Below are 56,214 nucleotides of genomic sequence, written 5' to 3'. Positions count from 1 at the left end.
CGCCGACATCACCGTCGTCGGCGACCTTCGTCACGGAGCTCGAGGGATGAAATATGGATGCAAATTTCTCGGCATCCATTTCATAGGCGGCGTCAAAATAGGTCTGCGCCAGGGTGCGCAAAGCACGAACATCGGTATCCACGGGCCACCTCGTTGTTACGTCCAACTATTCCACCCGTGCCGCAATCCCGCATCGAGCGCCAGGCAAGCCGGCTACGAGCCGACTTTCTGTCGGTCAAACCTAGGACGAAAGCGCTTATGAGACTAGTTATGTTGCACAGCATGCAGTCATGAACGGAATTCATAAATCATGGGAAATGAACTGAATGAACTCGCTACGTTCGCAATCGTCGCTAGTGAGCGAAGTTTTACACGTGCCGCAGCGAAGCTGGGCGTCTCCCAATCCGCCCTGAGCCACACGATCCGCAGACTTGAGCAGCGACTCGAGCTCCAGCTTCTTGCTCGGACTACCAAGAGTGTAGCGCCAACCGCTGCGGGCGCCGCTCTTTTGAAGGACCTGGCTCCGGCGCTTGAGCAAATTACTCGTGCGCTAGACAAGGCCCGAAGCGTTCGCCACCGACCTGTGGGACGCCTTAAAATTGTAATGTCACGGTCGGCTGCGGAGATGGTGTTGTTGCCGAGGCTCGCAGCATTCGCCGAGGCTTACCCTGACGTCGTCCTTGACGTCGTCACTGTCACTGGTCCCGTAGACATCGTCGCGGGCGAGTTCGATGCTGGCATTCAACTCGGCGAGTATATTCAAAAAGATATGATCGCGATGCGCGTCACGCAGGAGTTGCGTTTGGCGGTAGTGGGATCGCCTGGCTATTTTGCGTCACGAAGCATTCCTCGGCAGCCCAAGGATCTAAATGATCATCGATGTCTAAACCTGCGTCTTCCGAGCGGTCCGTATCGGTGGGAGTTCGAGCACGGACGCAAGGCGATCACAATCGGTGTGAATGGCCCGCTGATAATCGACGATACCAACCTAGTGATTCAGGCGGCGCTCACCGGAGCCGGCCTTGGGCTCGCATATGAAGAGCAGGTTGCGGAACATGTTGCTGAGCACCGCCTCATTCGAGTGCTGGAGAACTGGACGCCCTCTATTCCCGGCTTCTTCATGTATTACCCCAGTCGCAAGCATCAGCCTGCTGCACTAACTGCGCTAGTAAACGCCCTGCGATGTTCTTAAGAAGGCGGTACGCGCGGCGCCTCCAATCCAGCCAGCATCTTGAATCGCTGATTTGGGGGTCCCACGGTTCTCTCAAAGCATGAAAACGCTCTAGCCGATCGCTTCCCGCGGCTGACCGAAGGGCGTGGATGCCCGGAAGGCCGCAAGGCAGCCAACAATGCCGATCGGCACGAAGGCAAGAAACAGCCAGGACGCGACATTCGCCGCCGCGTCGTGGTTCAAACCTTGCGAAAAGCCGCTGGCGTTGGCGACGATGCCGGCAAGTGCGGCACCAACCGCATAGCCGATACGCTGCATGGTCGGCACCGCCGCCGAGGCGATGGTCTGCTCGCCCTCCGGCGCGGAGGCGACGATGACGCGCGTCAGGAAGGGCCAGGCCACGCCGAAGCCGCCGCCTTGCAGCAGGGCGCAGATCAGGATCAGCGGAATGGAGCCCAGCGGTATCGTGTAGGCGACGCCGGCTATGCCGGCCGCGATCATCACCGCACCACCAACGCGGCTCAGCCGCTCGCGCCGCGGCGGCGCATGGGCGACGAGGATCGACAGGATCGACCAGGCGATCGATTCGGCGGCGATGATGTAGCCGGTGGTCAGCAGCGGAATGTCGTGCAGGCTGGTCAGCAGCAGCGGCCCGTAGACGCCGAAGGAACAGGTCGCGACCGAAAAGGCGGCGACCATGGTCATGCCGGCGCCGACCGGCGTGCGCCACGAGAACAGCCGTGCCGGGAACAGCCGCGAGCGCGGCTTCAGCGCGTCGATGGTGAAAAACAGCACCAGGCCGACCAGCCCGAGGGCCATCAGCAGCGAGGAACGCAGCAAGGCGATATCGACGCCGGCCGAGGCGATCAGCACCACGGCGACGGCAAGGCAGGCAAGGGCCGCGAACGGGAAGGGCGGCGCCCTGCCTGTGCTTGCCTTGGGCTTCGTCGCTTCCGGCGTGTTCAGCACGATGAAGCTTGCCAGCGCCATGGCGGTACCGCCGAGGGTGAAGATGCCGAAGGCCCAGCGCCATGACAGAAGCTCGGTCATGATCGCGCCGAGCAACGGTCCGCTGAAGGCGGCTACGCCCCAGATCGCCGACATGATGCCGAAAAGCTGCGGCCAGATGGCGCGCGAGAACAGCCGCTCGACCGACACGAAGGCCAGCGACACCAGCGCCCCGCCACCAAGCCCCTCAATCAGCCGGCCAGCAAGGAAGAGTTGCATGGAAGGCGAGGTGGCGCAGATCAGCGCTCCGGCTGCATAAAGCAGCGCTGCGACAACCATGTTGGTGCGCAACGGAACATAGCTCACCAGCCGACCGGCGGCCGCGCCGGCGACGATGGCGCCGAGTTCGTAGATCGCCAGCGACCAGCCGACGAGCTGCACGCCGGCCAGTTCGCCGACCATGGCCGGCATCACCGTTGCCACCATCGTTTCGTTGGTGGCGTGCAGCAGGATGCCGAGGCTGATGAAGCAGAAGCGCGCCAGGTCGCCGCTCGCCCACAATATGCGCCAGTCGACCTTGTTTGTGCTGATTTCGGTCATTTCCACCCCTGCCTTCCATATCTTGAGGCCAGCGCAGGACGCCAGAAGCCAGTCCGGGTTTCCGGCAGGACCATGCGCAGGCAGGAGCGTGTATCGCGCGCCGCATCGAGCGCGCTGCTCCGGTCGGGGCAGGCTTGTAAAACCTCAACCAGGGTTGAGCTCAAGCGAATTTTTTCGGGATGCGGTCCGGTGGCGCGATCAATTCTCGGTGCTGCGCAACTGAAACTGGCTGACGCCGATCGCAAGGTTCATGCCGGTCTGCGTCTGCAGGCTGAGTGGCTGCAAGGTGAAGGCCTGCGAAGAGCCGCCGACCAGCAGATTGGCGCCGGCGCCGACGGCCGCCGTCACCTCGGCGCTGGCGCCGATATAGTCACCGGCCAACGCGCCCGGCGCATAAATGTTCTTCAGCGGCGTCAGCACGATCCACTGCATGACCGTCTGCTTCGTCGTGCCGATATCGAGGCCGTATTTGTTGACCGCGCCGAAATAGGCTTCCGGCGCGAAGCTCTTGTCGGCGGGGTTGAAGGTGCAGCTCAGATCCTTGCTCGAGTCGAAGATGAAGCCGGTGCCGCCGCCGATGGCGCAATCAAGCGTACCGAGTTCTATGCCCTGGTCCTGGGCTCGCGCCGCGCCGGCAAGCACAGTGGCGATCACGGCAGCGGCGATGGCTGTCTTCGGCATGGCGGTCCCCTCAAAAACCAAACGGCGCGGAACCATCCTATCTGGTTCCGCGCCGCGGGGTGAGGGGGGCATGGAGCGCATGGCTCCATGCGTTTACTTGAACGAGTGGATGAGCTGGAGCGAGGTCACGGCCACGGCAAGGTTGACGCCGGTCTGCGCCTGGACGCTGAGCGGCTCCAGCATGAAGGCGCTGTCCAGTCCGCCGACCAGCAGATTGGCGCCGCCGCCGGTCACCACGCTCGCCTCGGCGTTGACGCCGTAATAGCTGCCGGCGAGGTCGCCCGCGTCACGATCACGCGTTGCCGCCAGCACGGCCCAGACGAGCTGGCCCTGATGCGTCTTGCCGACATCGAGGCCGATCTTGGAGATCACGCCGGTGTAAACCTCGGACGGTCCCTGATGATGGGGGCGGAAGACGCAGGACACGCCCTTGTTGGAGGCGACGATGTAGGCGGTGCCGCCGTCGATGGTGCAGTCTAGCGTGCCGAGTTGCAGCTTGCCGGCGCTGGCCGGGGCGACGGCAAACGCCGTCATGGCGAGGACTGCGGCGCAGGCGAGTTTCTTGATCATGGGAGGTCCTTTCGCAAATAACTTTTTGATAACGGATTGGGTGGGCAGACCGTTCCGCTGAAAACTTGGCGCGAACAAGGCACGGGTCAATCCCTGGCTGCCGGGGTTAACGCACGGTTGCCGGAGTGCGTCTTTTCGGACACGCAAAGGGACGCCGCAGCACCTGGATGCCACGCAGATTGTGTGGGAATGCTTGCCGAAATCGATTAGCTGACGCGGGCGAGGCCATCCTTGGCCGGCTGGTAGGTCGGGTCGAGGCGAACGGCTTCCTTATAGGATTTCGCGGCCTTCGCCTTGTCGCCGCGCCGCTCATAGATCAGCGCCTGGTTGGACCAGGCCTCGGCATTCTTGCCGTCGAGCTTGATCGCCATGTTGAAGTCGGAGAAGGCGTTGTCTTCGTCGTTGGTCGCCAGATAGGAGAGACCACGGCCATTGTAGGGCTCGGCGGCGTCCGGCGCCAGCGAGATGGCGGTCGAGAAGTCTTCGATGGCGAACTTGTGCTGGCCCTGGCTCTGATAGATCAGGCCACGATTGTGGTAGGCACGCGCGTCGGTCGTGTCGAGCTGGATCGCCTTCTGGAAGTCGTTGAAAGCGTCCTGGGTGCGACCTGCCTTGCGGTAGAGATTGCCACGGCCGATATAGGCGGCGTCATAATTTGAATTGATCTGGATCGAGCGGTTGTAGTCCGCGAGCGCGGCTTCCTGGTTGCCGAGGAAGCGCTGGATGAGCGCGCGGTTCGAATAGGCCTGGTAGAAATTCGGATTGAGCTGGATGGCCTGGTTGAAATCCTTGAGCGCCGCCTGGTACTGGCCGCCGCGGCCATAGGCCGAGCCACGCACGTTGTAGGCTTCAGGATCCTGGGGATTTCGCTGGATAACTGCCGACAGCGACGAGATGTTCTCGCTCGACCCCTGCGCCTTGTCGATGTTGTTGAATTCGCCGGTCGGGCCTGACGTCTGGCAGCCGGCAAGCGCCAGTCCGGAGAGTAGGGCCACTGTCAGGGCGAAACCACGCAATGCGGTCCCGCGCTCCACGCTTGTTGCGTTCATGTCTGCCCTGTCCTCACTTCAAGCCGCGTCGCTCTGGTCCGGTTCCCCCCCTCCGGGCCGGGTCACAACCAAAACAAAAAGGTGGCGGCGATTCCGCATCGCGCCACCTCTGATATCCTTCGAAAAGGACGAAAAATTGGCGTTAGAACCGCGGCGGACGCGGAGCGCCACCTGCACCACCGGCGGCGCCAGCAGCAACCGGGCGCGGCGTCATCGGCAGCAGGCCTTCGCGCTGGGCGCGCTTGCGGGCCAGCTTGCGGGCGCGGCGGACGGCTTCAGCCTTTTCACGGGCGCGCTTCTCGGACGGCTTCTCGTAGTGACCGCGCATCTTCATTTCGCGGAAAATGCCTTCGCGCTGCATCTTCTTCTTGAGAGCGCGAAGCGCCTGATCAACGTTATTGTCGCGGACGAGTACCTGCACGGGCAATCCTGTCTTTCGGGTTTGATATCAACAGGCAAGTGGCCATAGCCACTAGCCTCCGCGGCGGTTTACACCACGAATTCGGGCGGCTGATAGCAGAATCATGCCGCGCTGTCCACAGTCGAAATGAACTTCGAGCGCTAAACCGCAGCCGGTTTGCCAGAGATCAAGATAAGGGGTCGACTACGCCGTCGCCAGGTGAAGCCGCTCGAAATCCTCGAAGAATTCACCGTAGTCGCAGGTGATCTCCTCGCCCTCGGCGATGTCGCGGGTCGCAGTGGCCCCGCCATACTGCGAAAAGTCCGTGTTCGGGTTGCCGGAATGGTTCATGAAGCGCCCATTGTCGACTTCATAGACCATGAAACCCGGCCGGTCTGGGCTCGGATAGGCATAGCGGTCCAGCAATTCCCTGAGATGCGAGGGTGCCGCCTCGTATTTATCCATCGGGATCAGCCGGTCGAAATCGGGATCGAGCCGCCAGATCGACGCGCCTCTCCTGATCGGCTCGGCGGCGAACACGCCGACACCTTCGATTGCGCTCGCAGCCACATAGGTTCTGATCAGCATCATGGTTGCAGGACCGGTTTTGACAAGAAGACCGTTTCGACAGGAAACGGCATCGCCAAATCGCGCAGAAAAAGCAAGACCGGCCGCCCGCGTTGCGGCTATGAACATGCGTCTTGGCCGCGAAAACCCGTCACGTCCGGTTGATCGACACGCCGCCGTCGGCCAGCAGTGCCGTTCCGGTGGTGAAGCTCGAGGCGTCGGAGGCGAGGTAGAGCGCCGAACGGGCGATCTCCTCGGGCACCGCGACACGCTTCAGCGCATGCAGCCCCTCCACGAATGCCCGCGATTCCGGAGTCTTGAAGGTCGCTGCCGGCGTGTCGGTACCGCCGGGCAGCAGCGCGTTGACCCGCACGCCTTTTGGGCCGTATTCGGCGGCCAGCACCTGCGTCAGCCCGATGAGCCCGGCCTTGCTCGCGGCATAGCTGGTCATGCCAGGCATGCCCACGGTGTGGCCGACGAAGGTGGAGGTGAAGATCAGTGAACCGCCGCCGCGATCGATCATCGCCGGCACCTGGTATTTCGCACCGAGAAAGGCGCTCGTGAGGTTGGTGTCGAGCGTCTCGCGCCAGCCCTCCAGCGGCAGGTCCGAAATCGGTCCCATCTGGCCAACAGCACCGGCATTGTTGAAGGCGATGTCGAGCCCACCGAACTTTTCGACCGCCAGGTCGACAAGGGCCTTTGCATAGGCTTCGTCGCGGACATCGCCGGCAAGGGCGATTGCCGCGCCATCGGCGTCCGCGATCTCGGCGACAAGTGCATCAAGCTCGGCCTGCCGGCGGGCGGCGACGATGACCTTGGCGCCTTCCTCGGCGAAGAGTTTTGCCGTGGCGCGGCCGATGCCGGAACTGGCGCCGGTGACGATGGCGATCTTGTTGGTGAGTGCGAACATTTTCTGCATCCTTTGCTTCGCGCCAGCTCTGCCGGCAATTGGATGCTTGGTCGCAAATGGGGCGGGTCGGAGCCACCCGATACCTGCGAAGGCCGCGTCGTTCGAACTATTGCCTCAGCAGCCAACCGAGCCGATCGAGCGAAAATGCGTAGCTGATGGCGATGAGCAGGGCGACGATGGTGCCCGTTGTCGTGTAGCCGGCGACATAGAATCCCGCAGCACCGCCGAACAGGATGACCAGTTCGAGCACCAGCCGCACCGCGCCGGGCACAGGCACCGGTGCGCGGCCCGACAGGCTTGGGTCGTTGAGCACCGCGAAGGTCCCCCACAGCACAGCCGCGATGAACGGCAAGGCCAGTGCAGGGACCCAGCGCCACCATCCGTCGGACAAGCTCCAACCTGCAATGCCGACGCCAAGCAAGGCGGCAAGCTCCAGCAGGAAGCGCAACGTCAAGTTCCACCAGGCATTGCCCATGATCGTCCTCTGGATTTCCGTCACAGACAATCTGACTGAAGGCTCTCATAGGAGCCAGAGTGCATGCGTCTTTTTCACTACGGCGCAAAACGGCAAGCGCCGTCGCAAACAGCGCAAGGGTGGAAGCGCTGTTTCGCTAGTGATACACCTCGCGCGCCGGGATCGAATGAACGCCCGGCCGCTATTCGCGAGACCTTTTGGCGAGAGGCTGGGACGTTGAAGAAATATTCGGTATTCGCCATCGCCCGCGAGGCCATGCGCGGCCACAAGGGCTGGGAGGAGCAGTGGTCCTCGCCTGAGCCCAAGAAGGAATACGACGTCATCATCGTCGGGGCCGGCGGCCATGGCCTGGCCACAGCCTACTATCTCGCCACGGTGCACGGCATCACCAATGTCGCGGTGCTGGAAAAGGGCTGGCTCGGTGGCGGCAACACCGGCCGCAACACCACCATCATCCGCTCCAACTATCTCTATGACGAGAGCGCCGGCATCTACGACCACGCGCTGAAGCTGTGGGATGGGCTGAGCCAGGAGCTCAACTACAACGTCATGTATTCGGCGCGCGGCGTCATGATGCTCGCGCACAATGTTCACGATATCCAGGTGCTGAAGCGCCACGTGCACGCCAACCGGCTGAACGGCATCGACAATGAATGGCTGACGCCGGAGCAGGCGAAGGAATTCTGCCCGCCGCTCAACACCTCCAAGGACGCGCGCTATCCGGTCGTCGGCGCTGCCTTGCAGCGGCGCGGCGGTACGGCGCGCCACGATGCGGTCGCCTGGGGCTATGCGCGCGGCGCTTCGGCGCGCGGCGTCCACATCATCCAGAACTGCGAAGTCACCGGCGTCAAGCGGGCCGCCAATGGCGCGGTCATGGGCGTCGACACGACGCGCGGCTTCATCGGCGCCAAGAAGGTCGGCGTCGTTGCCGCCGGCCATTCCTCGGTCATCATGAACATGGCCGGCGTGCGCATGCCGCTGGAGAGCTATCCGTTGCAGGCGCTGGTGTCGGAGCCGGTCAAGCCGGTGGTGCCTTGCGTGGTGATGTCGAACACGGTGCACGCCTATATCTCGCAATCCGACAAGGGCGAACTGGTGATCGGCGCCGGCACCGACCAGTATGTTTCCTATTCGCAGACCGGCGGCCTGCACATATTGCAGCATACGCTGGACGCCATCTGCGAGATGTTCCCGATCTTCACGCGCATGAAGATGCTGCGCTCGTGGGGCGGCATCGTCGATGTGACGCCGGACCGCTCGCCGATCCTGGCCAAGACGCCGGTGCCCGGCCTCTACGTCAATTGCGGCTGGGGCACGGGTGGCTTCAAGGCAACGCCGGGCTCGGGCCATGTCTTTGCCCACACCATCGCCAGGGACGATCCGCACCCGATCAACGCGCCCTTCACCATCGAGCGCTTCCGCACCGGCCGCCTCATCGACGAGGCGGCAGCGGCGGCGGTGGCGCACTGATGATGGCGCAGATGGCTGTCGCGATGCCGCTGATGCTGGCGGGGGAACAAGTGCTGGCGGGAGAACGGGGCATGTTCCATTTTCCGTCGGCGGACGAAGTGCGCACGCAGCCGATCAGCCGTGCCGGGAACGAGGCCAACTGGCCGTTTTCCGTCGACGAGGGCATGCTGGCCTGCGTCTGGAGCGGCGGCCAGAAGGTGGTGATGTTCTTCGAGGGACGACCCGAAGGGCTCGACGAGGACGAGACGTTCACGCCACGCCAGGTGATCGTCACCACCGATCCGATGCAACTGACCCTCGGCAACATGGCGTCTCGCGATCTGTTTCGTCCCGCCGCAAGCGTGGAGGAGCGCATCCGGCTCGTCGCGCCGTTCGCGACGTTGGGACAGAAGCTTTGCGATCAACCGGCGGGCGCCCGCGTCGGCCACGGCGAATTGTAGGAACCACGACAATGCTTCTCATCCGCTGCCCCTATTGCGAGGAAGAGCGCCCGGAACTCGAGTTCCGCAATGCCGGCGAGGCGCATATCGCGCGCTCGGCCAACATGGCCGGCGAGAGCGATGACGATTTCGAAAAGTTCTTCTTCATTCGCTCGAACCCCAAGGGCATCATCTATGAGCGCTGGCGGCACATGCATGGCTGCGCGCGCTTCTTCAACGCCGTACGCGACACCGTCACCGACAAGTTCGTCATGACCTACAAGGCCGGCGAGCCGAAACCGTCCAAGCTGCCCAAAAACTCCAACGAAGTGGTTGCCAAATGAGCGGCGCGTACCGCATTCCCGGAGCCGGCCGCTTCAAGCAGGCCAAGACCGCGCGCTTCAGCTTCGACGGTCAGTCCTATGCCGGCATCGAGGGCGACACGCTGGCCTCGGCGCTGCTCGCCAATGGCGTCCATCTTGTCGGCCGCTCGTTCAAGTACCATCGTCCGCGCGGCATCCTGTCGGCGGGCGCCGAGGAACCGAACGCGCTGGTCGAGATCAGGCGCGACGCGGCACGCAGGACGCCGAACGTGCGGGCCACGGTGCAGGAGCTGTATGACGGGCTTGACGCACAGTCGCAGAACCGCTGGCCGTCGCTGTCCTTCGACGTCGGCGCGGTCAACGACATTGCTTCGCCGCTGTTTTCGGCCGGCTTTTACTACAAGACGTTCATGTGGCCGAAGGCTGCATGGAAGAGCCTGTACGAGCCCAAGATCCGCGCCGCGGCTGGCCTTGGCGTTTCCCCGGACCAGCCGGATCCCGACCATTATTCGTCGCGCTATGCGCATTGCGACGTGCTGGTGCTGGGCGGCGGTGCTGCCGGCATCGCGGCGGCGCTTGCCGCAGCCGAGACCGGCGTGCGCGTCATCCTTGCCGACGAACAGGCCGAGTTCGGCGGCAGCCTGCGGTTCGAGAGCGGTGCGAAAATCGACGGCCAGGACGGCTTTGCCTGGGCTCAAGGTGCGGTGGCGAAGCTCGCCGCCATGGACAATCTCCGCGTGCTCTCGCGCACGACGGCGTTCGGCTATTACGCGCAGAATTTCGTCGGGCTGGTCGAACGTGTCAGCGAGCATCTGAAGGCGCCCGGCCACGATCTGGCGCGCGAGCGGCTGTGGCAAGTCAGGGCCAAGCGCGTGGTGCTGGCCTCCGGCGCCATCGAGCGCCACATGGTGTTCGCCGACAATGACCGGCCGGGCATTATGCTGGCAGGTGCGGCGCGCACCTATCTCAACCACTATGGCGTCGCGGTCGGCAAAAATGTCGGCGTCTACACCGCCAATGATTCCGCCTATGCAGCGGCAATTGACCTCAAGAAGGCCGGCGTCAACGTGGCGGCGATCGTCGATTTGCGCGACAACCCGACCGGGCCGGTGATCGACGAGGCGAGGGCACTCGGCATCGAGGTCAATTTCGGCCGTGCCGTTATCCGCGCCGGCGGCAAGCTCAGGGTGTCGTCGATGACCGTGCAGCCGAAGAATGGCGGCGGCGAACGCACCATCCCGGTCGATGCGATCCTGATGTCGGCCGGCTGGACGCCGTCGGTGCATCTGTTCTCGCAGTCGCGCGGCAAGGTTGCCTTCAACGACGAGACCAAGCGCTTCGTGCCGGGCACCTATGCACAGGACTGCGTCTCGGTCGGCGCCTGCAACGGCACCGATGGGCTGTCGGCAACAATCGACGAGGCCTATGCGGCGGGCGCTAAGGCGGCCAAGGATGCGCGTGCCAAAACCGCCAAGGGTACGAAGCCGAAGGTCGACGCCTCGGAGAGCTGGTCGCGCGGCATGCTGGGTGCGGCGCCCGGAGCCGGGCCGGACACGACGGTGAAGGCGTTCGTCGACTTCCAGAACGACGTCACCGCCAAGGACATCCGCCAGGCGGTGCACGAGGGCATGCGCTCGATCGAACACGTCAAGCGCTTCACCACCAACGGCATGGCGACCGACCAGGGCAAGACCTCCAACATGCACGGCCTGGCGATTGCCGCCGAGACACTGGGCAAGCCTATCCCGGAAGTCGGCCTGACCACGTTCCGGGCGCCCTATACGCCGGTGACCTTCGGCGCAATCGTCAGCCATGCGCGCGGTCCGCTGTTCGACCCGACGCGCAAGACCGCGATCCATCCCTGGGCCGAGGCGCAAGGTGCCGTGTTCGAGGATGTCGGTCAGTGGAAACGCGCCTGGTATTTCCCCAAGGGGGGCGAGGACATGCACGCCGCGGTCGACCGCGAATGCGTCGCGGTGCGCAAGACGGCCGGCCTGTTCGATGCCTCGACGCTGGGCAAGATCGAAGTGGTCGGTCCGGATGCGGCGAAGTTCATGGAACTGCTCTACACCAACCCGTGGGAGAAGCTGGAGCCCGGCCGCTGCCGCTATGGCATCATGCTGCGCGAAGACGGCTTCATCTATGATGACGGCGTCGTCGGCAGGCTTGCGCCGGACCGTTTCCACGTGACGACGACGACCGGCGGCGCGCCGCGCGTCATGAACCACATGGAGGACTATCTCCAGACCGAGTTCGCGCATCTCAATGTCTGGCTGACCTCGATCACCGAGCAATGGGCCGTCATCGCGGTGCAGGGACCGAAATCCCGCGACATCATCGCTCCGCTGGTCGAAGGCATTGACATGTCCGACGAAGGGCTGCCGCATATGTCGGTGCGCGAAGGCAAGATCTGCGGCGTGCCGACCAGGCTGTTCCGCATGTCGTTCACCGGCGAGCGCGGCTTCGAGGTCAACGTGCCGGCCGACTATGGCCAGGCGGTCTGGGAAGCGCTGTGGGCGGAAGGCCAGAAGCACGGCGCTGCCGCCTACGGCACCGAAGCGATGCACGTGCTGCGCGCCGAGAAGGGCTACATCATCGTCGGCCAGGACATCGACGGCACGGTGACACCGAACGACGCCGGTCTCGACTGGGCGGTCGGCAAGAAGAAGCCGGACTTCGTCGGCATCCGCGGCTTGACGCGGCCTGATCTGGTCGCCAAGGGCCGCAAGCAACTGGTCGGCCTGAAGACCAAGGACCCCAAACTGGTGCTGGAAGAGGGCGCGCAGATCGTCGAAGACCCGAAGCAGGCGATCCCGATGAAGATGATCGGCCATGTCACGTCGAGCTATTGGTCGGAAAACTGCGGCCGCTCGATCGCACTGGCGCTTGTCGCCGGTGGCCGCGATCGCATGGGCGACACGCTCTATGTGCCGATGCCGAACGGGGTGATCGAAGTGGAGGTTACCGGCATGGTGTTCTTCGACGAGACGGGAGGGCGCCTCAATGGCTAAGGCTGCTGCAAGAAAGACGGCACCGGCTGCATCGCCTTCGGTAGAACGCCGTCCGGCGCTGGCCGGACGCAGCACGGCCTCGACCGGCGTCAAGGTCGAGTTGCTGCCGCCGGCCGAGCGCATTTCATTGCGTGCACCGGAGGCCTCGCTTGCAGCGCTTTCCAAGGCGCTCGGCGTGACCCTGCCGAAAACGCCGAAGACGTCCGCTTCGAAGGGCGGACGCACCGCCTTGTGGCTCGGCCCCGACGAATGGCTGGTTCTCGATGAGGCCGGCAAGGATCCACTGGCCGATTGTGCCGGGGTTACCGCCTTGCACTCGGCGGTCGGTATCTCGCATCGCAACATCGCCATCGCCGTGACGGGAGCCGGGGCAGCGGCGACGATCAATGCCGGCTGTCCGCAGGACCTGTCGCTCGATGGCTTCCCGGTCGGAGCGGCGTCGCGCACCATCCTGGGCAAGACCGAGATCGTGCTGTTGCGCAATGCGCCGGATGCCTTCCGGGTTGAATGCTGGCGTTCGTTCTCGGACTATGTCTTTACTTTTCTGTCCGAGGGATCGCGCGACGCAGCGGTCTGAACCCGGAACGTTTGCAGGGCAGGCTCGTTCTGCATCCTCACGCCGAGGGAGAATGCCGATGCCGTCTAATTCCGCGCCGAAGTCGCCGGTCAAAAAGACGTCGGCCGTCCGTTCGCTCGAACAGGAGCGGCACGAAGCGCCGAGCGCCGAAGAGGAACTTGAGGAAGGCCTCGAAGACACGTTCCCGGCCAGCGATCCAGTGTCGATTACCGGATCGTCCATCTCGGGCGCTCCGGCGACGCCGGGCCAGGCCAAGACCGTGCCCGGGCGCAAGAAGCGCAAGGCGTAGTTTTCCATCGGGCCAGGCGGCATCGGACCTTCTCAATCCCATTGGACATGCTATTTAAAGCGCTTTGGGAGATGAAAATGCCGACAAAAGCGATCGTTTGGGGCGAGAATGTCCACGAACAGACCAATGCCGCCGTGCGCGACCTCTATCCCCTGGGCATGCATGGCACCATTGCCGCGGCGCTTAACCAGGACAAGGGCATCGAGGCGACCACCGCCACCTTGCAGGAACCCGAGCACGGCTTGAGCGAAAAGCGCCTGGCCGTCACCGATGTGCTTTTGTGGTGGGGCCACGCGGCGCATGGCGAGGTCAAGGACGAGATCGTCGAGCGCGTGCAGAAAAGGGTATGGGAGGGCATGGGACTGATCGTGCTCCATTCCGGCCATTACTCGAAGATCTTCAAGCGGCTGATGGGCACGCCCTGCTCGCTGAAATGGCGCGAGGCGGGCGAGCGCGAGCGCGTCTGGGCGATCAACCGCGGCCACCCGATCGCGCAAGGCATAGGCGAGTGCCTGGAGATCGGCGAGACCGAAATGTATGGCGAGCCCTTCGCCGTGCCGGAGCCGCTCGAGACGGTGTTCGTCTCCTGGTACGAGGGCGGCGAGGTGTTCCGGTCCGGGCTGACTTATCAGCGCGGCGCCGGCAGGATCTTCTACTTCTCGCCCGGTCACGAGACCTATCCGATCTATCACAATGAGGGCGTGCAGCAGGTGCTGCGCAACGCCGTGCGCTGGGCGCACAACCCGGCGCCGGCCTGGTCCGGCATCACCAATGCACCAAACGTGCCGACGGATGCGGCGAAGGAGAAGATCGTCCAGAAAGGCTTGCGCCTGCATGCCGACGGCGACAAGGGCCTGAGTTAAGAGGCCTGGGTTGATTGCGGCGTGAGGTGATTGGGGGCCTGAACCGATGCATCGAATTCTCCTGCTCGGCACCGGCGGCATCGCCGGGCATCATGTCGAGGAGTTTGCCGGGATTGCCGGCTGCAGCATCGTCGCCTGCGTTGATCAGGTGCCCGGCCGCGCGGCCGCGTTCGCCGCCGCCAGCAAGATCGGCGATTTCTTCGAGAGCCTGGAAGCGGCGATCGCCTGGGGCCAGTTCGATGCCGCCATCAACGCGACGCCGGATGGTGCGCATATGGCGACGACGCTTGCGCTGCTTGCCGAGGGAAAGCATGTGTTTTGCGAAAAGCCGCTGGCACCGAACCACGCCGATGCGCTGGCAATGACCGAAGCGGCCGAGGCAGCCGGGGTGGTCAACATGGTCAACCTGACCTATCGCAACTCACCGGCGATCCAGGAAGCACGGCGCATGGTGCAGGCCGGCGAGATCGGCGAGTTGCGCCATGTCGAGGCGAACTACCGGCAAAGCTGGCTGGTCAGCAAATCATGGGGCGACTGGCGGGTCGAGGACAAGTGGCTGTGGCGCCTGTCGAGCCGGCATGGCTCGACCGGCGTGCTCGGCGATGTCGGCATTCATATCCTGGATTTCGCCACCTATGGCGCCGACCAGGATATCGTCAGCCTGCATGCCGATCTGGTGACGTTTCCGAAGGCCGAGGGTGAGCGTATCGGCGACTATGTGCTGGATGCCAATGACAGCGTCGCAATGACGGCGCGGCTCAGCTCCGGTGCGCTCGCCACGATCGTGGCGAGCCGCTACATGACCGGCCACACCAACGATTTGTCGCTGGCCCTGCACGGCACCAAGGGCGCCATCAAGGTCGAGACAGACGGCAAGCTATCGAACCTGTCCGCCTGCCTGGGCGGGGATGTCGATCTTCAACGCTGGCAAAAGCTGGCACTGCCCGAAGTCAAACGCAACGCCCGGCGCTTTGCCGACGCGCTGGATGCTGGCCGGAACGGTGACCCGTCCTTCCGGCGCGCCGCCGACATGCAGAAGCTGATCGACGCGGCCTTCGAGAGTTCAGCAGCCAAACGGCCGACCTCGGTCGGCTGAAGCTGGCCGGCTTGTGCCGGCCAGGCGTGATTTCTGCGGAAATCAGAATGCGCTCGGCACGATCCAGGGATTGATGCTGATGCCGAGGCGCGGGCCCTTGCCTTCAGCGGTGTTTTCCGTGGAGCCCTTCTTCTCGACCGACCCGGTCGAAGCGCAATCGAGCTTCACGTTGCTCTTCGTGTCGATGCAGGTCGCAGCGGACGCATGCTTAACCAGGTGGGTGGTGTTGGCGGCGAAGGCCGAGCCCGAAAGTGCCAGCGCGGCGGCGAGGGTGAGGAGCGTCTTTTTCATAGTCAGTCTCCGTTTTCGACGGGTGAATTTTTCTCGTACACGTACGATACGTTGTACAGATACGTCCATCGATCGCGAAGTTCAAGTGGAAACCGTACGTGTACGTAAATTTTTTGTTAACCAAGAAATTCAGCCAGTTTGGCTGGGCGGAGAGAAATATGGAAACGAAAGGAACTGGCTTTAGCAGTTGACCGGTGTCTCGGTCAGCGGCGGCACATTTTGCGTGCTGAGCGTGGCAAGCGTGAAATCGCACATCCGCTTTACGAAGGCCTGCGGATCGCCGAAGGGGTAGAACGGAAAGGTGATGAGCAGCGAGATCGTGCCGTGGCCGACCGCCCACAGCATTGTGGCAATAGCGCGCGGATCGCCCTGCAATTTGCCGGCGGCGACGCAGGCCTCGACCCTGCTGATCAGCGCCTTCATGGCCGGGTTGCCCTCTTCCATGTCCTCGTAGCTCCTGCCTTCCGGCAGCTTGGTCTTCTCGGTCATGAACACGGTGCGGTATTCGTTCGGATTGCCGAGCCCGAAGGCCGCATATTCGGTCATGACCGCCTGCAACGCCTCGATAGGATCGTCGGACGAATGCTCCTCGATGCGGCGGGCAAGCGTCTCGAACGCATCCTCGGCGAGTGCGAACAGGATGTCCTGCTTGTCGGCGAAGTAGGAGTAGACCGACATCGGAGCATAGCCGACCCGCTTGGCCAGCTTGCGAATGGTCAGGCCTTCATAGCCTTCCTCCTGGACGAGTTTGTGCGCGGCCTCGACCAGTTCGGAGCGCAGTTCGGCCTTTTGTTTCTCGCGGCGTGTCTGGACGCTCGGCGGCAAGATCTGGTGCCTTTGGTTGGGTTGGTGCCTGGCTAAATTATATACGCTGTACGGAAAGGGACAAGAGCGCGACAGGTTCCCAAGCGGCAAGCATCAGATTGCGCTGACGCCCGTCATCACGCCTCCTTGTCGACCAGTTTCGTGGCGAGATGCGAAAGCAGTTTCACTGCCTCGCCGTAGGTTTTCGCTTTTTCCGGATTGGAGGCGTTGCCGTCCAGCGCCCGCTTGAAGACTCCCTGGCAAATTGCAGCCAGCCGGAAGAAGGAGAAGGCGAGGAAGAACGTCCAGTTGCCGATGCTGCTGAGTCCGCGCCGCCGGCAGTAGCTGGCGACATAGTCTTCTTCGGAAGGCAGGCCGATCGCGGACCGGTCGACACCGCCCAAGCCGCGAAAACCCGATGCGTGCGGCAGCCGCCATTGCATGCACTGATAGGCGATATCGGCGAAGGGGTGGCCTGATGTCGACAGTTCCCAGTCGAGCACCGCCAGAATCTTTGGCCGGTCCGGCGCGAAAATCAGATTGTCCAGCCGGTAGTCGCCATGCACCAGCGAGACGCGGCCGTCATCTTCCGGCATGTGTGTCTCCAGCCAGGCAATCAGCCGGTCCATATCGGCCACCGTGCCGGTCTCCGAGGCGCGGTACTGGTTGGTCCAGCGCGCCAGCTGGCGCTCGAAATAATTGCCCGGCCGGCCGAAATCGCTCAGGCCCACGGCCCCGACGTCGACATCGTGCAGCGTAGCGAGGGTGTCGTTCATGGCATCGTAGATGGCGGCGCGTTCATCGTTGTCGCCTGCCTCCGGCAACGCCGGATCCCAGAAGATGCGGCCGTCGAGGAAATCCATCACATAGAACATGCGGCCGATCGGCGAGTCCTCCGCCGACAGATGCAGCATGTCAGGCACTGGCACGGCAGTGCCGGCAAGCGCGCTCATCACCGTGAATTCGCGGTCGACCTGATGCGCCGATTTCAGCAATTGGCCCGGCGGCTTGGCGCGCAGCACGTAACGGCCGCTTGCCGCCGTCAGCAGATAGGTCGGGTTCGATTGGCCGGATTTGAACTTTTCGATTGCAGCAAGCCCGGAAAAGCCCGGTATGTTCGCCTCGAGGTAAGGCGCAAGCGCGGCCTGGTCGAGGACGTTCGGATCTTTCATACCGTCTCGGGCTGGCGTTCGATCAGGGTCAGCGTCAGCCAGCGGGCGGTCAGCGCCGGTTTCTTCGAGCCTTCGATCTCGATCGTCACGTCATGCGCCGTCTGCACCCAGCCCGACGGCCTGACCTTGACGTCGGCCAGCACGAAACGGGTGCGGATGCGCGCGCCGGTCTTCACCGGCGCCAGGAAGCGCAGCGAATCGAAGCCGTGGTTGACGCCCATCTTGCTGTTTTCCAGCGGCGGCATGGTCTCAAAGGTCATCGCCGACAACAGCGACAGCGACAGGAAGCCGTGTGCGATAGTGCCGCCAAACGGCGTTTCGCGCGTGGCCCGCTCCGGGTCGCAGTGGATGAACTGATGATCGTCGGTGGCGTCGGCGAACTGGTCGATCATACGCTGTGTCACCACTCGCCACGGCGACACGCCAACCTCCTTGCCGATATTGGCCAGAAGCACATCGAGACTGATCGGTTCCACGCTCATGTCCTCCAGTTCACCTCCGGCTTCTATGGCCGGAAAATGTCATTCCTTGAACAGCGTCAGCCCATGCTGCACCGACTGCCCGCCGTCGATCGGCAGGATGGCGCCGGTGACATAGCTGCCTGCACGGCTGCACAAATAGAGCGTTGCGCCGGCAATGTCATCCGGTGCGCCGATACGGCCGATCGGAACATGGTTGCCGACATGTCTGGCCTGTTCATCCGTGCCGGTGGCAAACGCCGTCATCCGGCTCTGGAAGGGGCCGGGGGCGAAAGCGTTGACGGTGATGCGGCGGGCGGCGAACTCGAGCGCCAGTGTGCGCGTCAGATGATGAACCGCGGCCTTGGAGGCAGTGTAGGAATAGGCGTCGTCGGCCAGCGGCTGCGTGCCCATCACCGAACCGAGGTTGATCACCCTGGCCGGATCGGCGTCGCTGGCGGCGGCATCGAGCAGCGGCAGCAATTCGCGGGTCAGATGGAAGACCGCGGTGACGTTGACGCCGAGCACTTTCGCCCAGGCCGAATAGGGGAAGCTTTCCAGCGGTGCGCCCCAGGAGACGCCGGCGTTGTTGACCAGGATGTTCAGCCTGTCTGTCCGCGCCTTGACCTCGGCGACGAGTGCGGCAATGCCGGCTTCGCTGGAGACATCGCCGGCAAAGCCTTCCGCCCGGCCCGGTGCACCAAGCTCGTTCAACTCAGCAGCGACCTTGACGCAATCCTCGCCCTTGCGCGATGCGATCATCACGCTGGCGCCGGCCCTGACCAGCGCGGTCGCCGCCATGCGGCCGATGCCGGTCGCGGCACCCGTCACCAGCGCGGTCTTGCCGGCCACCGAAAACAGCTCGTCCAGATAGCTCATCACAATCCTCCGCGCTCGGCATGCGGGCAAACAGTTCGCGTTGACAAGGCTATCCGAAGTACGGTCATCCTTGCCACTGACAAAATGCCTGGCATGCATGAAGGGTTAGCGACCGATGACGGACATGAATCTCGGCATGACCGAGCGGCTGAAGCCGATCCACGCGCGCGTCGCGGCCATGGTGCGCGACGAGATCATGCCGCTCGACAGGGAATTCCTCGGCGAGGTGGGCAAGGAAGGCGACCGCTGGGTCTATACGGCGCGCCAGAGCGAGATCCTCGAAGGGCTGAAGAAGACCGCAAGAGAGCGCGGCCTGTGGAACTTCTGGCTGACCGGCTCGGAACGCGGCTACTGCCTTTCCACCGTCGAATACGCCTATCTGGCCGAGGAGATGGGCAAGGCGCATCTCGGCGCGGAAACCTTCAACTGCTCGGCGCCGGACACCGGCAATATGGAGGTGCTGGAACGCTACGGCTCGGCCGATCACAAGAAGGCGTGGCTGGAGCCGCTGCTCGAGGGCAAGATCCGCTCGGCTTATCTCATGACCGAGCCGGATGTCGCCTCGTCCGACGCCACCAACATCGCCATGCGCTGCGATCGGCAAGGCGACGACTATGTGCTCAACGGCGAGAAATGGTGGGCCTCGGGCGCCGGCGATCCGCGCTGCGCCATCTACATCGTCATGGTCCGGACCGGTGGCGATGACGAGCCGCAGCACCGCCGCCATTCGATGATCCTGGTACCATCGGGCACAAAAGGCGTGACCAAGGTCCGCGCCATGCAGGTCTATGGCGACGACGACGCGCCGCATGGCCATATGCACCTTCGCTTCGACAATGTGCGGATACCGGCATCGAACCTGATCCTCGGCGAGGGCAGGGGTTTCGAGATCGCGCAGGGGCGGCTCGGTCCCGGCCGCATCCACCACTGCATGCGCGCCATCGGCCAGGCCGAGATGGCGCTGGAAATGCTGTGCCAGCGTTCCGTGCGCCGCGAGGCCTTCGGCCAGCCCTTGGCAAAGCTAGGTGCCAATTTCGACATCATCGCGGAATGCCGCATGGAGATCGAGATGGCCCGCCTGCTCTGCCTCAAGGCGGCATGGATGATCGACCAGGGCGATGCGCGGGCCGCGGCCCCCTGGATCAGCCAGATCAAGGTGGTAGCGCCGCGCGTCGCGCTTAAGGTCACCGACGAAGCGGTGCAGATGTTCGGCGCGCAAGGCATCAGCCAGGACACGCCGCTGGCGCGGTCGTGGACCCATCTGCGGACATTGCGCCTTGCCGACGGGCCTGACGCCGTGCATCGCAGGCAGGTGGCGCGGACGGAGCTGAAGAAATACACGCAGGAAAAGGTCTGAGCGCCGGCATCGCCATCCGGCGACTCCGGCAGGTCCAGGCAAGGAGTGTAGCGATGACCGTCCCCTCGGAAATGAAGGCACTGTTGCTGGTCGGCGACGGTTACACCAGGACCCCGAGCGGCAGCGTGCTGGAGGCGATGGAGCCCTATCTCGAACCGGGCAGCATCGCGGTGCCGAGACCCGGGCCGACGCAGGTGCTGATCAAGGTCAGCCTCGCCTCGATCAATCCGTCCGATATCGCCTTCATCAAGGGCCAGTACGGCCAGCCGCGCGCCAAGGGACAGCCGGCCGGCTTCGAGGGTGTCGGCACCATCGTCGCCAGCGGTGACGAGCCCTATCCCAAAAGCCTGATCGGCAAGCGCGTGGCGTTTGCCACCGGCGTCACCAACTGGGGCTCATGGGCCGAATATGCCGTCGCCGAGGCGGCGGTCTGCATCCCGTTGCTCGACATCATCCGCGACGAGGATGGCGCGGCGATGATCGTCAACCCGCTCACCGCGCTCGCCATGTTCGATATCGTCAAACAGGAAGGCGAAAAGGCCTTCGTCATGACCGCCGGCGCCAGCCAGCTCTGCAAGCTGATCATCGGGCTGGCCGGGGAAGAGGGTTTCCGGCCGATCGTCACCGTGCGCCGCGACGACCAGATCGTGGCTTTGAAAGAGCTTGGCGCGGCGCACGTGCTCAACGAAAAGGCGCCGGATTTCAGGGCGACGCTGCGCCAGGTGGTTAAGGCCGAACAGCCGCGCATTTTCCTCGACGCGGTAACCGGGCCGCTGGGCTCCGCCATCTTCGACGCCATGCCGAAGCGTTCGCGCTGGATCATGTACGGGCGGCTCGATCCCGAAGCCACTGTTATCCGCGAACCCGGCCAACTGATCTTCCAGCACAAGCGTATCGAAGGTTTTTGGCTGAGCGAGTGGATGCGCCAGTTCCGCGATCGTCGCGGCCCGGCGATCCTGGAGGCGCAGAAGCGGTTTTCCGACGGGCGCTGGTCGACCGACGTGACAGCAGTGGTGCCCCTAGCCGAGGCCATGGCGCGGCTGCCGGCCGAACTGGCCAGACCCAATAGCAAGGTGTTCATTCGGCCTTAGCTCCATTCGAAAGACGCGAGAAGCTTGGACATGAATCCTTCAGAGGGCTTTCGAGGGGGCGCAAGGATGGCGGTATCTGGCCGCTGTCTGGATCGTCAGGCGACTATCCGCGTCTTTCAGCCCCCCTATGCCACGCCGCTTTGTCCGTGATATGCCGCCGCCATCGAATGCCGTGACAGTGCTGGACTGAGCCAGTTCCGGGGTGGTGTGGGATGCCTTGATGATGATTTCCAAGCCGGTTTTCGACCGTTTGGGGTTTGGCCTGTGGATCGGAGCGTTCCTGGTCGTTCTTGCCATGGTCCTGTGGTCGCCCAACACGCGTACGGTGTTGCAGGCCTACAGAGACGGCAGCGAGGCGTTTCTGGCCGGCCAGCCACTCTACCACGTCGACCTTGAGGCGGGGTATCTCTACGCGCCAGCCTTTGCCGCGCTCTACATCCCGCTGATGAAGCTCGGACCCCATCTGGGCGGGCTGGTGTGGCATGTGTTCGGCTTTGCGGTGCTGACCTACGCCGCGATGCGACAGGTGCGCAAGCTCGGCGGCGGCGAATTGACGTGGCTGCTTTCTTTCGGTCTTTTCCTGGCTTTGCCGATAGCCGCGGGCGCGATCCGCAACGGCCAGGCGACGATCCTTTTGACCGGCGCCTGCTGGCTTCTCACCCTGTCGGCCCTGGAAGGGCGGCGGGCAGAGACGTTCTTCTGGGCTTCGCTTGCCATCATCGCCAAGCCGACCGCGATCATCATGCTGCTCCTGACGGGAGCGCTGCGCCCTCGTTTGATACCGGTGCTTGTGCTGGCAGTTCTGTTCGTGATCGCCATACCTTACGCTTTCGCGCCCGCCGGTTATCTCAACAACCAGTATGGTGATTTCGCCCATATGCTGACTTCGATGGCGGTCGACAAGATCAGTCGCTTCGTTGCCTCCGATTTCACCGCACCTTTTGCGACGATCGGACTGCCCATCGCGGAATCCGCTGCCACGATCGTGCGCATCGTCATGGCCCTGTTCACGCTCTCGGCGGTCATCTGGTTCGACCGCAAGCTTGAACGCGGACCGGCGGGGCTGGCCATCTTCCTGACGGCCACTTTCTACATGTGCGTCTTCAACCCGCGCGTCGAGCCCAACACCTATGCGATGATCGCGGTGCCCGCCGGTCTCGCCATCGCGCTGTTGTGGCGCGAAGAACGCGGTGGCATTCTGGCCTCGGTGTTGTCGACGGTGCTGTTTGCGGCCGGACTGACCGGCGTCGATCGCCATGTGCACGATTTGCTCTACCCCTGGTTCCGGCCGATCGCGGTTACGTTCATCGCGGGTTCGCTGATCTGGTGGTTCTGGGCCAGGGCGCGGGTAAAGGTGGTGAATGCAGGGGTCGCAAATGGCTGAATTGCGGCCAACACTCGATATCGTGGCGCCGTTCTTCAACGAAGCGCCATCAGCATCGGCGTTCGCACGCCTGCTCGGCGAACTCGAAGCAGCCGTGGCACAACGGTTCGGCATGACCGTGCACAAGATCCTGATCGATGACGGCAGCCGTGACGATGGCGCCGAACGGTTTTCGCAGGTGCTGACCGGGTCGTGGGAGATCGTTCGCCTCAGCCGCAATTTCGGCAAGGAAGTCGCCGTACTCGCCGGCCTCGACCAGTCGCGCGGCGGCATGGTGCTGATCATGGACGCCGACCTCCAGCATTCCTTGGACATCAGCCTGAAGCTCATCGCCGAACTGGTGGACCATCCTGATGTCGATGTCGTCTATGCGCAGAACGACCGCCGCGAGGCGAGCTGGCGGCGCAGCCAGCTGGCCCGGCTTTTTTACAGCCTGATCAACAGCAGCCAGCGTTTCGACATTCCCGAAAATGCCGGCGACTTTCGCGTCATGCGCGGCGCCGTGGCGCGCGCGTTGACCAGCCTGCGCGACAAGCGACGCTTCAACAAGGGCCTGTTTGCCTGGGCGGGCTTCCGCCAGAAGGCGTTGCCCTATTCGCCGGAGGGCCGCGCCAGCGGCACGTCGAAATGGAGCCGGCTCAACCTGATCGCCTTCTCGCTCGAAGGTTTCACCTCGTTCTCCGTCATTCCGCTGCGCCTCATCAGCCTCAGCGGGCTGCTCGCGGCGTTGGCCGGCGCGATCTATGGCGCCAAGGTGTTCTTCGAGGTGATCTTCTACGGCATTGCCGTTCCGGGCTACCCCAGCCTTCTGGTCGCCGTCGTCCTGCTCGGCGGCCTCAATCTGACCCTGCTTGGCCTGATCGGCGAATATGTCTGGGTCACTCTCAGCGAAAGCAAGGATCGGCCGGTCTATCTCGTGCGCGATGTCGTGCGCAGCGATATCTCCGCCGACAGGCCGGAACCGGGCGCTCGCGACAGATGACGCGGCGCATCCGCCTGATCGCCGACGATTACGGCCTGGCGCCCGGCGTTTCCGCTGGGATTCTCGACCTGCTCGATCGCGGGCGGCTGACCGGCACCAGCTGCATGACCGGCTTTCCGGAATGGTCTGAGGAGGCGGAGCGCATAAAACCGCTGTGCGACCGTTATGCGGTTGGGCTGCATCTCACCTTGACCGACCAGCCGGCCGTCGCCGGCCGTTCGAGCCTGGCGCCGGAAGGCCGGCTGCCGCCGCTCCGCGCGCTGGCTTTGCCTGTTCTGCGCGGCCACATTGCCGAGCGCGATGTCCATGCCGAGCTCGACGCCCAGTATAGCCGCTTCGTCGAAGCACTCGGGCGCCGCCCAGATTTCGTCGATGGGCACCAGCATGTGCATTTCCTTCCCGTCGTGCGCACATGGCTGCGCGTGCGTCTTGGCGAAGGAAGCCACAGGCCGGCGCTGCGCGGCGCTCCGGCACTGGCGGGCCAATTCGCCTCGGCGCCGAAAGTCGCGGCGATCGCCGCGCTCGCTTATGGCTTCAACCGGTCGATGCAGAGCGCCGGCTTCACCCTTTTCGAACCGCTCACCGGCATCTATGACTGGCGGCAACCTGAAAAGTTCGCTTCCGTGCTGCAGGCCGCCGTCGAGGCGTTGCCGGAACATGGGCTGTTCATGTGTCACCCCGGCCATGTCGACGAGACGCTGCGCGCGCGCGACCAGATGCAAGGCGTTCGCGAGGTCGAATTTGCGGCCCTGGCATCGGATGCATTCGGCGCCAGCCTGGCCCGCGCCGGTGTCGCGATCATGGATGGCAAGGGATGAGCGACGCCGAGCGGCCCCCGCGTTCGACCGGCAACAAGATCGTCCGCTTTGCCATTGTCGGACTTGCCAACACAGCCATCGACCTTGCCAGCTTCTTCCTGCTGCTCAAGCTCGGGGTTTCGCCGTTGCCGGCCAACATCGCTGCCTGGTTCATCGCCGTCACCTTCTCTTTCGCGGCGAACGGCTTCTGGTCGTTCGAGCGCAATCGAGCCATCCGGCTGCATGACGCGTTCCTTCGCTTCGCCTCGCTTGGGGGGCTGATTTCGCTCGGCGTCTCCAGCATTTCGATCGCGCTGTTCGCAACGACCGTCGGAGTTTGGCCGGCAAAGATTTGCGGTGTCGTGATCGCAGCGGTGCTGAATTTCCTCGCCGCGCGCTGGTCGATCGAAGGCCGATTGCTGAAATAGCGGTGGAAACCGCCCCTCACTTTTCCTGGAATGTCTCTACTCGGCCGGTTTCACATTGGTGTAGGCGGCTTCCTCGAGTTCGCGCTTCAGCCGGGCCTCCTCATGGGTTTTCGGCGTGACGAAGCGGCCAAGCAGGAGATAGGCGACCGGCGTCAGGAACAGTGTCGAGACGGTGGCCAGCCCCAGTCCGCCGACGATGACCCAGCCGAGCGCCACGCGCGCCTCGGCACCCGCGCCGCTCGCCAGCACCAGCGGCAAGCCGCCGAGCACGGTGCAGATCATCGTCATCATCACCGGCCGCACGCGGATGATCGAGGCCTGCTCGATCGCCTCGCGCACGCCAAGCCCGCGGTCGCGCAGCTGGTTGGCGAATTCGACGATCAGAATGCCGTTCTTGGCCATGACGCCGACCAGCAGCACGAGGCCGATCTGGCTGTAGGCGTTGAGGCTGGTGCCCGAGAGCAGCAAGGCGAAGATCGCGCAGGCCAGCCCAAGCGGCACCGTCGCCATGATGATGACGGCGCTGACGAAGCTTTCGAACTGGGCGGCCAGCACCAAAAGGATGATGACCAGAGCGAAGCCGAAGATGGTGACCATGGCGCTGTTGGTCTCGCCCAGCGTCGCAGCCTCGGCCAATGGCAGGATGCGGCTGCCCGCAGGCAGCAGCGGCGTGGCGATTTCCTCGGCGCGGGTGAGCGCATCGCCGAGCGCGAAATCGCCATTGAGGTTGGAGGTGATGGCCACCGACGGCTGCTGCTGCTCGCGCGACAGCGATGGCGGCACGGCACGTTCGGTCAGCGTGGCGATGGTCGACATCGGCACGAAGCGTCCGTCGGCTGTCTTCAGGAAGATGTTTTCCAGGTCGGTCGGGTCGTTGATCGGATTGGTGGTCGAGACCAGCTTCACGCCATAGCTGCGGTCGGCGATATACACGTCGACGACGTCGTTACCGTCGAGCATGGCCTGCAAGGTGTTGGCCAGCCCGGTGATGTCGATGCCCAGGTCGGAGGCGCGTTCGCGATCGATGGCGACGGCGAGCTGCGGCTGCGTCGGGTCGATGGACAGGCGTGGCGTCTGGAAGCGCGGGTCCTTCTGCATCTCGGCGATGATCTTCACCGCCGCGTCACTGAGCGCCTTGCGGTCGTTGCCGATCAGCGCGAACTGCAGGCCGTTGCCGGCGCCGCGGATACCGAGACTGTTTGGCTGTACCGGGAAGATGCGCACGCTTGGCACCTGTTTGGTCAGGTGGCTGATCTCAGCCATGATCTCTTGCTGGCTGCGGCTGCGCTCGTTCCACGGCGCCAGCGTCATCACCATGAAGCCCGAGTTGTATGAGCCGTTCTGGCCGGCATTCTCGAAGGTGCTGCGGATTTCGCCGGAATCGCGCATCGGCTGGATCAGTTTCTCGATCTTCTGCATCTGCTGGGTGGTGTAGTCGAGGCTGACGCCTTGCGGGGCGCTGATGCGCAGCAGCACGGCGGCGCGGTCCTCGGTCGGCGTCAGTTCCTGGCGAATGGTGCCGAACAGCGTGAAGGCGATGCCGGCAAACAGCACCGCGACCAGAAGCACGATCCATGGCGCATCGAGGCAAGCGTGCAGGCCGCGCTTGTAGGCTGTATTCAGCGCGCCGCCGATGCGGGCGCCGATGCCGTGGCTGCCTTCGTGGTGGAGCGATGCGCTCGACAGCATGCGCGAGGCGAGCATCGGGCACAGCGTCAGCGCCACCACGCAGGACAAAAGGACCGACATGGCAAGCACGAAGCCAAACTCGCGGAACAGGCCGCCGGTCTGGCCGGGCAGGAACGAGATCGGCACGAAGACGGCGACCAGCGTCAAAGTGGTGGCAATGACGGCGAAAAACACCTCCTGCGCGCCGAGCACGGCGGCTGCGCGCGGCCCCATGCCTTCGTTGCGTCGTCGCACGATGTTTTCGAGCACGACGATGGCGTCGTCGACGACCAGTCCCGTCGCCAGCACCAGAGCGAGCAGCGTAAGGATGTTGACCGAGAAGCCGGCCAGATAGATGGCGGCGATGGTGCCGATCATGGCGACCGGCATCGACAGGCCGGGAATCAGCGTCGCGCGCCAGTCGAACAGAAAGACATAGATGACGATCAGCACCATCGTCACGGACAGGCCAAGCGCGATCTCGACCTCGTGCACCGCGCCCTTGACGAAGACCGCGTCGTCGCTGGTGATCTTGATCGACATGCCCTTGGGCAGGTTTTCCTGCAACTTGGCGACGGCGGCCTGGACGCCGGTCGAGATGTCCAGCGTGTTCGATTCCGCCTGGCGGATGATGCCGACGCCAATGCCGGTCTTGCCGTCCGAACGCAGCGTGGTTTGGCCGACATCGGGGCCGAGCGTGACGGTGGCGACGTCGCGGATGCGTGTCGTGCCGCCGACGATGATGTTTTCGAACTCTTCCGGTGTGGTCACGTCGGCCGTCGTGCGGACGATCAGGTCCTGGTTGGTCGTGGTGATCGAACCGGCCGGTGAATCGAAGGCGACAGAGGCAAGCGCCGTCCTGAGGTCGGCAACCGTGAAGCCGAGGCTGGCGAGCTTGTTCTGGTCGACGTCGATGCGGAAGATCTTGTCGCGGTCGCCATAGACCTGGACGTCGGCAACGCCGGGCACGGCGGCCAGTTCGTCCTCGATCTGGTCCTGGACCACCACGGTCATGTCCTGGATCGACATGTTGTCCGAAGTCACCGCCAGTCGCATCACCGGGTCGGAATTGGCGTCGGCCTTGACGATGCGCGGCGGATCGGCCGTTTCCGGCATCTGGTTGGCGACACGGCCGACGGCGTCGCGTACGTCGGAGGCGGCGACATCGAGATCGACGCCGTCGTTGAACTCGATGGTGACGCGGCTCGAGCCGAATGAGGAAGAAGACGAGATCGATTTGACGCCGGAGACGCGGGCGACGGCGCCCTCGATCGTGTCGGTCAGTTCGCGGTCGACGGTTTCGGCCGCCGCCCCTTCGAAGGCGGTGGAAACAGTGACGACCGCGCGATCGACGTCAGGCAGTTCGCGGATCTCGACACCGTAGAAGGCAGCGAGGCCGGCAACGGCAATGAGGGTGTTCAGCACGAAGGCCATGACCGGCCTGCGAATGAACAGCGCGGTGAAGCCGGTATCGCTGGCGGCGTTGCCGGTTCCGGTCATGAGCCTTCGGCCGCGTCCGCGGCGCGCTGCTCTTCGCCGGCAAGGCGGACCACGCCGCCCTCGCTGACGCTCTGGGTGCCTTCGGTGACCACCATGTCGCCGCTGTCGATCTCCGCGTCGATCAGCACGGTCTCGGTGTTGCGTTGGATGATGCGCACCGGGACACGCTTGGCCTTGCCGTCCTCGATCTGCCAGACATAGGCGCCGTCCGAACCCCACAGGATCGCCAGCGGGCTGACGGCCGGATAGGTCTGTCCCGGGAATTTCATGGTGATGCCGAACGACATGCCGGCGCGCAGGGAATCGGCCGGATTGGCGATCTTGGCCTTGACCAGAAGGGTGCGGCTCTTCTCATCGATGTGATTGTCTATGGCCGAAACCGTTCCGGTATAGGCATTGCTGGGATTGGCGATCGGCGTCGCCGTCAACTGCGCGCCGACCTTGACGGCGGCGGCGAAACGCTCCGGCACCAGGAAATCGACCAGGATCGAGGACCGGTCATCGAGTGTGGCGATTGCCGACTGGTTGGTCACATAATTGCCGGCGGAGATCGGCAGGATACCGACAGTGCCGGCGATCGGCGCCAGAATCGACCGGCGCTGCAGCGCAAGTTCCGCGTCCTGGAGCGCCAGCTTGGCGCCTGCCAGCACGACCTCTGCGTCGGCCACGGCGACCGGTGTCGCGGCGTTGGAGGCACGAAGCGACTTGACGCGGTCGAGCTTGGCCTGCGCGTCCTGCAAGGCGAGCTTGGCCCGGTCCTGAGAGATCACCTCGGTCTCGGAATCGAGGGTCGCGATGATCTGTCCCTTGTCTACATGGCTGCCGGATTCGACCAGCAGTTCGGCGAGGCGGCCGGAACTGTAGGGATTGACGGTCACCGAGGCATTGGCACGACCGGTGCCGATCGCCTGCAGGCGGTCATTGATGACAGCCGAAGTGGCCGCCAGGGCAACCACATTCACCTGCTGGTTGCCACCACCGCGGCCGATTGCCTGCTTCGCGTTGGCGGCGCCGCTTTCAGCCGGGGACGTTGCCGCATAAGCCCAGTCAATGCCCCAGCTTGCCAGCACGTCGTGAGCGCCCGGATTAAAGCGCAGCCAGGAGGCTGCTGCCACCACCAGCACCACAAGTGCAAAAACTATCTGTTTCCAGGCGGCCATCGGCACTCCGGTTGGCAAGACAATCCTTCCGTCTACCGGTTTCCCGAAATGAAGCAGACGCAGCGAGGCTATTGTAAGGCAAGAAGCCACCCCGATATCGCGTCTTTATGACAACTCTCCGCTGTCTGCGCACATTAAATATACGTAACGTTGACGCCTAACGCAGACCTTCCATCTCGCGAATGCGTTTGGCGCCTTCTGCTTCCAGTTGACGGGTTACGGCGCCGATCAGCGTTTCCGCAACGACGAAAAGGGCAGCCGAGGAATCCCACGCCGACGGCACGGCGGTGCGTCCGGCGATGACATGGCGGGCGAAGCGGGCGATCGGCGACAGCCACTGGTCGGTGAACAGAACGATCTGCACGCCACGCTGATGCGCCTTGTCGGCGAAGCGGGCGAGACTATCCTGGTAGCGTCTGATATCGAAGATCACCAGCACGTCGCGTTTGCCCATGTCGATCAGCCTGTCGCGCCACATGCTTTCCTGGCCGGCAAGGTGAAAGACATCAGGCTGGATGACGGCGAGGTGGGCGGCCATGTAACGCGCCAGCGGATCGGTGAAGCGGCCGCCGATCAGGAATGTCTTGCCTCGCCGGTCGACGAGCCGGGTGGCGATGTCGGCAAGCTGCTTGTCGGACAGGTGCCTGAACGTCTCGCGCATATTGTCGAGCGTCGCTTCCAGCATTGGTGACACCGTGCCGCCGCCGGGCGAGGGCGGGTTGAGCGTCCTTGTCGCCGGCGATTGCAATTGCGCCGCCAGTTCGTCCTGCAGGCTCGATTGGAATTCCGGATAGTTCTGGAAGCCCAGCCGGGCGACGAAGCGCAGGATCGTCGGCGAGGAGACGCCGGCCGCGGCCGAGAATTCGGCAACCGTCTTCAGGCCGATCATCGGGTAACTGGCGATCAGCGTCTGGGCCGCGCGCCGTTCTCCGGCCGGCATCGTGCCGATGCGGTCGGCAATCAGTTCGGCAATACTGGAAATCATCTTTTCCCCACCCTTGGAGCGGGATGGTAAACCATTCCGCTCCGTCTGTTTGTCTTGGCCCCATTTCTGCGACGCCAAGTGATTCTATCTGGCTGCAAAACGCTTCGGCCCGGTCGAAGGTCTTTTCCGAAATCGCATTTGACAAAGTCGCCCAAACTGTATGAAATCATCCATAGGGACGCAATGACACAAAATACGTAACATACGATACAGCGCCCCCGGGGACAGTAGACTATGGAGAAAGCACGGCCCGCCAGCCTTGCAGCGTCTGATACCGTGAGGGTAACGAACCCCGGCGGATCGAGCCCTTTTGTGCTGACCTGCGATCACGCCTCGAACTTCCTTCCCGCTGAATTCGGCACGCTCGGCCTTGCCGCAGAGGACCTGTCGCGCCACATCGCCTGGGATCCCGGCGCGCTGCCGGTTGCGCGCCGCATGGCGCAGGCGCTCGATGCCACGCTGGTCGAAACCCGTATCTCGCGTCTCGTTATCGACTGCAACCGGCCGCTCGACGCGCCCGATTTGATACCGCCAGTCAGTGAGACAACAGCCATACCGGGCAATACCGGACTGTCGGAAGATGGGCGCGCGGCGCGCATCGCCTTGTCATGGCAGCCGTTTCACGCCGCCATCGATCAGATTGTCTGTGACAGGCTGGCGCGCGGGCAGGCGACCCGCCTGGTTTCGGTCCACTCCTTCACGCCAGTCTACAAATCCAAAAACCGGCCCTGGCACATCGGCATCATCCATGACGAGGACCGCCGGCTGGCATCGCCGTTGATATCAGCGCTGAAACGGCTTGCCGGCGTCACCGTCGGCGTCAACGAGCCCTATTCGCCGGCCGACCGCGTCTATTTCACGCTGGAACGCCATGCGCGCTCGCGCGGCTTGCCTTGCGCGATGATCGAAATCCGCAATGATGAAATTTCCGGCGAGACCGGGCAGCGGAAATGGGCGGATCTGCTCACGGGCATTTTTTCGGATCTGGAGCCGGAGGAGGCAGGACAGACCAGATCGCATTCAGTCGGCCAGATCGCATTCAGTCGGAAAGTCAGTTCAATCGGCTAGCCAGAACAAGATGAGACTGACTCATCTCGTTCTGAAACAACAGGGGACTTCCAATGATAGCACCGGGTTACACAGACATTGACAAGAAGGAGGACCTCAAGGTTCTCCACGGTATGGGCTATGCCCAGGAATTGTCGCGAAGCATGAGCCGCTTCTCGAATTTCGCGATCTCGTTCTCGATCATCTGCATCCTTTCGGGTGGCATCAATTCCTTTGCACAAGCCACCGGGTCGATCGGCGGCGCCGCGGCGGGCATCGGCTGGATCGTCGGCTGTTGTCTTTCGGCCTGCTTTGCCCTTGCGATGGCGCAGATTGCCTCGGCATTTCCGACCGCTGGCGGCCTCTATCACTGGTCTTCGATCCTCGGAAACCGCTTCACCGGCTGGCTGACCGCCTGGCTCAATTTGCTCGGCCTGATTACCGTGCTGGGCGCGATCAATATCGGCACCGCATTCTTCTTTGTCGGAACGTTTGGAAGCTGGTTTGGCATCACCGGAACGCCTGGGGAGATCGTCGGGTTCGTTACCTTCATCACGGTGCTGCAGGCGCTGTTCAACCATTTTGGCATCAAGCTCACGGCCATGCTGACGGATGCTTCGGGCTTCCTCATCCTGGGCGCGACGGCAGTACTGATCGTGGCTTGCCTGGTGTTTGCGCCCGCGATCGATATCACCCGGTTGTGGACATTCACCAACTATTCGGGCGACGCCGGTGGCGGTGTCTTCCCGCAGTCCGACTCCATGAGCTACCTGTTCCTGCTCTGCCTGCTTCTGCCGGTCTACACCATTACCGGCTACGACGCGTCGGCGCATACCTCCGAAGAAACAGAGAAAGCAGCACACTCGGTGCCGCAGGCGATCGTTTCGTCCGTGCTCTGGTCTTCGCTAATCGGTTGGGTGATGCTGTGCGCAATCGTTCTGGCAATCCCCGACCTGGCCGCCGGCGCCAAGCAGGGCTGGAACGTGTTCTTCGCCACCATGGACGCGATCATGCCAGTCTGGCTGAAGACGTTGCTGTATCTCGCAATCCTGATCTCGCAGTTCCTGTGCGGTCTCGCCACGGTGACCTCGGCCTCGCGCATGTTGTTTGCCTTCTCGCGTGACGGTGGCATGCCGTTCGGTTCCGCATCGCTCGCCAAAGTCAACCCGACCTGGCGCACGCCGGTCAACGCGATCTGGACCGCTGCGGTGCTCGAGATCATCTATGTCTTTCTTGCGCAGTTCATTTCGATCGGCGGCACCAACATCTACACCATCGTCGTCAATTCGACGCTGGTGTTCCTGTTCCTGTCGTTCATCATTCCGATCGTGCTCGGCATGATGACTTTCGGAACGGCGAAATGGCCGAATCCAGGCCCGTGGGACCTCGGCGCCGGGCTGTTCAAGCTGTTTTGCGCCCTGTCGGTCGTCGGCATGGCGATCATCTTCTACATCGCCATCCAGCCGCCGAACGACAAGGTGCTTTACATCACCATTGGCTTCATTGTGCTGACCGCCGTGCTTTGGTTCGGTTTCGAGAACCGCCGCTTCCAGGGTCCACCGATCGGCGACCAGATTGCCAAGCGCAAGGCTGCCATCGCGGCCGCCGAACTGGCCGTCGGCGAAACCGGCTACTGACATCAACCATCATGGCCATGGCCGGCGTTTTTGCCGGCCATGGTTTCGTTTGCCCCCCTCAATCCGTCAAGCGCTGGAGTGCCAAAGGAATGGCCGGAAATTTCTCGTTCGATCAATTGAAGAAAGCGGTCTCCAGCGGCGAGATCGACACGGTGCTGGCCTGCATCGTCGACATGCAGGGCCGGCTGGCGGGAAAACGGTTCCTGGCGCAATACTTCGTCGATTCCGCGCATGACGAAACGCATGGCTGCAACTATCTCCTGGCCGCCGACATCGATATGGAGCCGGTGCCCGGTTACAAGGCGGCGAGCTGGTCGAAGGGCTATGGCGACTTCGTCATGAAGCCGGATCTAGCCACGCTGCGGCGCATTCCGTGGCTGGAAAAGACCGCACTCGTGATCTGCGACGTGCTCGACCACCACACGCATGACGACCTGCCGCACTCGCCGCGCGCCATCCTCAAGAAGCAGGTCAAGCGGCTGACGGAGCGCGGCTATATCGGCTATTTCGCTTCAGAGCTGGAATTCTACCTGTTCAACGAGACCTACGATTCCGCCCGCAAGAAGCATTGGCAGGGCCTCGACACGGCATCGCCCTATATCGGCGATTACCAGATCGGCATCACCACCAAGGAAGAAGGCGTCATGCGCCGGCTTCGCAACGAGATGGAAGCCGCCGGCATCCCGATCGAGAATTCCAAGGGTGAATGGGGTCCCGGCCAGGAAGAGATCAATGTGCGCTACGCCGAGGCGCTCGACATGGCCGACGGCCACGTCATCCTGAAGAACGGCGCCAAGGAAATCGCCGAGTCCGAGGGCAAGGCGATTTCGTTCATGTCCAAATACAATTACGGGCTCGCCGGCAATTCCAGCCACATCCACAATTCGCTGTGGAGCGCCGACGGCAAGACGCCGTTGTTCTTCGACAAAAATGCGGAGTGGACGCTATCGACGCTCGGCCAGCAATGGGCGGCGGGCCAACTCAAATACGCCAACGAATTCACCTGGTTCCTGGCGCCTTACGTCAATTCCTACAAGCGCTTCCAGGCCGGCACCTTCGCGCCGACCAAGATCATGTGGAGCGAGGACAACCGCACCGCCGGTTTCCGGCTGTGCGGCGAGGGCACCAAGGGCATCCGCATGGAATGCCGCATCGGCGGCGCAGACCTCAACCCGTATCTCGCCTTCGCAGCGCTGATCGCGGCCGGTCTTGCCGGCATCGACGAGAAGCTGGAACTGCAAAAGCCGTTTGTCGGCGATGCCTATCAGGCATCTCGCCTGCCGGAGATCCCGAAGACGCTGCGCGATGCCACCGAGACGCTGACGAACTCGATGATGCTGAAGGAGGCGCTCGGCGAGGACGTGCTTGAACACTATGTCCATACCGCCAAGTGGGAGCAGTTCGAATACGACCGCCGGATTACGGATTGGGAACTGCACAGAGGATTCGAGCGATATTGACAGTGTTGTGTTTTTCGCACTATGTTGCGATTATGGCATCGCAACATACGGGAGGCAGGATTGCCCCAAGGCAAAGCCAATGTCGACAAGGTGTGGTTTGACAGTCAGATGAAGGAGCGCAACCTGACGGTGCGCCGCATGGCCACCCAAATGAACATGCACTACAGCGCCCTGTCGCGGACGCTGAACGGCGAGCGGCGTATGCAAGTTGATGAAATACGCAAGATCGCTGAAATTTTCGACCAGCCGGAAAGCGAGGTGTTGGTCCACCTGGGCTCTTCGGATGCGAAGGCGGCGGAGCGTCGTCCCGGCTTCATGGAGGGGCAGGTGGATTTCGAGAATGCGTTAGACGTAAACGACACCGCTGGAGAATACATCGTGCCGCCTCGAGGCGGCGATCCGTTGTTTGGATGCATGGCTGGGACGCTCACGCTTCTCCCGGACGTCGATTACACCGCACCCGCGGATCCGGACTGGGGCAAGGTGTATGACGACTGATGGGGTGCTCCTGGACACATGCTTCATACTGTGGCTGTCGACGGAACAACCGGTCGCGAGAGCGGCGGTTGAGAGGGTGACCAGCGCGCGGAAAAATGGCGACGTGATCGCCGTTTCCGTCATGTCCGCTTGGGAAATCGGAATGCTGGTTTCTAAAGGCCGGCTTCCGTTCATCAAGTCACCGCTCGCATGGTTTGAACGGTTCGTGCAGGCTGGTGCAACGAGTGTTGAAGGGATCGACTGTGAGCTCTTGGTCGAGTCTTCGTTCCTGCCCGGCGTCGTTCACAACGATCCAACAGATAGGATCATCATAGCTACGGCGCGTTCGAAGAATTTGGAAATTATCACCCGCGATCGCGCGATCCTTGCCTATGGCTCGGCTGGCTTCGTCAAAACAGTTCCTTGTTGATTTGGAGACGTTTAATTGGAAACCGTGAAACTCATATCCCCCGTCGATGGCTCGATCTATGCCGAGAGGCCCGTGGCAACGGACCAGGCGATCAACGCCGCGGTCGAGCGCGCCAAAGCGGCGCAGGAGAAGTGGGCTGAGACGCCGATCGTCGAGCGCGGCAAGTACATGCTGGCGATGCTGGAAGCGCTGGTCGCGATGACCGACGAGATCGTGCCGGAGATTGCCTGGCAGATGGGGCGGCCTGTTCGCTATGGCGGCGAGTTCGGCGGCGTCAAGGAACGCACCAACTACATGGTCGAGATCGCCGAGGCGGCGCTCAAGTCGGTGCCGGCCTCCAACCCGAAGGATGGCTTCCGCCGCTATGTGAAGAAGGATCCGCTCGGCGTGGTCATGGTGATCGCGCCGTGGAATTATCCTTACCTCACCGCCGTCAACACCATCGTGCCGGCGCTGATGGCCGGCAACACCGTCATCCTCAAGCATGCGGCGCAGACGCTGCTGGTTGGCGAGCGCTTTCAGCAGGCCTTCGACAGGGCCGGTCTGCCGAAGGGTGTGTTCCAGAATATCGTGCTCAACCACGCCCAGACCGAGAAGCTGCTCGGCTCGGGCAAGATCGACCATGTCAATTTCACCGGTTCGGTCGCCGGCGGCCGCGCCATCGAAAGAGCGGCGGCGGGCACCTTCATGACGCTCGGCCTGGAGCTTGGCGGCAAGGATCCGGCCTATGTGCTGCCCGACGCCAAGATGGACCATGCGGTCGCCAATCTGGTCGACGGCGCCTTCTACAATTCCGGACAGTGCTGCTGCGGCATCGAACGCGTCTATGTGCACGAAAAGGTCTATGACGAATTCGTCGAAGGCTTCATCGCCGAGACGAAGAACTATGTCGTCGGCAATCCGCTCGACCAGGCGACGACGATGGGGCCGATGGCGCAGGCGCGCTTCGCCGACCTGATCCGCGAACAGAAGGCCGAGGCATTGCGCAAAGGCGCGGCGGCGCACATCAACATGAAGGTGACGAACGACAAGGCCGGTTCGCCCTATCTGGCGCCGGAAGTGCTGACCAATGTCGATCATCAGATGAGCGTCATGCGCGAGGAGAGTTTTGGGCCGATCGTCGGCATCATGAAGGTGCGCAATGACGAAGAGGCGATCGCGTTGATGAACGACAGCCCCTACGGACTGACCGCTTCGATCTGGACACGTGATACCGAGCATGCGGTGGCGATCGGCGACCGCGTCGAGACCGGCACGGTGTTCATGAACCGCTGCGACTACCTCGATCCGGCACTGGTCTGGACCGGCGTCAAGGACACCGGCAAGGGTGCTGGGCTGTCGGCCATCGGCTACGACAATCTGACCAGGCCGAAATCTTTCCATCTGCGCGAAGCCATCTGAGCTGCCTGAGTACCGAGTATTGGACCACTCAAGGAGGAGAAATGTCTGAGATACAGCCGTCCGCACCATTGGCCCGTCAGGGGCCAGAGGGTATTGGCGGCTACCTCGTCATGCCGATGCTTGGCCTCATTTTCATGCCTCTGGCTGGTCTGGTTGTTTTCGAGCACCATATCGGCCTGTCCGAGTATTTTAGCCTACTAACCGGTGCGCAGCAGGTCTTCGTCGTAACGGAGATTTTCGGATATCTGGCGATCGCGGTCGCCTGCCCGCTGGGCTTGCTCGTTTTGCTGATTGGCAAGAGGCGGGCCTTTCCACACCTTTACATCGTCTGGGCCGCCGTCAGTCCCGTCTCTATCCTGACCGATCTTGCCGCCGGGAGCATCCTTCTTGGCGATATCTTTGAGGCGCAAGGCGTGGCTTTGTTCGATGGAGAGGCGGCAAAGAATATTCAACACTCGATCGTCTATTCCGTAATCTGGATTCTATACATGCAGAAGTCCCGGCGGGTTCAGAACACTTTCACCCAATAGCCACCACCCACAATGTCCTGAAATCGAGAAAAAATGTCCAGGCTGATCTCCAAATGGAACTACCCCACCACCGTCCGCTTCGGCGCGGGGCGCATCAAGGAATTGCCTGAGGTGCTGGCGGCCACCGGCATCAAGCGGCCGCTGTTCGTCACCGATCCAGGCCTGGCGAAACTGCCGGTCGTCGCCTCGACGCTGAAGATCCTTGACGACGCCAAGGTTCCCTATGGCGTCTTCTCGGAGGTCAGGCCGAACCCGGTCGAATCCAATCTGACCGCCGGCATCGCCGTGTTCAAGAAGGGCAAGCATGACGGCGTCATCGCCTTCGGCGGCGGCTCGGCGCTCGATCTCGGCAAGCTGATTGCCTTCCAGGCCGGGCAGACTAGGCCGGTGTGGGACTTCGAGGATGTCGACGACTGGTGGACGCGCGCCAATTCGGATGCCATCGCGCCGATCATCGCCGTGCCGACCACCGCCGGCACCGGATCGGAGGTCGGCCGCGCCGGCGTCATCACCAATGAAGCGACGCACACCAAGAAGGTCATCTTCCATCCGAAACTTTTGCCGGCAATCGTCATCGCCGATCCGGAACTGTCGGTCGGCATGCCCGGCTTCATCACCGCCGGCACTGGGATGGACGCGCTTGCCCACTGCCTCGAAGCTTATTGCGCGCCGGGCTATCATCCGATGGCCGACGGCATCGCCGTCGAAGGCGTCAGGCTGGTTTTCGAAAACCTGCCGAAGGCTTTTGCCAACGGCAAGGATCTCGTCGCGCGCGCCCATATGATGAGCGCCGCCGCGATGGGCGCCACCGCCTTCCAGAAGGGGCTCGGCGCCATCCATTCGCTGTCGCATCCGATCGGCGCGCTCTACGATACCCATCACGGGATGACCAATGCGGTGTTCATGCCCTATGTGCTGGCCTTCAATCGTGACTCCATCGAGGAGCGTATTGGCCGGCTCGCCGCTTATTGTGGCATCAAGGGCGGCTTCGACGGCTTCGCCAAGGCGATCATCAAGCTGCGCAAGGAATTGAAGGTGCCGCACGCGCTGCCGGGCCTGATCAAGGGGCTCGACATGGACAAGAAGCGCAAGGGGCTGATCGCCGACATGGCGGTGGTCGATCCGACCGCCGGCGGCAACCCGGTCAAGCTGACCAAGAAGGCGGCGCTGACCTTGCTCGAAAACGCCATCGCCGGCACGGTCTGAGGCGTTTTCCGCATCGCAAATTGATTTGAAAAGGGGCTACAAAAACAAGGGGGAGGATGACGGGCAAGGCAGAAATTAGTTAGCCGGAAAAAGAATCGCGAAGCGATTGCTACAGCCGGTTAAAAAGAGTTTACTTTTTCGCACTGCGAGCAGCCGGTTTCATAAAGCTTTCATCTGGCTGTCACATGAAAACGATACCGCATCGCAGGCGTCCAACGGCGTCAGTTCAACGGAGAGAACACATGTTCAAATTCACGGGGAAAGTGCTTTCCCTTTCGGCCGCGGCGCTTTTCGCGTCGACGGTGATTTCGTCCGCGGATTCGATGGACGATCTCGTCAAGGCCGCCAAGGCCGAAGGCCAGCTTACCACCATCGCGCTGCCGCATGACTGGTGCGGTTACGGCGACGTCATCGCCGGTTTCAAGGCGAAGTATCCGGAAATCACCGTCAACGAACTCAACCCCGATGCCGGTTCCGGTGACGAGGTCGAGGCGATCAAGGCCAACAAGGACAACAAGGGCCCGCAGGCGCCCGACGTCATCGACGTCGGCTTGTCGTTCGGCCCGTCGGCCAAGAAGGATGGCCTGATCCAGGCTTACAAGGTGTCGACTTGGGACTCGATCCCAGAGAGCGCCAAGGACGCCGAAGGGTTCTGGACCGGCGACTATTACGGCGTGCTGTCCTTCCAGGTGAACAAGGATCTGGTCAAGGAATCGCCGAAGGACTGGGCCGACCTGCTGAAGCCGGAATTCGCCAACTCGGTCGCTTTGGCCGGTGATCCGCGCGCGTCGAATCAGGCCATCCAGGCGGTTTATGCCGCTGGCCTGTCGTCGGGTGCCGCCGCTGGTGAAGCTGCTGGCACCGCCGGCCTCGATTTCTTCAAGAAGCTCAATGCCGCCGGTAATTTCGTGCCGGTCATCGGCAAGGCCGCCACGCTCGCGCAGGGTCAGACTCCGATCCTCGTCACCTGGGACTACAACGCGCTCGCCGGCCGCGACACGCTGAAGGGCAACCCGCCCGTCGACGTCGTCGTGCCGAAGACCGGTGTCGTCGCTGGCGTCTACGTGCAGGCGATCAGCGCCTACGCGCCGCACCCGAACGCAGCCAAGCTCTGGCTGGAATACCTCTATTCCGACGAAGGCCAGATCGCTTGGCTGAAGGGCTATTGCCACCCGATCCGCTTCAACGATCTTGCCAAGAACAACAAGATCCCGGCGGACGTGCTGGCCAAGCTGCCGCCGGCTGAGTCCTATGCGGCCGCGGCGTTCCCGACGCTCGACGAGCAGGGCAAGGCGAAGGAAGCCATCACCAAGAACTGGGATGCCGTTGTCGGCGCCAACGTCAAGTAAGTTACGCCATGCCGGGCGGCCTCTGGGTCGCCCGGTCTTTCTCTCGAAGACGGTAGCCGGCGCATGACCGATATCTCAATGTCCGACCACGCTGTTACCGGCAAGACTGCGCCTCCCGCCGAAGCACGCAGCATGCGGCTGCCCACGCAATGGCTTGGCGTCGCGCCGTTCTTCATCTTTGCCATCATGTTCCTGATCCTGCCCACGCTCTATCTGATGCTGGGCGCATTCCAGAACGATGCCGGCGAATTCACCCTCGAAAACATCGCGGCGCTGGCGCAACCGTCGATCGTTGCCGCTTACTGGATTTCGATCAAGGTCAGTCTTGCTTCATCGCTGATTGGCGCCTTCGCAGGTCTCGCCATCGCCATCGCCATTGTGCGCGGCGGCCTGCCGGACTGGATACGCTCGGCGACACTGACGTTTTCCGGCGTGGCCTCCAATTTTGCCGGCGTGCCGCTGGCCTTCGCCTTCCTCGCCACGCTCGGCCGGCTCGGCCTTGCGACGGTGATCCTGAACACCCTGTTCGGCCTCAACATCTACGCGCATGGCTTCAACATCCTGTCATTCTGGGGCCTGACGCTGACCTATGTCTATTTCCAGATACCGCTGATGGTGGTCATCATCGTGCCAGCCATCGACGGGCTGAAAAAGGAATGGGGCGAGGCCGCCGCGACGCTGGGCGCGACCATGTCGCAGTACTGGCGCATGGTGGTCATTCCGGTGATCTGGCCGAGTTTCCTCGGCACCGTGATCCTGTTGTTCGCCAATGCCTTCGGCGCTATCGCCACCGCCTATGCATTGACCGGCTCGTCGCTCAACATCGTGCCGATCCTGCTCTATGCCCAGATCCGTGGAGATGTGCTGCACAATGCCCATCTCGGCTACGCCATAGCCTTCGGCATGATCGTCATCACCGGTCTTGCCAATGTTTTCTACATCTGGTTCCGCACCCGTTCCGAGAGGTGGCTCAAATGAAGGCTGGCAGGTTCTGGGCCTGGGTCGTCTTCGCGCTGGGCGCGGCCTATTTCTTCATTCCGCTGATCGCGACGGTGGAGTTCTCCATGCGCATGCGGCGTGGCGAGTACTCCTTCGACGCCTACAAGGTCGTGCTCGGCGATGCCCGCTTCCAGGCGACCTTCGGCTATTCGGTGCTCGCCGCCGTCTTTACCATCATTCTCGGCGTGCTCATCGTGGTGCCGGCTGCATACTGGATCCGGCTGCGCCTGCCGCAATTGCGGCCGATCGTCGAGTTCATCACGCTGCTGCCGCTGGTCATCCCGGCCATCGTCATCGTCTTCGGCTACATCAGAATGTACGGGTCGAATTCGCCGCTGCCGTTCCTGGCGACCGATACAGGCACCAATGCCTTGCTGGTCATCGGCTATGCGACACTGGCGTTGCCTTATATGTATCGCGCCGTCGACACAGGGCTTCGCACCATCGACGTGCGTACCCTCACGGAAGCGGCACAGATCCTTGGTGCCGGTTGGGGGACGATCATCACCCGCGTCATCCTGCCCAATGTGCTGATCGCGGTGCTCTCGGGCGCCTTCCTGACCTTCGCCATCGTCATTGGCGAGTTCACCATGGCGAGCCTGCTCAATCGGCCGGCTTTCGGCCCCTATCTGCAGAATATCGGCGCCAATCGCGCTTATGAGCCGGCAGCGCTCGCCATTATCGCCTTCGCCATTACCTGGGGCTGCATGTCGCTGATCCAAATCCTGTCCCGCTTCGCGCCGAGATCGGCGAGCCGTCCGAACTGAAAGTCAAAGCCATGGCCGACCCGTTCCTGTCCATCCAGCACGTTCGAAAATCCTTCGGCGCCACCACCGTGGTGGAGGATTTCAATCTCGACGTCGAACGCGGCGAATTCGTCTCTTTCCTCGGCCCGTCCGGCTGCGGCAAGACCACGGTGCTGCGGATGGTCGCGGGCTTCGAGGAGCCGAGCGCCGGCAAGATCGTCGTCGGTGGCAAGGACATTACGAGGCTGAAGCCCAACCAGCGCAATGTCGGCATGGTGTTTCAGGCCTATGCGCTGTTTCCGAACCTGACCGTGGCGCAGAATATCGGCTTCGGCCTCAAGGTCGCGGGCATGCCTAGGGCTGACATCGATGCCCGTGTCGCCGAGATGCTCGACATCATCAAGCTGCCGCAGATGGCGGATCGCTATCCCTACCAGCTCTCGGGTGGCCAGCAGCAGCGCATCGCGCTGGCTCGCGCCATCGCGCCGAAGCCGAAGCTGCTGCTGCTCGACGAGCCGCTGTCGGCGCTCGATGCCAAGGTGCGTGTGTCGCTGCGCGAGGAAATCCGCTCGATCCAGAAGAAGCTCGGCATCACCACCATCTTCGTGACGCACGACCAGGAAGAGGCGTTGTCGATCTCGGACCGCATCGCCGTCATGCATGGCGGCAAGGCCGAGCAGGTCGGCACGCCGTTCGAGATCTACAACCGCCCGGCAACCAAGTTCGTCGCCAACTTCGTCGGCACGCTGAACGTGCTGGAAGGCACCGTCACCGATGCCTCGGCAGGCACGGTGCGGGTCAACAGCGAAGAGGTCTCGCTCAAGGGCAAGCTCAACGGTTCCAAATCCGGTGACACGCTGTCGCTGGCGCTCCGCCCGGAAGCGATTTCGCTCGGCCGTCAGCCCGGCCGCGACTCCAGCCTTTCCGGCGAAATCTCCGAGGTGCATTTCCTCGGCTCCGTCATCCGGGTTCGCGTCGGCATCGGCGGCAGCACAGTCTCGCTCGACACGTTCAACAGCCCGGCAACGCCGCCCCCCGCGGTCGGTGAAAAGGCCGAGATCTCGTTCTCGTCGAGCGACATGCTGGTGCTGCACTAGGCCGTGCCGATATTCAGGTGAGGCCGGCCGCAAATGCAGGTTTCCTGCGCTCCCGGTGCCTCACCTATCCCAAATTAATTACGCTCCGGTTCCAGGAACCATCATTTTCGATCCGGTGTGACCTCAACCTCGACACATCCTGGATCCGTCCAAATAGAATGTTCTCGAGCCGGCGCGCTATCCATAGCTGCGACTCGCCTGAAGGCCGGCCGGCTCGCCGATCGAACATCCTGCGCTTGGCCGCTTTGCCACTGCCGCCAATTCCGCTTCACGGATATAACAAGCCATGGCTCTTTTCGAACTCACGCTTGTCCTGCTTTTGATCGCCGTCGCACTGACGGCGCTGTCGCGACGGCTGGAGATTCCTTATCCGTCCCTGCTGGCTTTGGCCGGGGTGGGCATCGCCTTCGTGCCAGGTGCGCCAATGATCGAGATCGATCCGGAACTGGCGCTTGCCCTGTTTATCGCGCCGGTGTTGCTCGATGCCGCCTATGACACGTCTTTGCGCGATCTCAACCGCTACAGGGTGCCGCTTGCGTTGCTGGCGCTCGGTGCCGTCCTTTTCACCACGGCGACCGTGGCTCTGGTCGGCTGGACGATGGCAGGCCTGCCGATCGCGGCGGCCATCGCTCTTGGCGCCATCGTGGCGCCACCCGATGCGGTTGCGGCTTCGGCTGTGCTTGGCCAGTTCAAGGTGCCGCACCGCATCACCGCCATCCTGCAGGGCGAGAGCCTGCTCAACGATGCCACGGCGCTGCTAATTTACCGGATTGCGGTTTCGGCGGCAGCAGGCTCGATTCTGTTGAGCAGCGCCGTTCCGATGATCCTGCTGTCCACCCTTGGCAGCCTGGCGGCCGGCTATCTGCTTGGCCGACTGTCTCTGATGACGCTGGGCCGCATCGAGGACCCGGCGAGTGGCACGGTGGTGCAGTTTGCCGGCACATTCGGGGTCTGGATCCTGGCCGACAGGCTGGGCCTTTCCGCCATCATCACCATCGTGGTCTATGCCATGACCATCGCCCGCACCGCGCCGCGCCGCATGCCGGCCAGAAACCGCATCAGCTCCTATTCAGTTTGGGAAACGGCAGTCTTTGTCCTCAATGTATTGGCTTTCGTGCTGATGGGCCTGCAGGCGCGCACGATTGTTGGCAGGCTTGCCGGCGCGGGGCAGACCGATGCGTTCGTCCTGGCCGGTATCGTGCTTGCCATCGTCATCGTTTCACGTCTGATCTGGGTGCTGGGCTGCGGCGCGATCATCAGGTGGTTTGCCCGTTTCGGCAGCGCGGATCGTCAGCGGGACGCGCCATCGCTTCGCGGCGGCATGCTCATCGGCTGGTGCGGGATGCGCGGTCTGGTGACGCTTGCGGCGGCATTCGCCTTGCCGGCTGAGTTCCCCGCCCGCGACCCGATCGTGCTCGCTGCCTTCACGGTCGTGCTCGGCACGCTGGTGTTGCAAGGCATGAGCCTGAAGCCGCTGCTGCGCCTGCTGAACCTCGACCCGGACGAAACCGTTGATCGCGAGGTTGCGCAGGCACGCGTTGTGGTGATGCAGGCCGCCCTCGACATATTGAGCGGCAAGACATCGGACGCGGCGGCTGCGGTGCGCGAGCAATATGCCGCTCAACGCAAGATCGCCAAAAATCCTGACGATGCCCAGGCGGCCACCGAATATGACCGCTTGCGCCTCTATGCCATCAAGAGCCAGCGCGACGTGCTGGAGGAACTGCGCCGCAACGGCACGATCGGTGACGAAGCCTATCACCGCCTCGAGGAAGAGATCGATTGGACCGAACTGGCGGCGTCGCCACCCGGCCGGTTCCAGCCGCTGACGACATAGAGCCTGCTCCATCCCGATGGAATCAAGATGAAGCAGGCTCTGATTCCTGTTTGAGCATGATCTATTCCGAAAAATCGGGTTCCACTTTTCGAGATCATACTTTGGCCGCTGGCCCAGCCCCGTCGCTCGCCCGGCACATTGCAACCAATCTGCCGAACCGCTACTGCCATTCAACATTGAGCCGGATAAGCAATGAAGCTGGTCAGCTACAACATCCAGTACGGGTTCGGCGGCGACGGGCGCTACGATCTTTCGCGCGCAGCGCGCCTCGTTGCCGGTGCCGACATCATCGCCTTGCAGGAGGTCGAGCGGCACTGGCAGCGCAGCAATTTCGACGACCAGCCGGAACTGCTTTCGCGCCTGCTGCCGGACTATCACTGGGTTTACGGCCCAGCTTTCGACATGGATGCCAGCGAGCGGCGCGACGGCCGTCTGGTCAACCGGCGCCGGCAGTTCGGCACCATGGTGCTGTCGAAGCTGCCGATCGTCTGGTCGCGACTGCATGCGCTGCCGATGCGCCGTACGCTGCGGCCGCTCAACACGCGCAATGCGGCACTCGAGTGCATGATCCGCACGCCAGCGGGCCCGGTGCGGGTGTTATCGCTGCATCTCGCCCACATCGCGGTCGAGGAGCGCTTGGAGCAGATCGACTATCTCATGGCCGAGCACCGGCTGGCACCGTCGGCTGGCGGGCCGTGGAGCGGCGTCGACGACGAGCCCGTACGCAATTGGACTAGCGGCGAAGCTGAGCCAGAAAATCCACTGGCGGCGATCTGGATGGGCGATTTCAACATGGAGCCGGACAGTGCCGAATATCGCCGCATCGTCGGCAGCACGCCCTACCATCGCGGGGCCGCTTACCTTGACGGTTTCGTCGATGCCGCTGCCGTGGCCGGCGAGCCGGCTCAGGATTTCCACACCCATGTAAAGACGATCGACGGCAGGGTGGCAAAGCGGCGGCTCGACCATTGTTTCGTCGGCGGCATGTTTACCGGGCGCGTGCGCTCGGTTGGCGCCGACATCGGCGAAGTTGCGTCGGATCATTTCCCGCTCCGGATCGACATCGACCTGGAAACACCCGGCATCGCCCCATGACACTTTTCGTCTTCTTCGCAGTGCTTGCGGCCGCCGCCATGCATGCGATCTGGAACGCGCTGGTCAAGGTCCATCTCGACCGCCACGCTGATGACCCTCGGTATGGGCGCCGCGGCCCTCCTGGTGCTGCCCTTCGTCGAAATGCCGAAGGCGCAAGTGTGGCCCTACATCGTCGCCTCCGTGTTTTTCCACATGGGCTACCGGACTTTCCTGATCGGCGCCTACAAGGCCGGCGACTTCGCCCAGACTTATCCGTTGGCGCGCGGCACCGCACCGCTGCTGGCGGCGCTTGGCGGCATGTTCGTCGTCGCCGAGGTTCCGGCCCCGCTTGCCATTCTGGGTATCTTTCTGTTGTCGGCCGGCACGCTGGTGATGTCGTTTCGCGGCGGCGCGCATCTGGAGAGGCTCAACTTGCGCGCGGTCGGCTTTGCGCTGGCCACCTCGATCTTCATTGCCAGCTACACACTGTCGGACGGCAGCGGCGCGAGGCTGGCCGCCACGGCGCAGAGCTATGCCGCCTGGCTGTTCATCTGCGATGCTTTTGGCGCCTTGGTGCTATGCCTCATCTTCCGTGGGCCGAAGGCGCTGCCGGTGCTGGCGCGCGACTGGAAGGCAGGGCTGTTCACCGGAGTGCTCAGCGGTGCGGCCTACTGGATCGTGATGTGGGCGATGACCAAGGCGCCGATCGCCTCGGTGGCGTCGCTGCGCGAAACCTCGATCCTGTTCGCCATGATGATCTCGGTGTTCGCGCTCGGCGAGAAGATGACAGGCTGGCGCGGTGCCGCCGCGCTGAGCATCGTCGCCGGTGTCGTTGCGCTCAGGCTCGGTTAGTCCAGGTGTCGTCTCGCGATCACCCATTTCACCAATGGGGCGACGAAACCAAGCACATCTACAAATGTGCCCCAATTTTTCGATTGAACGTGAGCATCTTGTCCTAAGGAGCAATCCTCAGGTCGAAGACCATCAGTCCGTCGGTGCCGCCTTCGAGCGCCGCGACCAGTCTTGCGCCGGCGCGCTGATGCGCCTCATGCACCAGATAGGCATCGCGCGCGGCCGCATCGCGGAAATCGATGGTGAAGCCGTCGGTGAAGCCGCGCACGAACGGCTCCGGGCTGACATTGGCGCTGAAATTTACCGCGTCCATGCCGTCGATAACCTGTCGCAGCGCCTCGAGGTCGGCATGGATCGCCATGCGCTCGGCGACGGGAACATCGTTGCGGAATCTAGCGAACACACAGTGCCTGATCATTTTTTGTCCCTAAGCCGCTCGATTTCCAGAAAACACGGCCGGCGGCAGCGGCTCGCGGCCGAGGATCAGGTCGGCGCCCTTTTCGCCGACCATGATGGTCGGCGCGTTGGTGTTGGAGGAGGGCACACGCGGCATCACCGAGGCGTCGCAGACGCGCAGGCCTTCGATGCCGCGCAGCCGCAGATCCGGTGTCACCACAGCCATCTCGTCATGGCCCATGCGGCAGGTGCCGACGGGATGATGGTCGGTCTTGGAACTGCGGCAGGCATAATCGAACAGCTCGTCGTCGCTGGCGAGAGACGGGCCGGGGAGCACTTCGCGCATCACATAGGGGGCGAGCGCCTTCTGTCGCATGATCTCACGCGCCAGTCTCAGCCCCTTGATCGACATGGCGCGGTCATAGGGATCGGACCAGTAGTTCGGATCGATCAGCGGGTGGTCGGCGGGATCTGCACTCTTCAGCCGCACCGTGCCGCGCGAGCGCGGGCGCAGGAAGGCCGAGTTCAAAGTGACGCCCGGATTTTTCAGCTTCTCGACGCCGGCCTCGATGCCGGAGCCCAAACCGAGATGGAACTGAATATCGGGCGACGCGGCAGTCGGGTCGGCGTACCAGAAGCCGCCGGTCTCGAACAGGCTGGAGGCCACCGGCCCCTTCTTCAGCAGCAGGTATTGCAGGCCGGCCCAGGCCGTGCGGTGCAGCTTGGCGTAGTTGTCGTAGGTGTGGTCGCCGGTGCATTCGGCGATGACGAACAAATCGAGATGGTCCTGCATGTTGGAGCCGACGCCGGGCAAATCATGAACCGGCGTCACGCCGACCGATTTCAGATGATCGGCCGGACCGATGCCCGACTGCATCAAGAGTTTCGGCGAGCCTATGGCGCCGGACGAGACGATCACCTCGCGCTCGGCGCGCAGGATTTCCTTCTCGCCGCCTGGCTTGTCGACGATTTCGACGCCTATAGCACGGCCCTTCTCGACGACGATGCGGGTCACCAGCACCTCGGTCCTGACGGTCAGGTTCTTGCGGGAGCGGATCGGTCTGAGATAGGCGACAGAAGCGGAGGAGCGGCGGGCATCCTTCTGAGTCAACTGGTAATAGCCGACCCCTTCCTGGCTGGCGCCGTTGAAATCCGGATTGAAGGGGATGCCCATCTCCTGGCCGGCACGGAAATAGGCCTCGCAGATCGGCAGCGGCGAAATCGGGTTCGACACGCCGAGCGGGCCTTGGTCGCCGTGAAAGTCGTTGGCGTAGCGCTGGTTGTTCTCGGCGCGTTTGAAGTAAGGCAGCACATCGCGATAGCCCCAGCCGGCGAGACCCTCTTCCTTCTCCCAAGTATCATAGTCGCGGGCGTTGCCGCGCGTGTAGATCTGGGCGTTGATGGACGAGCCGCCGCCGACGACCTTGGCCTGCGTGTACCAGAAGACGCGATCCTTCATGTGCCTCTGCGGCACCGTCGACCAGCCCCAGGAGGCAATGCCCTTGGTCATCTTGGCAAAGCCCGCCGGCATGTGGATATAGGGATGCCAGTCCTTGCCGCCGGCCTCCAGCAGCAGGACCGAATTTGCCGGATCCTCGCTCAATCGGTTGGCCAGAACACAGCCGGCCGGACCGGCGCCCACGATGATGTAATCGGTCATGACACTGTCCACTTACAGCCGCGGCACGGAGAGCGCGCCGTCGACATTGATGATCGAGCCGGTCGAAAAGCCGAATCTGCCGCCGGCGAGCGCCGCCACCACTGCGCCGATGTCTGAGGCTTCGCCCCAGCGCTTGGCCGGCACCAGCCCGCTATCGATGAGCGCGTCGTATTTGGCGGTCACGCCGGATGTCATGTCGGTGCGGATGATGCCGGGCCGCACCTCGAACACGCCGATGTTTTCGGGCGCAAGCCGAAGCGCCAGGTTCTTCACCCACATCGAAAGCCCGGCCTTGGAGATGCAGTAGTCCGGTCGTTCCGGTGATGCCATTTCGGCGCTGACCGACGTGATGGTGATGATCGATTTTGTGTGGTCGCCCGGTGTAGCCAGCATTGCCTTGGCGACAGCCTGGCTGAGGAACACGGTGCCGCGCAGATTGATGCCCAGCGTGCGGTCGAAATTCTCCGGTTTGAGGTCCAGCAGGTCACCGCGCACGGCAGCGCCGACGCCGGCATTGTTGACCAGGCAGTCGATGCGGCCGAAGGCGCGCGTCGCGGCATCGACAAGCGTGGTGTGGCTGGCGAGATCGGCGATGTCGCAAGGGACATAAGCGAATTTCGCGCCTCGGCCGGCAATATCAGTAGCAAGACCATCCCTCGCTTGATCGGCCAGATGGGCGACCAGGAAGTCTAAGCCGGCACGCGCGACCGGCTGGTCGCTAGCAAGCCCGATGCCGCGCGCGCCGCCGGTGACGATGGCCGCCGGGCGGGTCATACGGCGAGGTCCATCTTGCGGATATGATCGGCGACGCGCAGCGCTTGTGCCGCGATCGACAGGGCCGGGTTCACGGCGGCCGAGTTGGGCAGGAAACTGGCATCGACGACGAACAGGTTCCGATGGTCGAAGGACCGGCAGAAGGGGTCGAGCGGTGCGGTCGCCGGATCGTCGCCCATCTTCACCGTGCCGCACTGGTGCGAAGGGGTGCGCTTGTCGAAAGGCCGCGACAGAACAATCGGATAGCCGCAAGCGCGGAAGTTTTCGCGCATCACCTTGGTCAACCCGTCAAGTGACTGCATGTTGGAACGCCGCCACTGCATGACGATGTCCTTGCCGTCGACCATGATGCGGCTTTCGGGATCGGGCAGGTCTTCGCACATCAGGTACCAGTCGACGGCGTGGCCGGCCATGAAATCGAGCGCGAATTTCGGCGCGAACTTTACATTGGCCCTCAGCATGTTGCCGTCGATCTTGCCGAGAAGCTGGACATTGCCGAGCGGCTTGCCACCCTTGCCGTCTGACAAATAATAGTCGTTCAGCATCAGCGTCTTCTGGTAGACGGCATCGTTGCGGCGGCGCGGGTCGATCGCCAGCATGGCGCTCGAATTGTGGTTCATGAAATTGCGGCCGACCTGGTCGGAGCGGTTGGCGACGCCTTTGCCGTCTGGCGAGGGCGAGCGAAGCAGGATGACGGCGGAATTGACCGCGCCGGCAGAGAGGATGACCAGCTTCGGTGATACTTTCTTCGCCTCGCCGTCCTGCTGATAGTGGATAGTGGCGATGCTTTTGCCGTCGGGCGACGCTTCCAGGTACTCGACATGGCAGCTGGTCTCAAGCCGGATGTTGCTGTCGTTGAGTGCCGCCGTCAGTGGTCCCGTCTGAGCGTCGACCTTGCCCTGGCCGGTGTTGGGGAAAGCATCCCAGCCGGTCTTGCCCTCTTTCAGCCACGTGTCGATGTCGACGCCGAGCGGCAGCGAGGCCGGATGTAGGCCGAGGCTTTTCAGCTCGGCACGGGCGCGGGCGATGGGGGCCTCGTCGGGCACTGGCTTGTAGGCATACGGGAGCGAATGGAACGGCTCGGTCGGGTCCTCGCCCAGTGCACCGCGCACGCGAAACAGCTGTTCGGCTTTCGAATACCAGGGCTCGAACTCCTCATAGGAAAACGGCCAGGCCGGCGAGACGCCGCCGAAATGCTCCATGGCGGCAAAGTCTTCCTTGCGGTAGCGGATCAGCACAGCGCCATAGAATTTTGAATTGCCGCCGACATAGTAGTAGTTGCCGGGATTGAAGGCAGCCCCTCCCGCTTCGCGCCACATCTCCTTCGGCCGGTAGTGGCCGTTGATGAAAATCGAACGCGTGTCACGCGCGTGCGGCGTCGCCGGCAACGGCACACCGCGTTCCAGCATCAGGATGTTCGCGCCGCTGCCGGCAAGGCCGGAGGCGATCGTTGCGCCGCCGATGCCGGAGCCGATGATGACGATGTCCGGATTTGTCATGGCCGTCAGCGAATGCGGCTCTCGGTCGCCGGATCGAAGAACACAGCCTTTGTCAGGTTGAAGGCGAGCGGCGTGTTGGTGCCCGGCTGGATGTTGGCGTCGGCACGCAGCCGCGCCACCACGCCCTTGCCGCCGAGATTGGTGACGGCGAAGGTGTCGGAGCCTGCAGGTTCGACGACCTCGATATGACAGTCGGCGGTGGCGATGTTCGAGGCGTTGCGTTCGGCGCCTTCCGGGTCGGTCAGCGCTTCAGGACGGACGCCGAAGATGATCGGCTTGCCCTGGAATGCCGATAGGCCGGTCGGTGCATTGGCCATCGGCAGGTTGATCGGCTCGCGCGCCTCGCGCTGGAGCACGACGGACAGCGCGTTGCCATTGGCGCCGATCGTTGCCGGGATCAGGTTCATCGCCGGCGAGCCCATGAAATCGGCGACGAACAGATTGGTCGGGTTGTTGTAGATTTCGGCCGGAGTGCCGAACTGCTGTACCTCGCCGTCGCGCATGACAGCAATCTTGGTCGCCAGCGTCATCGCCTCGATCTGGTCGTGGGTGACGTAGACGATGGTGGTGCCGGTGGTGGCGTGCAGGCGCTTGATCTCGATGCGCATATCGACGCGCAGCTTGGCGTCGAGGTTGGAGAGCGGCTCGTCGAACAGGAACAGTTTGGGGTCGCGCACCAGCGCCCGGCCCATAGCGACGCGCTGTCGTTGACCGCCGGAAAGCTGGCTCGGCTTGCGCTGCAGCAGGTGGCCGATCTGCAAGACCTTCGCCACCTTGTCGATCGCCTTCTGGCGCTCCGCCGCCGGCACGCCGCGCATCTCCATGCCGAAGGAGATGTTTCCGGCCACCGTCATGTTCGGGTAGAGCGCATAGCTTTGGAACACCATGGCGATGTCGCGCTTCGAGGGATGCAGATCATTGATGGTGCGGCCATCGACACGAATTTCGCCCGAAGTGATTGTTTCCAGTCCGGCGATGGTGTTGAGAAGCGTGGACTTGCCGCAGCCGGACGGGCCGACCAGCACTAGGAAGCCGCCTTTCTCAAGCTCGACATCGATCCCCTTGAGGATCTCCACCTGGCCGAAGCGCTTTCTCAGACCATCAATTTCCAGAAAAGCCATCAGATTATCCTTTGACGGCGCCAGCCATGAGACCGCGCACGAAGTAGCGGCCGGCGAGCACATAGACGAGAAGGGTGGGCAGTGCCGCGATCATCGCGGCGGCCATGTTGACGTTGTATTCGACGACGCCGGTCGACGTGTTGACGACGTTGTTGAGCGCCACCGTCATCGGCATCACGTCGCCGGAGCCGGCATAGGCGGAGGCAAACAGGAAGTCGTTCCAGATGTTGGTGAACTGGTAAATCACCGTCACCACGATGATCGGCAGTGAGTTGGGCAGCATGATGCGCCGGAAGATCTGGAAGAAGCTTGCCCCGTCGACCTGCGCCGCCTTGACCAGTTCGGTTGGGAACGCCTCGTAGTAGTTGCGGAAGAACAGCGTGGTGAAGCCGATGCCGTAGACAACGTGGACGAAGACCAGGTTGACTGTCGAATTACCGAGGCCGAAGCTCGTTCCGATCGCATTCTGCAAAGTCACGCCGAAACGGCCGATGCTGCCAAGGATGGTCGCCATCGGCAACAGCACCGACTGGAACGGGATGAAGCAGGCAAACAGCATCAGCCCGAACACCAGCGTCGCCCCGCGAAAGCGCCATTTTGTCAGCACATAGCCGTTGAGCGCGCCGAGCAGGGTCGAGATGATGACTGCCGGAACCACCATCTTGATCGAGTTCCAGAAATAGCCCTTCATGCCGACGCAGGTCAGGCCCGAGCAAACTTCGCTCCACGCCTTTATCCATGGGTCGAAGGTCGGCGCTTGCGGCAGCGCCAGCATGTTGCCGTTCTGGATCTCTTCCATGGTCTTGAAGGAGGTCACCAGCATGACGAACAGCGGCATCAGGTAGAACAGCGCAAACAGCGCCAAGAGCCCGTAGATGACGATGCGGTTGATGAGCTTGACGTTGACGCCGCCTGAGGCCTGACGGGCGGGAGTGGTGACGGCGCTCATCGCGGCTTCTCCCTGAGTTCCGAATAGAGATAGGGCACGATGATGGCGACGATGGTCATCAGCATGATCACGGCGCTGGCCGAGCCGACGGCCATCTCGTTGCGCTTGAAGGTGTACTCGTACATGAAATTAGAGGGCAGCCAGGCCGAGCCGCCGGGGCCGCCGCTGGTCAGCGCCACGACAAGGTCATACGACTTGATGGCGAGGTGCGCGAGCACGATGAAGGCCGACAGGAAGATCGGCCGCAGCAGCGGGATGACGATGCGGCGGTAGAGCTGGAAGGTGGTGGCGCCATCGATCTGCGCCGCCTTCATGATCTCGCCGTCGATGCCGCGCAGACCGGCCAGGAACATCGCCATGATGAAGCCCGAGGCCTGCCAGACACCGGCGATGACCACCGTGTAGATGACGAAATCCTTGTTCTTGATCCAGTCGAAATGGAAGCTCGTCCAACCCCATTGATGCAAGGTCTGCTCGAGGCCGAGGCCGGGATCGAGGAACCATTTCCAGGCAACCCCGGTGACGATGAAGGACAGCGCCATCGGATAGAGATAGATCGGCCGCAGCACGCCTTCGCCGCGGATCTTCTGGTCGAGCAGGATGGCCAGGAACAGGCCGAGCGCCAGGCAGATGAAGATGTAGAGAAAACCGAAAATGCCCACGTTGGTGATCGACGTGTACCAGCTTGATGGCGGGTCGGTGTCGAAGGTCCAGCCCCACAGCCGCTGATAAGCACGCGAGCCGGTGATGGCATAGGACGGGAAGGTCTTGGAATTGGTGAAGGACAGATAGATCGTCCACAGGATGAAACCGTAGACGAAGACGATGGTGATGGCAAAGCTCGGTGCCAGCACGATCTTGGGCAAGGCGTCCTGCAGGCGCGAGCGCACCGAGGCGCCCGGGCGTGCGTGCTCCGGCGTCAGCTTGATCTGGCTTGTCGCTACCGTGCTCATGAGGCTCCTCCCGTCGACGCGCGACCAACCGGCTTCGCGGATCGGAGCCTTCCCCACCGGGGCGGGGAAGGCGTTTTCTTGTGTGGCGCTTACTTGGCGTCGTCGATGGCCTTGACCAGTTCGGTCACGGCCTCGTCCGAGGTCTTGATCTGACCATGGACGAACTTGGAGACGACATCCTTGTAGGCATTGGCGACCGCCGGAGGCGCGCCATAGCCCTGGGCCAGCGAGCCGAACAGCGTGCCGCCTTCGTTGGCTGCCTTCAGGTCGGCGATGCCCTTCTTGCCGCAAGCGTCGAAGTCCGTGTCCGGAACGTCGGTACGGGCGGGAACCGAACCCTTGACGACGTTGAAAGCCGACTGGAAGCTCTTCGACAGGGTGGCGGTGGCCAATGCGACCTGGGCGGCCTTGCGGTCGTCCGGAACGTTGAACATGCCGAACATGTCGGAGTTGTAGACTACCGAACCTTCGGTGCCCGGGAAGCGATAGCACAGGAAGTCCGTGCCAGGCGTTTTCTTAGCGGCGTTAAACTCGCCCTTGGCCCAGTCGCCCATGACCTGCACAAGGGCATCGCCCTTGATGACCATGGCGGTTGCAAGGTTCCAGTCGCGGCCCGAGAAGTTCGGGTCGACATAGGTGACGAGCTTGGCGAGGTTGTCGAACGACTTCTTCATCGTGTCGGACTTGAGAGACTCGTCGTCAAGGTCGTTGAAGGCCTTCTTGTAGAATTCAGGTCCGCCGGTCGACAGCACGACGGAGTCGAACATGGTGGCTTCCTGCCAGTTCTGGCCGCCGAGAGCGAGCGGGATCACGCCTGCCGCCTTGGCCTTGTCGAGCAGGGCAACGAAGTCGTCGAAGGTCTTCGGCTCGGTGCCGCCGATCTTGTCCATGACGGCCTTGTTGATCCACAGCCAGTTGACCGAGTGGACGTTGACCGGAGCCGCGACCCATTTGCCTTCATAGACCGAGAACTTCTGCAGGGCGGCCGGAACGGACTTGTCCCAGCCTTCCTTCTTCGCCGTCTCGGTCAGGTCGCCCATGACGCCGGCAGCGGCATAGTCGAGCACGGTGTAGCCGAGCATCTGCGAGGCGGTCGGGTAATTGCCGGCCGCGACCATTGCCTTCAGCGCCGTCATGGCAGCGTCGCCGCCACCGCCGGCCACCGGCACGTCTTTCCAGGCGTAACCTTCCTTGGCCAGGTCACCCTTGAGGACGTTGAGAGCAGCCGCTTCGCCGCCCGATGTCCACCAATGCAGCATCTGGACTTCCTTGACGTCCTCGGCATGAGCCGCGAAAGCCAGACCGGATGCGAGAGCCGTTCCGATAAGCAGTTTGCGCAACATGTACTTCCTCCCTTGTTGCATTACACGACCGGTGGAAGCCCACCGGGTTCTTCTCAACTCAGCCGACCCACCATCCGGTGCGTTGGCCGCGGTGAAACTGGATTGTCTTTTCTTCGGTATAGTCCTCGACGGCGCGTTTGCCGAGTTCGCGTCCGATACCGGACTGCTTGTAACCCCCAAAGGGAAGCTCGGGATAACCTTCCATGAATGTGTTCACCCAGACGGTCCCCGAACGCACGCCACGCGCCACCAACATGCAAGTGTCGATGCTGGCGCTCCACACGCCCGCCGACAAACCATAGGGCGTGTTGTTGGCGATGTGCAACGCCCTTTCAATCGATTCAAAGGTCAGCACCGAGAGCACCGGGCCGAAAACTTCCTCGCGCGCTATGGCCATCTCTTCGGTGACATCGCGGATGATGGTGGGATCGAGGTATTGGCCGGCATTGGAGGCCAGCTGCTTGCCGCCGCTGTAGACGCTGCTGCCTTCGGTTGCGGCTGCCGCAACGTAACCTGCCACCTTGGCCAGGTGATCGGATGAGATCATCGCGCCGACCTTGGTCTGGTCATCGAGCGGATCGCCGATCGTCACCCTGGCGGTGAGCGCCTTGACGGCATCGAGAAAATCATCGGCGATCGCCTCATGCACGATCAACCTGCTGCCGGCATTGCAGCATTCGCCGGCATTGAAGAAGCCGCCGAACACCGCCGCGTCGGCGGCAGCCTTGAGGTCGGCGTCGGGGAAGACGATCTGGCCGTTCTTGCCACCGAGTTCCATCGAGACTTTCTTCAGCGACTGCGCTGCCGAGGCCATCGTCATCTTGCCGACGCGGGTGGAGCCGGTGAACGACACCATCTCAACCAGGGGATGACTGACCATCGGGGCGCCGACGGCGGCGCCGAGAACAGCAAGGATGTTGACGACACCCGCGGGCCGCCCCGCCGGCATCACGATATAGACGCGCACCAACGGCGAGGCCGCGGTCATAAAGCACGGCGTGA

Annotated in this window: 55 protein-coding genes and 1 pseudogene (1 of these 56 only partly in view); 30 read left to right on the top strand and 26 right to left on the bottom strand. The window is 62.9% G+C overall.

Annotated features, from left to right (window positions below; all coding sequences use genetic code 11):
• Nucleotides 1-142, bottom strand: the 5' portion of a protein-coding gene (locus NKJ06_RS13270) for a nuclear transport factor 2 family protein (RefSeq protein WP_352632707.1). It extends 227 nt beyond the left edge of the window; the window shows 142 of its 369 coding nt (coding positions 1-142); its start codon is at nucleotides 140-142; its stop codon lies beyond the left edge, outside the window.
• A 168-nt stretch (nucleotides 143-310) separates the two neighbouring features.
• Between NKJ06_RS13270 and NKJ06_RS13265 the strand changes: the two genes are divergently transcribed.
• Nucleotides 311-1,192, top strand: coding sequence for a LysR substrate-binding domain-containing protein (locus NKJ06_RS13265; RefSeq protein WP_352632708.1), 882 nt, complete (start codon nucleotides 311-313; stop codon nucleotides 1,190-1,192).
• 90 nt (nucleotides 1,193-1,282) lie between these two features.
• Here NKJ06_RS13265 and NKJ06_RS13260 read toward each other — a convergent pair whose 3' ends face one another.
• The 8 genes from NKJ06_RS13260 to NKJ06_RS13225 all read right to left on the bottom strand — a co-directional run bounded on the left by NKJ06_RS13260 (nucleotide 1,283) and on the right by NKJ06_RS13225 (nucleotide 7,395).
• A complete protein-coding gene (locus NKJ06_RS13260) occupies nucleotides 1,283-2,719 on the bottom strand; it encodes an MFS transporter (protein ID WP_352809961.1) in 1,437 nt (478 codons plus the stop codon).
• Between the two features lie 198 nt (nucleotides 2,720-2,917).
• Complete coding sequence (locus tag NKJ06_RS13255; RefSeq protein WP_352632710.1) at nucleotides 2,918-3,400, bottom strand: DUF992 domain-containing protein; 483 nt, start codon at nucleotides 3,398-3,400, stop codon at nucleotides 2,918-2,920.
• 93 nt (nucleotides 3,401-3,493) lie between these two features.
• Nucleotides 3,494-3,970, bottom strand: a complete 477-nt coding sequence (locus NKJ06_RS13250; RefSeq protein ID WP_352632711.1) for a DUF992 domain-containing protein — start codon at nucleotides 3,968-3,970, stop codon at nucleotides 3,494-3,496.
• Between the two features lie 206 nt (nucleotides 3,971-4,176).
• Complete coding sequence (locus NKJ06_RS13245; RefSeq protein ID WP_352632712.1) at nucleotides 4,177-5,019, bottom strand: tetratricopeptide repeat protein; 843 nt, start codon at nucleotides 5,017-5,019, stop codon at nucleotides 4,177-4,179.
• A 142-nt stretch (nucleotides 5,020-5,161) separates the two neighbouring features.
• Nucleotides 5,162-5,440 (bottom strand): 30S ribosomal protein S21, encoded by a 279-nt coding sequence (gene rpsU / locus NKJ06_RS13240; RefSeq protein ID WP_023810129.1) that lies wholly within the window; start codon nucleotides 5,438-5,440, stop codon nucleotides 5,162-5,164.
• A 183-nt stretch (nucleotides 5,441-5,623) separates the two neighbouring features.
• A complete protein-coding gene (locus NKJ06_RS13235) occupies nucleotides 5,624-6,010 on the bottom strand; it encodes an SET domain-containing protein (protein WP_352632713.1) in 387 nt (128 codons plus the stop codon).
• A gap of 127 nt (nucleotides 6,011-6,137) precedes the next feature.
• On the bottom strand, nucleotides 6,138-6,896 hold the full coding sequence (locus NKJ06_RS13230) for an SDR family oxidoreductase (RefSeq protein WP_352632714.1): 759 nt from the start codon (nucleotides 6,894-6,896) through the stop codon (nucleotides 6,138-6,140).
• Between the two features lie 106 nt (nucleotides 6,897-7,002).
• Nucleotides 7,003-7,395: a YrdB family protein gene (locus NKJ06_RS13225; protein WP_352632773.1), complete on the bottom strand. Its 393-nt coding sequence runs from the start codon at nucleotides 7,393-7,395 to the stop codon at nucleotides 7,003-7,005.
• Between the two features lie 192 nt (nucleotides 7,396-7,587).
• Here NKJ06_RS13225 and NKJ06_RS13220 point away from each other — a divergent pair, with 192 nt between their 5' ends.
• From NKJ06_RS13220 to NKJ06_RS13185, 8 genes are all read left to right on the top strand, one after another.
• Nucleotides 7,588-8,841, top strand: coding sequence for a sarcosine oxidase subunit beta (locus NKJ06_RS13220; protein WP_184876774.1), 1,254 nt, complete (start codon nucleotides 7,588-7,590; stop codon nucleotides 8,839-8,841).
• The gene (locus NKJ06_RS13215; protein WP_352632715.1) at nucleotides 8,841-9,281 is read left to right on the top strand and encodes a hypothetical protein; all 441 of its coding nucleotides are present in this window, start codon (nucleotides 8,841-8,843) and stop codon (nucleotides 9,279-9,281) included. Before NKJ06_RS13220 ends, NKJ06_RS13215 begins: the two co-directional genes overlap by 1 nt.
• Nucleotides 9,282-9,292: 11 nt before the next feature.
• Nucleotides 9,293-9,604: a sarcosine oxidase subunit delta gene (locus tag NKJ06_RS13210; RefSeq protein WP_023759679.1), complete on the top strand. Its 312-nt coding sequence runs from the start codon at nucleotides 9,293-9,295 to the stop codon at nucleotides 9,602-9,604.
• Entirely contained in the window at nucleotides 9,601-12,594 is a 2,994-nt protein-coding gene (locus tag NKJ06_RS13205; RefSeq protein ID WP_352632716.1) for a sarcosine oxidase subunit alpha, read from the top strand. Before NKJ06_RS13210 ends, NKJ06_RS13205 begins: the two co-directional genes overlap by 4 nt.
• Complete coding sequence (locus NKJ06_RS13200; RefSeq protein WP_352809960.1) at nucleotides 12,587-13,171, top strand: sarcosine oxidase subunit gamma; 585 nt, start codon at nucleotides 12,587-12,589, stop codon at nucleotides 13,169-13,171. Before NKJ06_RS13205 ends, NKJ06_RS13200 begins: the two co-directional genes overlap by 8 nt.
• A gap of 58 nt (nucleotides 13,172-13,229) precedes the next feature.
• Complete coding sequence (locus NKJ06_RS13195) at nucleotides 13,230-13,460, top strand: hypothetical protein (RefSeq protein WP_352632718.1); 231 nt, start codon at nucleotides 13,230-13,232, stop codon at nucleotides 13,458-13,460.
• A gap of 77 nt (nucleotides 13,461-13,537) precedes the next feature.
• Nucleotides 13,538-14,323: a ThuA domain-containing protein gene (locus NKJ06_RS13190; RefSeq protein ID WP_352632719.1), complete on the top strand. Its 786-nt coding sequence runs from the start codon at nucleotides 13,538-13,540 to the stop codon at nucleotides 14,321-14,323.
• A gap of 46 nt (nucleotides 14,324-14,369) precedes the next feature.
• Entirely contained in the window at nucleotides 14,370-15,419 is a 1,050-nt protein-coding gene (locus NKJ06_RS13185) for a Gfo/Idh/MocA family protein (RefSeq protein WP_352632720.1), read from the top strand.
• A gap of 42 nt (nucleotides 15,420-15,461) precedes the next feature.
• Here the strand turns inward: NKJ06_RS13185 and NKJ06_RS13180 are convergent, their stop codons facing one another.
• From NKJ06_RS13180 to NKJ06_RS13160, 5 genes are all read right to left on the bottom strand, one after another.
• Entirely contained in the window at nucleotides 15,462-15,710 is a 249-nt protein-coding gene (locus NKJ06_RS13180) for a DUF680 domain-containing protein (protein WP_352632721.1), read from the bottom strand.
• A gap of 180 nt (nucleotides 15,711-15,890) precedes the next feature.
• The gene (locus tag NKJ06_RS13175; RefSeq protein WP_352632722.1) at nucleotides 15,891-16,535 is read right to left on the bottom strand and encodes a TetR/AcrR family transcriptional regulator; all 645 of its coding nucleotides are present in this window, start codon (nucleotides 16,533-16,535) and stop codon (nucleotides 15,891-15,893) included.
• Between the two features lie 116 nt (nucleotides 16,536-16,651).
• On the bottom strand, nucleotides 16,652-17,686 hold the full coding sequence (locus NKJ06_RS13170; protein WP_352632723.1) for a phosphotransferase family protein: 1,035 nt from the start codon (nucleotides 17,684-17,686) through the stop codon (nucleotides 16,652-16,654).
• Entirely contained in the window at nucleotides 17,683-18,168 is a 486-nt protein-coding gene (locus NKJ06_RS13165; protein ID WP_352632724.1) for a MaoC family dehydratase, read from the bottom strand. Before NKJ06_RS13165 ends, NKJ06_RS13170 begins: the two co-directional genes overlap by 4 nt.
• 39 nt (nucleotides 18,169-18,207) lie before the next feature.
• On the bottom strand, nucleotides 18,208-19,023 hold the full coding sequence (locus tag NKJ06_RS13160; RefSeq protein WP_352632725.1) for an SDR family oxidoreductase: 816 nt from the start codon (nucleotides 19,021-19,023) through the stop codon (nucleotides 18,208-18,210).
• Between the two features lie 115 nt (nucleotides 19,024-19,138).
• Here NKJ06_RS13160 and NKJ06_RS13155 point away from each other — a divergent pair, with 115 nt between their 5' ends.
• From NKJ06_RS13155 to NKJ06_RS13130, 6 genes are all read left to right on the top strand, one after another.
• Entirely contained in the window at nucleotides 19,139-20,380 is a 1,242-nt protein-coding gene (locus NKJ06_RS13155) for an acyl-CoA dehydrogenase family protein (protein WP_352632726.1), read from the top strand.
• A gap of 53 nt (nucleotides 20,381-20,433) precedes the next feature.
• Nucleotides 20,434-21,471, top strand: a complete 1,038-nt coding sequence (locus NKJ06_RS13150; RefSeq protein ID WP_352632727.1) for a zinc-binding dehydrogenase — start codon at nucleotides 20,434-20,436, stop codon at nucleotides 21,469-21,471.
• Nucleotides 21,472-21,691: 220 nt separating this feature from the next.
• Nucleotides 21,692-22,855 carry a glycosyltransferase 87 family protein gene (locus NKJ06_RS13145; protein WP_352809959.1) on the top strand — a complete coding sequence of 388 codons (1,164 nt, stop codon included), beginning with the start codon at nucleotides 21,692-21,694 and terminating at the stop codon, nucleotides 22,853-22,855.
• Complete coding sequence (locus tag NKJ06_RS13140) at nucleotides 22,848-23,837, top strand: glycosyltransferase family 2 protein (RefSeq protein WP_352632729.1); 990 nt, start codon at nucleotides 22,848-22,850, stop codon at nucleotides 23,835-23,837. The genes NKJ06_RS13145 and NKJ06_RS13140 overlap by 8 nt, the downstream gene beginning before the upstream one ends.
• Nucleotides 23,834-24,655, top strand: a complete 822-nt coding sequence (locus NKJ06_RS13135; RefSeq protein ID WP_352632730.1) for a ChbG/HpnK family deacetylase — start codon at nucleotides 23,834-23,836, stop codon at nucleotides 24,653-24,655. Before NKJ06_RS13140 ends, NKJ06_RS13135 begins: the two co-directional genes overlap by 4 nt.
• A complete protein-coding gene (locus tag NKJ06_RS13130) occupies nucleotides 24,652-25,062 on the top strand; it encodes a GtrA family protein (protein WP_352632731.1) in 411 nt (136 codons plus the stop codon). The genes NKJ06_RS13135 and NKJ06_RS13130 overlap by 4 nt, the downstream gene beginning before the upstream one ends.
• A gap of 36 nt (nucleotides 25,063-25,098) precedes the next feature.
• On the opposite strand, the gene NKJ06_RS13125 is transcribed toward NKJ06_RS13130, so the two are convergent.
• The 3 genes from NKJ06_RS13125 to NKJ06_RS13115 all read right to left on the bottom strand — a co-directional run bounded on the left by NKJ06_RS13125 (nucleotide 25,099) and on the right by NKJ06_RS13115 (nucleotide 30,375).
• Nucleotides 25,099-28,230, bottom strand: a complete 3,132-nt coding sequence (locus NKJ06_RS13125; RefSeq protein ID WP_352632732.1) for an efflux RND transporter permease subunit — start codon at nucleotides 28,228-28,230, stop codon at nucleotides 25,099-25,101.
• Nucleotides 28,227-29,390 carry an efflux RND transporter periplasmic adaptor subunit gene (locus NKJ06_RS13120; protein ID WP_352632733.1) on the bottom strand — a complete coding sequence of 388 codons (1,164 nt, stop codon included), beginning with the start codon at nucleotides 29,388-29,390 and terminating at the stop codon, nucleotides 28,227-28,229. Before NKJ06_RS13120 ends, NKJ06_RS13125 begins: the two co-directional genes overlap by 4 nt.
• Before the next feature lie 157 nt (nucleotides 29,391-29,547).
• Nucleotides 29,548-30,375, bottom strand: a complete 828-nt coding sequence (locus NKJ06_RS13115; RefSeq protein ID WP_352632734.1) for a MurR/RpiR family transcriptional regulator — start codon at nucleotides 30,373-30,375, stop codon at nucleotides 29,548-29,550.
• Nucleotides 30,376-30,609: 234 nt separating this feature from the next.
• Here NKJ06_RS13115 and NKJ06_RS13110 point away from each other — a divergent pair, with 234 nt between their 5' ends.
• From NKJ06_RS13110 to NKJ06_RS13040, 15 genes and pseudogenes are all read left to right on the top strand, one after another.
• A complete protein-coding gene (locus tag NKJ06_RS13110; protein ID WP_352632735.1) occupies nucleotides 30,610-31,443 on the top strand; it encodes an N-formylglutamate amidohydrolase in 834 nt (277 codons plus the stop codon).
• Between the two features lie 53 nt (nucleotides 31,444-31,496).
• Entirely contained in the window at nucleotides 31,497-33,059 is a 1,563-nt protein-coding gene (locus NKJ06_RS13105) for an amino acid permease (RefSeq protein WP_352809958.1), read from the top strand.
• A gap of 89 nt (nucleotides 33,060-33,148) precedes the next feature.
• Entirely contained in the window at nucleotides 33,149-34,519 is a 1,371-nt protein-coding gene (locus NKJ06_RS13100; RefSeq protein ID WP_352632737.1) for a glutamine synthetase family protein, read from the top strand.
• Nucleotides 34,520-34,579: 60 nt separating this feature from the next.
• Nucleotides 34,580-35,017, top strand: a complete 438-nt coding sequence (locus NKJ06_RS13095) for a helix-turn-helix domain-containing protein (RefSeq protein WP_352632738.1) — start codon at nucleotides 34,580-34,582, stop codon at nucleotides 35,015-35,017.
• Entirely contained in the window at nucleotides 35,007-35,426 is a 420-nt protein-coding gene (locus tag NKJ06_RS13090; RefSeq protein ID WP_352632739.1) for a type II toxin-antitoxin system VapC family toxin, read from the top strand. Before NKJ06_RS13095 ends, NKJ06_RS13090 begins: the two co-directional genes overlap by 11 nt.
• A 15-nt stretch (nucleotides 35,427-35,441) precedes the next feature.
• A complete protein-coding gene (locus NKJ06_RS13085) occupies nucleotides 35,442-36,827 on the top strand; it encodes an aldehyde dehydrogenase family protein (RefSeq protein ID WP_352632740.1) in 1,386 nt (461 codons plus the stop codon).
• A 41-nt stretch (nucleotides 36,828-36,868) separates the two neighbouring features.
• Nucleotides 36,869-37,357: a DUF2569 domain-containing protein gene (locus tag NKJ06_RS13080; protein ID WP_352632741.1), complete on the top strand. Its 489-nt coding sequence runs from the start codon at nucleotides 36,869-36,871 to the stop codon at nucleotides 37,355-37,357.
• A 33-nt stretch (nucleotides 37,358-37,390) separates the two neighbouring features.
• On the top strand, nucleotides 37,391-38,563 hold the full coding sequence (locus tag NKJ06_RS13075; protein WP_352632742.1) for an iron-containing alcohol dehydrogenase: 1,173 nt from the start codon (nucleotides 37,391-37,393) through the stop codon (nucleotides 38,561-38,563).
• Between the two features lie 242 nt (nucleotides 38,564-38,805).
• A complete protein-coding gene (locus NKJ06_RS13070; protein ID WP_352599577.1) occupies nucleotides 38,806-39,912 on the top strand; it encodes an ABC transporter substrate-binding protein in 1,107 nt (368 codons plus the stop codon).
• 63 nt (nucleotides 39,913-39,975) lie between these two features.
• Nucleotides 39,976-40,890 carry an ABC transporter permease gene (locus NKJ06_RS13065; protein WP_502905614.1) on the top strand — a complete coding sequence of 305 codons (915 nt, stop codon included), beginning with the start codon at nucleotides 39,976-39,978 and terminating at the stop codon, nucleotides 40,888-40,890.
• A complete protein-coding gene (locus NKJ06_RS13060) occupies nucleotides 40,887-41,678 on the top strand; it encodes an ABC transporter permease (RefSeq protein WP_352632743.1) in 792 nt (263 codons plus the stop codon). Before NKJ06_RS13065 ends, NKJ06_RS13060 begins: the two co-directional genes overlap by 4 nt.
• 11 nt (nucleotides 41,679-41,689) lie before the next feature.
• Nucleotides 41,690-42,754 (top strand): ABC transporter ATP-binding protein, encoded by a 1,065-nt coding sequence (locus tag NKJ06_RS13055; RefSeq protein WP_352632744.1) that lies wholly within the window; start codon nucleotides 41,690-41,692, stop codon nucleotides 42,752-42,754.
• A 286-nt stretch (nucleotides 42,755-43,040) separates the two neighbouring features.
• The gene (locus tag NKJ06_RS13050; protein WP_352632745.1) at nucleotides 43,041-44,591 is read left to right on the top strand and encodes a cation:proton antiporter; all 1,551 of its coding nucleotides are present in this window, start codon (nucleotides 43,041-43,043) and stop codon (nucleotides 44,589-44,591) included.
• A 192-nt stretch (nucleotides 44,592-44,783) separates the two neighbouring features.
• A complete protein-coding gene (locus tag NKJ06_RS13045) occupies nucleotides 44,784-45,686 on the top strand; it encodes an endonuclease/exonuclease/phosphatase family protein (RefSeq protein ID WP_352632746.1) in 903 nt (300 codons plus the stop codon).
• Nucleotides 45,683-46,517, top strand: a pseudogene (locus tag NKJ06_RS13040) (EamA family transporter). Before NKJ06_RS13045 ends, NKJ06_RS13040 begins: the two are co-directional and overlap by 4 nt.
• Nucleotides 46,518-46,620: 103 nt before the next feature.
• Here the strand turns inward: NKJ06_RS13040 and NKJ06_RS13035 are convergent.
• From NKJ06_RS13035 to NKJ06_RS12995, 9 genes are all read right to left on the bottom strand, one after another.
• Nucleotides 46,621-46,935, bottom strand: coding sequence for a Dabb family protein (locus tag NKJ06_RS13035; protein WP_352632748.1), 315 nt, complete (start codon nucleotides 46,933-46,935; stop codon nucleotides 46,621-46,623).
• A gap of 9 nt (nucleotides 46,936-46,944) precedes the next feature.
• Nucleotides 46,945-48,573, bottom strand: coding sequence for a GMC family oxidoreductase (locus NKJ06_RS13030; protein ID WP_352632749.1), 1,629 nt, complete (start codon nucleotides 48,571-48,573; stop codon nucleotides 46,945-46,947).
• Between the two features lie 12 nt (nucleotides 48,574-48,585).
• Nucleotides 48,586-49,347 carry a 3-ketoacyl-ACP reductase gene (locus NKJ06_RS13025; protein WP_352809957.1) on the bottom strand — a complete coding sequence of 254 codons (762 nt, stop codon included), beginning with the start codon at nucleotides 49,345-49,347 and terminating at the stop codon, nucleotides 48,586-48,588.
• Entirely contained in the window at nucleotides 49,344-50,846 is a 1,503-nt protein-coding gene (locus NKJ06_RS13020; RefSeq protein WP_352632751.1) for a GMC oxidoreductase, read from the bottom strand. Before NKJ06_RS13020 ends, NKJ06_RS13025 begins: the two co-directional genes overlap by 4 nt.
• A 5-nt stretch (nucleotides 50,847-50,851) precedes the next feature.
• A complete protein-coding gene (locus tag NKJ06_RS13015) occupies nucleotides 50,852-51,967 on the bottom strand; it encodes an ABC transporter ATP-binding protein (protein ID WP_352632752.1) in 1,116 nt (371 codons plus the stop codon).
• Between the two features lie 4 nt (nucleotides 51,968-51,971).
• On the bottom strand, nucleotides 51,972-52,916 hold the full coding sequence (locus NKJ06_RS13010; protein WP_352632753.1) for a carbohydrate ABC transporter permease: 945 nt from the start codon (nucleotides 52,914-52,916) through the stop codon (nucleotides 51,972-51,974).
• Nucleotides 52,913-53,869, bottom strand: coding sequence for a carbohydrate ABC transporter permease (locus NKJ06_RS13005; protein WP_352632754.1), 957 nt, complete (start codon nucleotides 53,867-53,869; stop codon nucleotides 52,913-52,915). The genes NKJ06_RS13010 and NKJ06_RS13005 overlap by 4 nt, the downstream gene beginning before the upstream one ends.
• Nucleotides 53,870-53,958: 89 nt before the next feature.
• Nucleotides 53,959-55,212, bottom strand: coding sequence for an ABC transporter substrate-binding protein (locus tag NKJ06_RS13000; RefSeq protein ID WP_352632755.1), 1,254 nt, complete (start codon nucleotides 55,210-55,212; stop codon nucleotides 53,959-53,961).
• 58 nt (nucleotides 55,213-55,270) lie between these two features.
• Nucleotides 55,271-56,214: aldehyde dehydrogenase family protein (locus tag NKJ06_RS12995; RefSeq protein ID WP_352809956.1), on the bottom strand; the 944-nt coding region annotated here is incomplete at its 5' end.

The sequence above is a fragment of the Mesorhizobium sp. M0293 genome, assembly GCF_040321735.1.
GTDB lineage: Bacteria > Pseudomonadota > Alphaproteobacteria > Rhizobiales > Rhizobiaceae > Mesorhizobium.
Note: the sequence above shows the minus strand (reverse complement) of the source record. Positions and strands in the feature narration are given on the sequence as shown.

Bases quoted from the DNA above. Each gene is read 5' to 3' on its own strand.
- NKJ06_RS13245 (WP_352632712.1), bottom strand. From the start codon at position 5,019: ATGAACGCAACAAGCGTGGAGCGCGGGACCGCATTGCGTGGTTTCGCC.
- NKJ06_RS13100 (WP_352632737.1), top strand. From the start codon at position 33,149: ATGGCCGGAAATTTCTCGTTCGATCAATTGAAGAAAGCGGTCTCCAGC.
- NKJ06_RS13195 (WP_352632718.1), top strand. From the start codon at position 13,230: ATGCCGTCTAATTCCGCGCCGAAGTCGCCGGTCAAAAAGACGTCGGCC.
- NKJ06_RS13235 (WP_352632713.1), bottom strand. From the start codon at position 6,010: ATGATGCTGATCAGAACCTATGTGGCTGCGAGCGCAATCGAAGGTGTC.
- NKJ06_RS13255 (WP_352632710.1), bottom strand. From the start codon at position 3,400: ATGCCGAAGACAGCCATCGCCGCTGCCGTGATCGCCACTGTGCTTGCC.
- NKJ06_RS13215 (WP_352632715.1), top strand. From the start codon at position 8,841: ATGATGGCGCAGATGGCTGTCGCGATGCCGCTGATGCTGGCGGGGGAA.
- NKJ06_RS13090 (WP_352632739.1), top strand. From the start codon at position 35,007: ATGACGACTGATGGGGTGCTCCTGGACACATGCTTCATACTGTGGCTG.
- NKJ06_RS13120 (WP_352632733.1), bottom strand. From the start codon at position 29,390: ATGGCCGCCTGGAAACAGATAGTTTTTGCACTTGTGGTGCTGGTGGTG.
- NKJ06_RS13135 (WP_352632730.1), top strand. From the start codon at position 23,834: ATGACGCGGCGCATCCGCCTGATCGCCGACGATTACGGCCTGGCGCCC.
- NKJ06_RS13165 (WP_352632724.1), bottom strand. From the start codon at position 18,168: ATGAGCGTGGAACCGATCAGTCTCGATGTGCTTCTGGCCAATATCGGC.
- NKJ06_RS13105 (WP_352809958.1), top strand. From the start codon at position 31,497: ATGATAGCACCGGGTTACACAGACATTGACAAGAAGGAGGACCTCAAG.
- NKJ06_RS13110 (WP_352632735.1), top strand. From the start codon at position 30,610: ATGGAGAAAGCACGGCCCGCCAGCCTTGCAGCGTCTGATACCGTGAGG.
- NKJ06_RS13010 (WP_352632753.1), bottom strand. From the start codon at position 52,916: ATGAGCGCCGTCACCACTCCCGCCCGTCAGGCCTCAGGCGGCGTCAAC.
- NKJ06_RS13185 (WP_352632720.1), top strand. From the start codon at position 14,370: ATGCATCGAATTCTCCTGCTCGGCACCGGCGGCATCGCCGGGCATCAT.
- NKJ06_RS13190 (WP_352632719.1), top strand. From the start codon at position 13,538: ATGCCGACAAAAGCGATCGTTTGGGGCGAGAATGTCCACGAACAGACC.
- NKJ06_RS13145 (WP_352809959.1), top strand. From the start codon at position 21,692: ATGATGATTTCCAAGCCGGTTTTCGACCGTTTGGGGTTTGGCCTGTGG.
- NKJ06_RS13025 (WP_352809957.1), bottom strand. From the start codon at position 49,347: ATGACCCGCCCGGCGGCCATCGTCACCGGCGGCGCGCGCGGCATCGGG.
- NKJ06_RS13150 (WP_352632727.1), top strand. From the start codon at position 20,434: ATGACCGTCCCCTCGGAAATGAAGGCACTGTTGCTGGTCGGCGACGGT.
- NKJ06_RS13170 (WP_352632723.1), bottom strand. From the start codon at position 17,686: ATGAAAGATCCGAACGTCCTCGACCAGGCCGCGCTTGCGCCTTACCTC.
- NKJ06_RS13155 (WP_352632726.1), top strand. From the start codon at position 19,139: ATGACGGACATGAATCTCGGCATGACCGAGCGGCTGAAGCCGATCCAC.
- NKJ06_RS13230 (WP_352632714.1), bottom strand. From the start codon at position 6,896: ATGTTCGCACTCACCAACAAGATCGCCATCGTCACCGGCGCCAGTTCC.
- NKJ06_RS13065 (WP_502905614.1), top strand. From the start codon at position 39,976: ATGACCGATATCTCAATGTCCGACCACGCTGTTACCGGCAAGACTGCG.
- NKJ06_RS13140 (WP_352632729.1), top strand. From the start codon at position 22,848: ATGGCTGAATTGCGGCCAACACTCGATATCGTGGCGCCGTTCTTCAAC.
- NKJ06_RS13180 (WP_352632721.1), bottom strand. From the start codon at position 15,710: ATGAAAAAGACGCTCCTCACCCTCGCCGCCGCGCTGGCACTTTCGGGC.
- NKJ06_RS13050 (WP_352632745.1), top strand. From the start codon at position 43,041: ATGGCTCTTTTCGAACTCACGCTTGTCCTGCTTTTGATCGCCGTCGCA.
- NKJ06_RS13125 (WP_352632732.1), bottom strand. From the start codon at position 28,230: ATGACCGGAACCGGCAACGCCGCCAGCGATACCGGCTTCACCGCGCTG.
- NKJ06_RS13130 (WP_352632731.1), top strand. From the start codon at position 24,652: ATGAGCGACGCCGAGCGGCCCCCGCGTTCGACCGGCAACAAGATCGTC.
- NKJ06_RS13205 (WP_352632716.1), top strand. From the start codon at position 9,601: ATGAGCGGCGCGTACCGCATTCCCGGAGCCGGCCGCTTCAAGCAGGCC.
- NKJ06_RS13005 (WP_352632754.1), bottom strand. From the start codon at position 53,869: ATGAGCACGGTAGCGACAAGCCAGATCAAGCTGACGCCGGAGCACGCA.
- NKJ06_RS13015 (WP_352632752.1), bottom strand. From the start codon at position 51,967: ATGGCTTTTCTGGAAATTGATGGTCTGAGAAAGCGCTTCGGCCAGGTG.
- NKJ06_RS13055 (WP_352632744.1), top strand. From the start codon at position 41,690: ATGGCCGACCCGTTCCTGTCCATCCAGCACGTTCGAAAATCCTTCGGC.
- NKJ06_RS13070 (WP_352599577.1), top strand. From the start codon at position 38,806: ATGTTCAAATTCACGGGGAAAGTGCTTTCCCTTTCGGCCGCGGCGCTT.
- NKJ06_RS13035 (WP_352632748.1), bottom strand. From the start codon at position 46,935: ATGATCAGGCACTGTGTGTTCGCTAGATTCCGCAACGATGTTCCCGTC.
- NKJ06_RS13200 (WP_352809960.1), top strand. From the start codon at position 12,587: ATGGCTAAGGCTGCTGCAAGAAAGACGGCACCGGCTGCATCGCCTTCG.
- NKJ06_RS13265 (WP_352632708.1), top strand. From the start codon at position 311: ATGGGAAATGAACTGAATGAACTCGCTACGTTCGCAATCGTCGCTAGT.
- NKJ06_RS13000 (WP_352632755.1), bottom strand. From the start codon at position 55,212: ATGTTGCGCAAACTGCTTATCGGAACGGCTCTCGCATCCGGTCTGGCT.
- NKJ06_RS13260 (WP_352809961.1), bottom strand. From the start codon at position 2,719: ATGACCGAAATCAGCACAAACAAGGTCGACTGGCGCATATTGTGGGCG.
- NKJ06_RS13210 (WP_023759679.1), top strand. From the start codon at position 9,293: ATGCTTCTCATCCGCTGCCCCTATTGCGAGGAAGAGCGCCCGGAACTC.
- NKJ06_RS13115 (WP_352632734.1), bottom strand. From the start codon at position 30,375: ATGATTTCCAGTATTGCCGAACTGATTGCCGACCGCATCGGCACGATG.
- NKJ06_RS13250 (WP_352632711.1), bottom strand. From the start codon at position 3,970: ATGATCAAGAAACTCGCCTGCGCCGCAGTCCTCGCCATGACGGCGTTT.
- NKJ06_RS13060 (WP_352632743.1), top strand. From the start codon at position 40,887: ATGAAGGCTGGCAGGTTCTGGGCCTGGGTCGTCTTCGCGCTGGGCGCG.
- NKJ06_RS13030 (WP_352632749.1), bottom strand. From the start codon at position 48,573: ATGACCGATTACATCATCGTGGGCGCCGGTCCGGCCGGCTGTGTTCTG.
- NKJ06_RS13020 (WP_352632751.1), bottom strand. From the start codon at position 50,846: ATGACAAATCCGGACATCGTCATCATCGGCTCCGGCATCGGCGGCGCA.
- NKJ06_RS13080 (WP_352632741.1), top strand. From the start codon at position 36,869: ATGTCTGAGATACAGCCGTCCGCACCATTGGCCCGTCAGGGGCCAGAG.
- NKJ06_RS13045 (WP_352632746.1), top strand. From the start codon at position 44,784: ATGAAGCTGGTCAGCTACAACATCCAGTACGGGTTCGGCGGCGACGGG.
- NKJ06_RS13075 (WP_352632742.1), top strand. From the start codon at position 37,391: ATGTCCAGGCTGATCTCCAAATGGAACTACCCCACCACCGTCCGCTTC.
- NKJ06_RS13160 (WP_352632725.1), bottom strand. From the start codon at position 19,023: ATGAGCTATCTGGACGAGCTGTTTTCGGTGGCCGGCAAGACCGCGCTG.